Source organism: Sporosarcina soli, from assembly GCF_042655805.1.
Taxonomy (GTDB): Bacteria; Bacillota; Bacilli; order Bacillales_A; family Planococcaceae; genus Sporosarcina; species Sporosarcina soli.
The window spans coordinates 403,637-461,307 of sequence record NZ_JBHSNO010000008.1; the positions used below are offsets into that span (position 1 = coordinate 403,637).

The following is a 57,671-nucleotide window of genomic DNA, read 5'->3' on the forward strand; positions in this document are numbered from 1 at the left end:
AAATTATGTTCCTCTAGTTTTCCGATTCAGCAACTCTTTTTACACGTTGTACAAATTCAACAACAACTTTGTCGCTGGCAAATAATAAAATTAGTTTCAAGAACCATTTTAGAGGGAGATTCGTCGCCGTATATTTAAATGAAGTCTTTTTATCATTTAGCCTGATCAATTCGTAGCGCGCTGTTATATCGAACATATTCGCCAGTGTAAAACCGACTTTCATCTTTTTTTCATCTGCTATATCGACATACTCCAATGTTTCTACTTCGTACTCCATCACCCTCTTTCCTCCTCTATGTTTTTGTACAAATACACTCCCAACCTTATCTTCCGTTATTTTTTTGGATGTATTTGCCACGACTTGAGGCATGATTTTTTGCATATTTTCCAACGACCCATCGAAGTACTTCCATACTTTCTCATTAGGCGCATCAATTTCAACTTCCTTTGTCCATTGTTTCATTTTACGAACCACCTTTCCGAAGTAAACTGACCTAGAAGATGCAGTTCATGCATTGGTCTTGTCATCGCTACGTATAACAGCTTCCGATCGATCGGATGATCCCGGAATGGCTCATCGAAAGCCGCAATTAGAACTGCATCAAATTCCAGTCCTTTTGCTAAGTGACTAGGAACGATCAGTAGACAATCTGCACTTATGTCGGACTGTTCCTCCAACAATTGAATAGACATTCCCATGTCTTGGAGCCTCATGTAATTCCGTTCTGCCTCAGCCCTTGTTTTACAGATCAAGGCGACTGAGCGATGACCGCGATTGATAATGTCACGATAAAGCTGGCTAATTGAGTCAGCTTCAAAAGACATCATCGCATGGAATTCCGGCTCCCTTCCATGACGAACAACCGGTTCAACCAGTGGAAGATCCTCATCCATCTCTAACAACACTTGATTCGCCAAATCCATAATTTCAATCGTTGTACGATAACTTTTTTGCAACGTCGTATACGTAGCCCTCGGGAAAATTGCTTTGACAGGATCCCAAGACGTTAACGCCCGATAACTATGGATCCCTTGTGCCAAATCGCCCACAAGGGTGAACATATCGGTTTCCAGCCCATCCCGTAATGCGGCGAGTTGAAATTCACTATAATCCTGTACTTCATCGATGAACACCACCCGCATTTTCCACTGATCACCGATCCCTTTCAACTTTGCATGTAAATAATAAAGGGAAGCCAAGTCTTCGATTTCCCATCTTTCCTTTTTATGTTCAGCAAAAAAAATAGCCCTTTCCTCTTCAGACCACTGGAAAGCGAGCTCCGTTTGTAATTGTTTATTCGTAAGCCAATTTCTATATAATTTCTTAATGTTGAACTTTTTAAATCTACGCATATAAACGGATGCCGTCGTTCTGCCTTCCTTTTCAATAGAAGGAAGTCTTTCATCACGTTCTTCCAATATTTTTGTCAGCTTCACTTTTCGTTTCTCTGCGTCCCGGGTCCCATAGAGCACTTTATCAAGCGCTTCCTCATATTTAGTGGTGAGTTTATCCAGTAGTTGTTTCCGCTTCCGTTTAACATCATTTTGTACAATGATTTTGATTCGCTCAAGCCTCTTCTCAACGGGCATATACGCAAACTCGTCCAAAAATAGTTTTTTCAAACGGGAAGCTTTCATAACCCGGTACTTCTCAATATAAATATCTTCGAAAAGTTCAGCCATTTCATGCTCCAACCGCTCCACATAGCGTTGCATGCTATCTCTATAAGCAAGCGTCCCTTTTACACGTGTACTAAATAAATGACGATTCTCAAGTATATCCGTCTCCGTCAGCCATTCTAACTTGCTGTTCGGATCTGTCAGCTTCAAGTTCAAACCGGTTGCTTGCAAAATATACTCCGCATAGGTCATCTGACAAATCCGCCCGACTCCAAGCTCAGGCAAGACATCTGCAATATAGTCCATAAACAGTTTCGACGGTGCTAAAATCATCAATTTATCAGAGGGAAAATGTTCTCCCATCGTATAGAGGAAATAAGAAATACGGTGTAGAGCGATCGTTGTCTTTCCACTTCCAGCAGCCCCTTGCACGATGATCGGCTGTTTTAAATTTGCACGTATGATCGCATTTTGTTCCGCTTGAATGGTTGTAACAATTTCTGTCAGTCGGGTATCTGCCTTGCCGGCAAGTGCCTCTTGAAGCAATTCGTCATTTGTTGTCAGATCAATATCACGAATCGCAAGCAGTTCGCCGTCTTCAATCTTGTATTGCCGCTTGGAGAACAGATGCCCCTTATGGGTTTCATCATGTACTTGGTAGGTGAGGTCACCGAGCCTACCATCATAATAGACATTCGCAACAGGCGATCGCCAGTCGACAATAATCGGTTCTTGCGTTTCTCTGTGAAATAAAGACGTTTTTCCAATATAAAGGAACTCGTCCATATCCCCTTCTTTTTGGAAATGAATCCTTGCAAAATAAGGCTTCTGCTGAATCGCTTCCAAGCCTTCCTTCTGAGAACGGGCCATTTCAAAAAAACGGGCGTTCGTCAAAATATTGATGTAACTTAAACTGGAGTCCAAATAATCCAAATCGGCCATCGATTGGCGAATTTCTTCTTGAGAGGATTTTACATCGCGTCTCGATTCTTCCAGTAACTGTTGCATGTACTGTTTTGTATAATCAAGACGCTGGTACTCAAATTCAAAATCAGGATGTTGCTCTGTCATACAAGTCCTCCATTTTGCGTATTTGCGTCCTGTCGATTTAGAAGGTGAGACGTTGAGGGATCATAGCGGTAGAATAGAACTGCATTCTACCATTCTCACCAGCAAGGAGCAAGTATTATTCGCAAAATAATAGAATAATTCATTCGGCAAACAAATAATTACTCCCAATCATTTGTTTACATCGCTTCTTCACTTCACTAACAATTCTCGCTAAATCATATGTCGTATGGAAATGATGATTCATAATACCCGCGATTGAAATCGTCAACAATGGGAACAACTCGTCCTTCCCATGTCTATTTTTGGAAGTGATCCATCCATTCGCGACATCTTTTGGTGTGTAGAATTGCTCGATGGACGCATCGAATTGCTGAATAATTTGTTCACAATACATCATACTTTGTTCCGTTGACGCCACGACAATAAAGTCATCCCCGCCAATATGGCCTATAAAATCAGACGGCAACACAATTTCCTTCAACAGTTTCGCCACATGCATTAAAATTTGATCGCCTTTTTCAAAACCGTATACATCATTGTATGGCTTGAAATTATCCAAATCCAAATAGAGTACAACATACCCTTCCTGTACTTCCACACATTGCTGTAATTGCTGCTCAATCAAAAGATTCCCTGGTAATTCCGTTAAAGGGTTCAAGTGTTTAGCAACATTCACTTCGATTTCTATTGTCTTCTCCAATAATTCTTTGACCGTGACAATGCCATAATAATCTCCATTTTGCGTCACCGTAATAAAATCATACAAGTGCTTCGCATCTCTTCTCATCGCAAGTTTTGCGACGGTATGGATCGGTGTCTCTACATCCACTTGTAAAAAATCCGTATCCATGATTTCAATAATCGGTTTATTACTAAACAGACTGTATCCAAAAGGTCCGCTAATTTTTACATGCAACTCATTTCGGGTGATCACACCGATGACCCGATTACCTTCAACGATACAAAATCCCGGTACCGATTGATCTTGATGCATCAATGTTTTCACTTCGTCAATTAAAACATGAGCTTCCAATGTTTGTAAAGGAGTGGACATTTCCTTCACAAATGGGCCTCCCAACCTCTTTAACGACCGGTTTTGTTTACGCTTGTTTTCATCTATGATCAACGCAATGACCTCTTCCCTTATTGGTAATAGATCTGGAGCTGGCTTCTGAATATAATAGCCTTGTCCAAAATGGACGCCTAATTCAATAAGCTTGACCAACTCCTTTTTCGTTTCAATCCCTTCAGCAATAATATAGATTTGAGAATGTGCTGCAAATTCACATAAACTTTTCACAAGTGACTGCTTCGTTTGATCACTATCAATATTCCGGATCAATTGCATATCCAACTTCATAAAATGCGGATGGATATCCGTTAAAATATTCAAGCCGGAATAGCCCGATCCTACATCATCGATCGCAATGTGATACGTTTGTTCTTTATAATGACGAACAGTTTGTTTAAAATGATTTAAATTGCTTATGGCTTCTTTTTCAGTAATTTCAAAAACAATGGTTTCCGCATCCATCTGAAATCGCCTTAAATAATCTTTTGTAAAGCCTTGCCTGAACTTGCGATCACTCATAATATTGGGATTGACATTTAAAAACAGTTTACCTGTTGTCTGTAATGCATGGGCAGTCTCCAAGGCTTTTGTTCGACAAAGTAATTCCAACTCCCATAACTGTCCATTTTCCATCGCATATGTAAATAATTTCGCAGGATTTTGCAAAGGGGTACGGACCGGCCCACGACTTAATGCTTCATATCCGAGAATCGTTCCGTCCTCCAATGAAATAATTGGCTGAAAAACCGTTTGTATATCCTGATTGTGAAGAATCCGATAAAATAATTGCTGTAAATAATTTTCCTCTAACTTAATCAAAAAGGCCCTCTCCATTCGATAGGTCATTACATCTATTTTATCGAATAGTTCAGTACCCTCTATCACAAACGAGTAATGATTCTGTTAAGTTATTGTAAATCCTATCTAAACCAATCGAAAACCCCTATTCCAATTCGGAATAGGGGTTTTCATCAAACAACTATTTATCTTTCATAACAAACGAACCACTTATCAACACGCTTCTCCATACCCGTACCTATCCAACCTTCTTGCAGGTACCTTTGCTGTTCTTCTGTTTGTTCCATTCCAATCAATCGCTTTTCCGCAAAATGCTTTTTCTCCGCCTGTGCAATTGATTTCAAAAATACATATCTCAACATGTTTCCATATTTCACTTTCAACGCAACGATTTCCATTCCGAGTCCAAACTTATCTTTGAGGCTGGCAATATTGAACGGTGCAACTGTAGCACAAATATAATGGAAGCGCCCTGTATCGACTTCTTGGAAAATCCGCTCGCCCAAAAGGGATTGCAGCCCGTTCCCCCGGAAATCAGGATCAACATTCGAGATTTCCGAATAGATGACCTTTGGAAGCTCGTTTTCTCGTAAACCTGCATCAATCCCTAGATGCTCAGCATCAATTTCCGGCTCAAGCATCGCCCGAAAGGCAATAAGTCGTTCTTTATAATAAGCTCCGATCATAATACCTTTCCCTTGAAGAATAGAGAGAAATTCTTCTTCTATCAGCGGCTGTAAAAAAGCACCGGTTGTCAAAGCGCCAAGCACTCTTTCCTGCAGCGCGAGAATTTCGGGAAGTTGTTCAGTAGTTAATTGGACAATAGACAGGTTACGGCCATCTTTCAATGTAAGTTGCTTGTTCATCCGGTTACCTTCTCTGAAAACACCGTCAGTTCTTGGAGTGTTGCTTCATCGATGTCGATTCCAAGTCCCGGTCTATCATTTAAACAGATAAACGGTACGTCATACTGTAAATTCCCAACATCTTTGCTGAATTTCAAAGGCCCCGTCAACTCGACACTCGTAATAACTTTCTTGGAAAATGACACATGGAAACCTGCGGCGGATCCGATTGACGATTCAACCATCGAACCGACTTGACACTCGATGCCCGCCATTTCCGCCATATGTGCCAGTTTCATCGCGGGATAAATACCGCCACATTTCATCAGCTTAATATTGACCTTATCTGCAGCGCGCTTTGCAATGATTTCCCTCATTTCACGAAATCCGCGCAAGCCTTCGTCAATCATCAGTGGAACGGACGACTTCGATTTCACTTCGACCATGCCATCGATATCATCCGCCTTCACCGGTTGTTCCAGCCAGTCAAGCGTAATATGTTCCAACTTCTTCAAGCCTTGCAACGTATTGGCGCTATTTTTCCAGCCTTGGTTAACATCTACCCGGATGGCAATATCCTCACCAACGCGAGCACGCACCGCTTCAATGCGTTTGACATCCTCAGCCACTTGCGTTCCGACTTTCATTTTCATAGAACGATAACCTGCCGCCACACGCTCTTCCGCTTCGTCCGCCATCGCTTCTGGAGACCCGATACTCAGTACATGCGTTATCGGAAACGCCTCATGGTATCTTCCGCCAAGCAAATCATAGACGGGGACTCCGAGCGCTTTACCGGCCGCGTCATAGCAAGCGATATCGAGCGCCGCCTTAGCCGTCGGTGCAGCATAAATTTCAGCGTCCATCAATGCATGGATCCGTTCCATATGCAATGGATTTTCTCCAATCAATTTCGGTGCAAGGGTATTCTTCAAAATGGCAAATGTGCCTTCCCAGCTCTCACCAGTAACATGTTCATCTGCAACACCTTCTCCGTACCCTACAACACCTGTATCCGTAGTGATTTTTACAATAATCGATGGCATGTAATCATAGGAGGCATAACTAATAACAAATGGTTCATAAAGCGGTAAATGAATAGCATAAATATCGATTTCTGAAATTTTCATCATCTAAAAGTCCTTTCCGTTGGCAAATTATTTATTTCATTGTATCATTGTCGTTAAATAGTCGCTAATAAAAAGGTGGTCATCTATATTGAAAATAAAAATTGCTGTCATAGGGTCTGCAGATTTTTGCGAACGCACGAGACAACTTACCTCAGCTCGAACGGATATCGAGCTGAATTCATATGTATATGAAGAACCGCAGCAGGCGCCCGATTTGATCCGTTCGCTTACACCTTGTGACGTCCTCTTTTTCTCAGGCTCGCTTCCCTACTTGTATGCAAAGGAAGCCTTGGAAAACGTCCCGATCCCTTCCGTTCATTTGAAGCAGGACGAAACAGAGTTTGCCGTTACCCTTCTCCATCTTGCTTTGCAGAGGTCGCTGGATTTAAAACGGATTTCCATTGATGTACGCAGCAAACAAAATATCGAATCTGTATTATCAGATTTAAACTGTACAACAGAAAGACCCTTCGTTCACATCCTGCAAGACAATGAGCCGATACAAGCCATTATTGCGTTTCATAAACAATTGGCGTTACAACAGAAAACGGATATGGCCATTACGAGTGTACACGCGGTACACGAACAACTGCAACAGCAAAATATCCCGGCCATGAAAATGATTGACCCTGAAAGCTCCATTTTGCGTACGATTGAACTCGCTAAACAACAAGCCATTTTACATAAGAGTAACTCTGCTCAAATCGCAGTTGGCATCGTTAAAAATAACGACTGTACCTTAGACACAGCCCCCATCACCGAAATGATAGCGTCTATCTTACAAGCCCATTGGGAAAAACAAAATCGAACATTTACGTTGTTTACGACGATGGGGAATATTGAACAAGCATTGAAAAGGAACGATTTTCTGTCTGCTTACCAACAGTTGTTTGGAAAAGCTAAACTGGCTTTTGGCTGCGGGGAGACGATTATCGAAGCGACTGAAAACGCGCAGTTCGCACTGGATTTCATACACCAAAACGATGATCATTCTTTTTATGTGCTGGATAGCGATAAAAAAATGCACGGTCCTTTTCCTGAAACTGGCGTTGCCATTGAAATGAAGGTAAACGATCCCGCCTTAGTGGCAATGGCTGAGAAAACAAAACTGAGTCCGGCAAATGTTTCAAAACTGCTGTCTTTTAGCCATTCCCGTCAAACGAAACAGTTTACCGCACATGATTTAGCCCTCTATCTGAATGTTTCCCGAAGAACCGCAGAACGGACACTAAAAAAGCTTGTCGACTTCAACTATGCCAAAATCATTGGGGAAGAGATGGCCTACAAACAAGGCAGACCTCGTTCCCTTTACGAACTTAACCTACCTACATACTTGTGAGAAAAAAGGAAAGTCATCAAATTGCTGATAGACTTTCCTTTTTGAATACGTTCATAAGGACATACAAGTTCGAGACGAATCAGCCTAAACTAACTTCTTGATCTTTCAGCTGTTCTTTTTCTAACTCTTTCTGGGCAATTTCTATTTTTTCCTGTTCTGTCAATTTAACAATCGTGAACCCGGTAAACGCATACAAGATGGAAATGATCGGAACGATGAAGTTCAGAACAGCGTACGGACCAAACTCGAAAACGCTAACACCTAGCGTTCCTAAAATGAAGACTCCACAAGTATTCCAAGGGATGAACACGGAAGTGAGGGTTCCGCCGTCCTCAAGGGAACGGGATAAGTTTTTCGAGTGCAAGCCTTTATCGCGGTATGCATTACTGAACATCCGTGCCGGAACGACAATGGAAATATACTGTTCAGAACAAGAAGCATTCGTCAAAAAGCAAGCCCCGATCGTTGATGCAATCAACGAAGCGGAAGACTTCACTACTTTCAGCAATTGGTTCATCAACGCTTTCAGCATACCTGAAAATTCCAAGATTCCACCGAAAGTCATGGCAACAATCGTCATGGAAACCGTGTACATCATGGAATCCAAACCGCCTCCATTGAAAAGCCCATCGACCATTTCATTGCCCGTTTCAATCTTAAATCCACTCTGCAATGCTTCAATCCCTCCGACAAGCGAACCGCCTTGTACAAAAGTTTGAGACAGGAAACCAAGTGTAATTCCTACAAGCAAAGCCGGAATCGCAGGCACTTTTAAAGCGACCATAACGATGACCGCAAGTGGCACGAGTAACAGCCATGGCGTAATCAAGAAACTTTCTTGTAACACTTGTGATGTTTGCGCAATTTCGACCGCTTCAATTTGACTCGTTGTAAACTTCTTCCCTAAAAAAGTATAGACGCCAAGGGCAATGAGTAACCCTGGAATAGTCGTAAACAACATATGTTTAATATGGTCAAACAAATCCGTACCAGTCAAACCGGCCGCTAAGTTCGTCGTATCGGATAATGGGGACATCTTATCTCCAAAATAAGCGCCAGAAATAATGGCACCAGCAATCATCCCCGCCGGAATTCCCATGCTCAATCCAATCCCCATTCCCGCAACGCCTATCGTTCCCATCGTCGACCATGAACTCCCAATCGCTATGGAAACAATACAACAAATGAGACAAATCGCAACGAGGAACCAAGATGGTGTAATAATTTTCAACCCATAGAAAATCATCGTCGCAACAATTCCGCCCCCCATCCAGGCTCCGATCGTCAATCCGACCAACATGATAATTACAACTGCCGGTAACGCCAAACGAATCCCCTTATAGATCATTTCTTCAATGTCTTTCCACGTATACCCCATTTTCCAAGCGACCAACGCAGCCGTCGTCGTCCCAATGATCAACGGAATATGCGGGCCTTGCTCTAATTTAACGACGGTGAAAATCATGACAATGATCATGACTGTTAGAGGTAACATCGCCAGCCAAAAACTAACTTCTCTCCCATTCCTTTGCTCCATCTAAATCCCCCCAATAATTTATTTTCACAAAATTAATAACTGTCGCTTAATAGTCGTTATTAGCATCTTAATGGTTTCATAATGGAAAGTCAATATGATTCAGCTTTATTTTGTAAGCGATTTCACTTTTTATATAAAAAAGTAAATTTGCCTCATATATTATTCAAATCTATATCCTCTCCAGAGGTTTTAGGCAAATTAGATAGTCGCATTGATATGCACTTTACAGCTTAGAAATAAAAGTTTCCCGGGAAATAATCCATTTAATTCTTTACAATAGGATTAAGGGCACAATCAATCACGCCTCGATGTGATTGCGTCCGGATTTTGAATTGCGAATCGAACAACGAAGGGATCGATTTGCCGTATTTCTGCGTTTTTTTAAGGTGGGAGTCTTCTGTAGCTGACGCTTCGCTTTCAGTAAAAAAATTTTGCTGAATGAAGATAAAAAAGTTGTATAAAAAATCACCTTTTCGGCATTTTTTTATACAAACTTTTTTCTCCTCTATACTGTCTAAAGTATTAAATAGGCAATCGGCGTTACAATTATTATTGTTAGAATGACCCGTACCACCCAAAGCAGAACGAGTTGAGGAATAGAAATCGGAATTTCCGTCGACACAACACAAGGGATGAATGCCGAGAAAAAGATGATGCCTGAGATGGATACGACCGCAACGACAAACTTCACGATCAGCACAGACTCTGTCACTAATAGTGCCGGCAAGAACATTTCTGCGATACCGAGTGCACTCGCCTTCGCAACAAGCATCGGTTCTGGAAGTTGCATGGCTAACGTGAACGGATAAAAGATATACCCGATCCAGTCAAAAACCGGTGTGAATTCCGCCAATACCAATCCCAATAAGCCAACCGATAAAATAGATGGTAGGATAGCCATCGCCATAACGAGACCGTCCTTTACATTTAAACGGATATTATCAAATAAGCGAGGCGAATTGGCTACGGTCGCTTTCGCTTCTTTCCACGCCGCCGCGAAACGACTTCCGCTAATTTCTGCTTCCGGCTGGGGAGTTGATCCCTCATAATACTCATCTTTGATCTTGGATAATGGCGGAATCCTTACGGTGATCGCAGTGACAGCGAATGTCACAACTAGTGTAATCCAAAAGTATGTATTCCACATGTCCATCAATCCAAGTGTTTTAGCGACAATAACCATAAACGTAGCTGAAACAGTTGAAAATCCAGTAGCTATGATGGCTGCTTCCCGTGCGGAATATTTTCCTTCTTTATAGATACGATTCGTGATGAGAAGTCCTAAGGAATAACTGCCCACAAAGGAAGCCACTGCATCAATCGACGAACGACCTGGCGACTTCCAAATGGGACGCATAATCGGTTTTGCCAATACACCGACAAACTCAAGGAATCCGTACCCTACTAATAGAGCGAGGAAAGCCGCTCCAATAGGAACGAGTAGACCAACAGGAATGACGAGTTTATCGAACAGAAAAGGACCCATATTCGGCTCAAATAACCACGCTGGACCAAACTGGAAGACAAGCATGATTCCAACGAGCAACCCTATAATATTGAACATCGAAAAAACGATGTCAACATTCGACTTCTTCCATTTCCCTGTTAAAAATGGATAAATTGTCCCCGCCGCAATGACAAGTAATGCATAATAAGGCAAAGCCGGTGTAGCAAACGATTGAATAAACGAAACGATATGATCAAGCATAATGGAGTTTTTCCCTGCAATTGTCACAGGAATGAAAAACATGAATGCACCAATAATACTGTATACAAAGAATTTCCACATTTGCGGAGATTTTTGCGTAGCGACTTCTACTTGTCTATTCACCTCTTGATTTGTCGTCATACTGAATCCCCTTCCCTTTCCCCTTTTGCTAGTAAGAACTACAGACACGCCCCGTGATAAATTGCAGCCATGCATAGACTCCGATTTTGACTGTTTCGAATACTGCTGAATCTTTGCTTGGATCCAGACAGACAAAATCGATATGCTGAACGGAATGATGCTTGCCGATTTCCAAAAGTGCATCAAACAGTTCAACCGCTGTCATTCCTCCAGGTGTAGATGCAGGAACACCCGGTGCAACGGATATATCGAGTACATCCATATCAACAGTGACATAGATCCGATCTACTTTCGTAGACAGTTGGTGAAGTGCCGCTTTAATCGTTTCGACCATGCCTTGTTTGCGCGCTTGTTTTAATGTCACCATTTGAATCTGATGCTGTTTAGCGTAGTCGATCAGCGGTTTTGCATTATAATAGCCGTGCAATCCAATATTGATGACATGTTCCCCTTTGATAACGCTTCCATCAATGAGTTGCCGAATTGGTGTTCCATTGGCCGGACCTAATTCGGCTGGATCTCGCACATCAAGATGCGTGTCAAGCTGCAAGATTCCGATTTTTTCTCCTGGATAAACATCCTTGATCCCTCGTACTGCACATGCCGTTGTCGAATGATCCCCACCAATCATGCAGGTCAATGTCTGTGGATAGCTAGCCACAAGAGAAGCCGTCGCTTCTTGAATCCGTTGATGTGATGCCAGGATGTCAGTCGTATGCAACGTGACATCTCCGGTATCCACAACGGTAAATGGGCTCAAGTCGACATCTTCATCTAAATTATAGGTCGCAAAGCTTTTCCACATTTTCCGGAATTCATTTGGATATAACGAGGCGCCGGATACACTGATGGATGACCGTGATAAGGGCGCTCCATAGAGGATGAGATCGGGGTTATCCGATCCTTCCCCGAGGGGAGCAACCCATTGATGAACATGAGTTGCCTCCCCTTCGGTTATATTCCAGGACCATTCGGGCGGTTGAAGCCAATGTTGTTTCATTTGCCCACCACCTGTACACCTTTTTTCCATACGGCTTTCACATGATTGACACCAAAGAAGTATTGGATTTCTTGATAGTTTTTCGCATCCCATAGGACGATATCCGCCTGTTTCCCCACTTCGAGAGAACCGGCTTTGTCTTCGCACTTAATTGCACAAGCAGCATTGTACGTTGCCGCTGTCAATGCTTCAGCCGGCGTCAAGCGCATGGAAATACAGGCCAAGTTCATGACAAGCGGCATAGACGTTGTCGGAGATGAACCTGGGTTGCAATCCGTAGAGATTGCAACGGCTACACCTTCATCAATCATTTTCCGTCCAGCTGCCGCTTGCTCTCGCAAATAGAGGGCGGTAGCAGGAAGTAAACAAGCAATCGTGCCAGCTTCTGCCATCGCTTTGATGCCTTCATCGGAAGCTTTCAGTAAATGTTCCGCCGAAATAGCACCGACCTTTGCGGCTAGCTCCGCACCACCATATGACTCGATTTCATCAGCATGGATTTTCGGAATTAGCCCCAAACGCTTTCCTGCTTCCAATACACGCTCCGATTGTTCAGGTGTATAGACGTCTTTTTCACAAAACACATCATTAAAGACCGCAAGTTTTTCTTCGGCAATCACAGGCAGCATTTCATCGATCAATAAGTCGACAAATTCGTCTTCCCGTCCTTTGTATTCAACCGGTACGGCATGTGCACCCATGAATGTCGGTACGATGTCAATGGGATGCGTTTCCTGCAACGTCTTCATGACCCGAAGTTGCTTTAACTCCGTTTCCAAATCCATGCCGTAACCGCTTTTCCCTTCAATTGTCGTAACACCATGTTCTAAAAATAAATCAAGACGTTTGGTCGTCTGTTCGATCAATTCCTCTTCCGATGCTTCGCGTGTCATTCTCGTCGTCGCATGGATACCGCCGCCGGCATTCATAATTTCCATATATGTGGCACCTTCGAGCCGCATCTCAAATTCACGCTCACGGCTGCCTCCGTATGCGACATGCGTATGAGGGTCTACTAACCCAGGTGTAACTAGATGTCCTGTTGCATCCACGACTTCCGCCTCATGCTCGCGTCCCGCGTATTGTTTCTCAAGATCTGCTGTGATCCCAACTGCTTGAATCAAGCCATTTTCAATCCATAGACTGCCGTCTTCAATTAATCCAAGATCGGACATCGCTTTTTTAGAGCGAGGTCCTTTCTCAGAAGAAGCTAGTGTTGCCAGCTGTGATGCATGTTTAATCCAAATTGGTTTTGTCATTATTGATCATTTCCTTTATCAAGCATTGGTATATTAACGCCTTTTTCACGTGCTGTCCGTTGAGCAATTTCATAGCCCGCATCCGCATGACGCGCAATTCCCATTCCCGGGTCAGTCGTCAATACACGCTCCAGTCTAATTTCCGCTTCTTTCGTTCCATCTGCCACAATGACTACTCCAGAATGGATCGAATAACCCATGCCGACGCCACCGCCATGGTGCAATGAAACCCAAGTCGCGCCGCCGACAGCATTGATCATCGCATTCAGAATCGGCCAATCCGCAACTACATCCGATCCGTCTTTCATCGCTTCCGTTTCACGGTTCGGCGAAGCAACAGAACCTGAATCGAGATGATCACGACCAATGACAATCGGTGCACTCAATTCACCACTTGCCACCATATCATTAATAATTTTTCCGAAGCGTGCACGCTCACCGTAGCCAAACCAGCAAATACGAGATGGAAGACCTTGGAACTCAATTTTATCCTGCGCCATGCGAATCCAGTTGCACAAATGTTCGTTATAGCTGAACTCCCGTAAAATCGCTTCATCCAATTTGTAGATATCTTCCGGATCGCCCGATAGCGCTACCCAACGGAAAGGTCCCTTCCCTTCGCAAAATTGTGGACGGATATAAGCCGGAACAAATCCCGGGAAATCGAATGCATTTTCAACACCTTCATCTTTTGCCACTTGGCGGATGTTATTCCCATAGTCAAATGTAATTGCACCCTTTTCCATCATTTCCAACATCGCCCGAACATGTTGAGCCATCGATGCTTTGGATAATTTCACATAGCCATCCGGATCATTAGTGCGAAGCTTCTCCGCCTCTTCCAATGACATTTTTGAAGGAATATAGCCATTTAACGGGTCATGTGCGGACGTTTGGTCAGTCAAGACTTCTGGAATGAAGTTGCGCGCAATCATTTCTGGCAAAATATCAGCGGCATTTCCTAATAATCCGATAGACAATGCTTTACCTGTTGCTTTCGCTTCTTCTGCCAAACGGATCGCCTCTTCCAATGAATCCGTTTTCACATCTGTGTATCGTGTTTCAATTCGGCGGTCAATTCTCGTCTCATCCACTTCGATACCGATACAAACTCCACCAGCCATCGTCACAGCTAACGGTTGTGCGCCACCCATGCCGCCCAGTCCAGCCGTCACCGTGATTGTTCCTTGCAAACTACCATTGAAATGCTTTTTCGCCAGTTCTACAAATGTCTCGTACGTCCCTTGCACAATCCCTTGTGAACCGATATAGATCCAGCTACCCGCTGTCATTTGTCCATACATCATCAACCCTTTTTTATCAAGCTCGTGGAATGTATCCCAATTGGCATATGCCGGGACGATATTGGAATTGGCGATCAGAACACGCGGTGCATCCGTATGTGATTTGAAGATTGCCACCGGTTTACCCGATTGAACAAGTAATGTTTCATCATTTTCCAATTCTTTTAGCGATCTTACAATTGCATCGAAGCTTTCCCAATTTCTTGCAGCTTTCCCGATTCCGCCGTAGACGACTAGTTTTTCAGGGTGCTCTGCCACTTCAGGATCCAAATTATTCATCAACATACGTAGTGCCGCTTCTTGTTGCCAGCCTTTTGTATTTAATTCTGTTCCTCTATAGCGAATTACCTTTTGTTCTGCAACCGTTTTCATACTAACGCCTCCTATTTGTCTATGATTTCATTATAGGGTGTTAATTCTTATTTTATTTTATAATTTAGTGCTATTTTTACGATTAGTTTATTAATTATTATTTAAATTAGCTCTTTTTATAATTTATCTCAATTGTAATAGTAGATTATTATTTTTGACTTGAATTAGAAATAAGGTATGGTTTGGGTTTTGAGCGTGGGGACATGGTTTTGAGCGCCTAGAGAAATCTTTGAGCGCGGGAACACGTTTATGAGCTCCCAGAGCAATCTTTGAGCGCGGGAACACGTTTATGAGCTCCCAGAGCAATCTTTGAGCGCGGGAACACGTTTATGAGCTCCCAGAGCAATCTTTGAGCGCACGATTCACTTCCTTATAACAAAACACCATCTTTCATTGAAAGATGGTGTTTGACATCTCAGCGCATTCGGTAGGCGAACGGCGTACAATTTTCAATTTGCTTGAACTTAGCGGAGAAATAACTTTGATGGACATATCCGACTAAACGGGAAATCTCCTCGAGGGACAGGTCCGTTTCCTGAAGCAATCTTTTCGCTTCTTCAATTCGTACACGGTGCAACACGACACGGAAAGGTTGATCAGATTCCGCCGCAAATCTACGACTTAATGTACTTTTGTTAATGCGCAACGCCTCGGCGCAGTTGGCCAATCCCCACCCGGCATCCCAATAATTCGCTTCAATTAAAGCCCTCGTTTTTTCAACAAGCGATTGTTCGCCATTCCTTAAATGTACATTTGCCGTTTCATCCGAAAATAGCCGAATTGTAAACGCAAGCAAGTCTTGCACCATTTCATAAATGATCGGACTTTGAACAATTTGTTGAAACACCGCATAATAAGCGGATTCCCATTCATCTGTTTGCAATTGATACGATTTCATATAGCGACGAATTTGCGCGAGGACACTCGTCATGCGGATGCGGACCATTTCGGGATCGGGATACGGTCTTTGATACGTCAAAAACTCTTTTTCCACCCAATGACGGATTCTTTTCACATCTCGCGTCTCCAACATTTCAATCCATTCCCGCTGTTCAAGCGGTGTAAGAAAGGGATCCATTGGCAGCCAATATACTTGTTGGTTATTCGATAGAATAATATCATAGCCTTCAAAAAAGATTTCTTCCGTCCTCTGTTTCGTCTGTTCAAACGTTTCTTTGATCGATTGAACTGCTGCGCTTTCATGATAAACAATTGCTAGCGGCTCCCCGACACGCTCTTTCCATTGACCGAGGAATGTCCGATATTCCTCTTGAAAAAAAACTTTGTCCTGCGTTTCATGAACGCAAAGAATAAAATCCGTCAGTGCGAAAAACTGATGCTGCTTCGTAAATGGAAATCGTTGGAGTTCATCATAAATTAAAGGCAGCATCGATGAGTGTTTCGGTAAAAAGGCAGCCATCGTCATTGACTCTGCTCGTTCACGTTCCAAAAAGAACAAATCGGCATAGTCGATAGAATCACCCGTCAATTCGCTACTCACCTTCATCGCGTGCTGTCGCTGTGCATTCCGCAGCTGATAACGGACCTGTTGAATTTGCTTAATTAAATCCGTTGGAGAAAACGGGCGAAACAACACATCTTCCGCATGAAATCGCAATCCACGGTAGGCCGTTTGAAAGATCCGTTCAGAGGAAATCCCGATCCAACGAAAATTGGCTTGTTGCAATTGCTCCTCAAGCCTATTATTTTCAGAAGTCCACCCATCCATATCCAACAACAATAAGTCCGGACTATTTTTATCCACTTGTTGAATGTATTCTTCCAATGAAGCAAACGTCGTCATCACCGAACCAGACAAATGGCTCTCGACAATCCATCGAATGCCTTCCGCTTCTAATCTGTCCTTTGCGACTAAATGGATTTGCATGTCAATCACATCACTTTTATGAATAGTTCACTTATAGTGGAAAGAAAATCGGTATCGCAATCATCATAACGACGAACATCACCAGCTGCAAAGGTACCCCGATCTTCACAAAGTCAAAGAAGCGATAACCTCCCGCTGTCATGACAAGTGCATTGGTCGGGGAAGCAACAGGTGTAGCAAAAGCCATCCCTGAAGCGACCGCTACAGCGATTAAAAACGTATACGGGCTGGCATCTAAACTGATGGCGGCATTCATCGCGATCGGGGCAAACAAAACGGCCGTTGCCGTATTGCTAATAAACTGACCAAATACCATTGTAATAAAGTAAATGCCTGCAAGAACCCCTATGGCTCCCAATCCACCAAGCATTTGAATAATCCCTTCCGAAAGCATGACCATGCCACCCGTTTTTTCAAGAGCCGTCGCCATCGGTAACATGGCTGCGATGAGCACAATGCTCTCCCAATTGATTTTGCTATAAGCATCGTCCATATTCCGCACGCATCCCGTTACAATCATCAGTACCGCACCGATGGAAACAGAGATGACAGCCGGAAATACTTCCAAAATCATCAGGGCGACCATCAGCAACATGATACCACCAGCGATAGGGGCTTTGCCATTCGCAGCAGCCATACTCGCATGCTCTTTCGGCTGTCCAACAACGACCACGTCACTCGTTTCCCGAGCAAGCAATTCAATTTCATCCCAAGAGCCTTGCACTAATAGCGCATCGCCAAAACGAAGTCGCTCTTTGGACATTTCTTTTACGACATATTCCCCGCGACGATTGATCCCAAGAATATTTAAATTGTATTTTTCCCTAAAACTGACGCTTCTTACGGTCTCATTGATCAGGCTGGAATGTGGTGTCAATAATACTTCCGCCATGCCCAGTTGCTTCGACACAAGTTCGTCCGCTTCTGCATCCCCTTCTATCAGCACGAGCGCAAAATCTATAACCAACTTTTCCATATTGTCCAGTGAACCTTGTATATGTAAAATATCTTTCGCCTGCACAATGCTATTCGGTCCAGCCATTTCCTGATAGGTCATCGGCAATAACTTCATACCTTCTGAAGATTTACGTTCCACTTTCAAAATATAGACTTGATACTTTCCCGGCAGCTTAAGTTGGGCGAGCCTTTTCCCAATCATCGGGGATTCTTCCGGTACAGTGACCCGAAACAATTGACCGCCTAATTGGTAATCGGCAACAAGCTGTTTCGGCGATAGCCGATGCTCGTCTTTCGAACTGTTTTTCCTTTCTCCATGCGGAAGCAATATATTTCGCACGGCATACAAATAAATGATGCCAACAATGACACCGATCACCCCGATTGGCGTAATTTCAAAAAAACCAAGCTTTTCAAAACCATGATCTACCAAATTCTGACTGACAATCAAGTTCGGTGGTGAAGCAATCAACGTCAATAAGCCAGAAAAACTGGCCATATAAGATAAAGGTATTAAAAACTTTGCCGGACTGCTTTTCATGCTAATGGCTACACTAACGACAATCGGTAGCATCAAAGCGACAGTCCCAGTATTACTCATAAATGCTCCGACAAAAGCGACGATCACTAGCAATAAAATAAATAATTTTTTCTCACTATCCCCAGACGAACGAAGGAGCACATTGCCTGCCATTTGAGCAAGCCCTGTCCGCAAAATTCCCGCCCCGACAATAAATAAGCCGGCAATCATAATAACGACGGAGTTCGAAAAGCCGACAAGCGCTTCCGATGCATCCAACACTCCCGTCAACACTAACATCAATAATGCGAGCACAGCGACAAGATCCGCACGGACCCGATTGCTCATAAATAAAATGATGCTAAATGCCAAAATGATAAATGTAATAATCAGTTGCACATTCATCCGTATCCTTTCAATCTATTTACTATCTAGATTGTATACCAACATGCAAAAAAGCGCTCTTTTGGGGAGAGCGCTTTTTAGGTTTATTCATTTTTTCAATACATTTTAAAAGATCTTTTTACGATCCCGCTCTTCTTTTAAGATTTCAACCGATTCCCTGAAGCGTAACGAGTGAACATTTTCACGTTCACGTAAAAACTTGAGGGAATCATTGATCAATGGGTCATCTGAGACATCTATCAGCCATTGGTACGTTGCACGCGCCTTTTCTTCCGCTGCAATATCTTCATACAGGTCCGCAATTGGATCTCCTTTTGCTTGGATATACGTAGCCGTGAATGGTACACCGCTCGCATTTTCATAAAAGAGGTCATGACCATGATTCACAAAGTGCGCACCCAGTCCTGCTTCAACTAATTGTTCAGGAGTAGCGTCTTTCGTCAATTTATAAATCATCGTTGCAAGCATTTCAAGATGTGAAAACTCTTCTGTCGCAATATCATTCAGGACTCCAATCACTTTATCAGGAACGGTATAACGTTGGTTCATATAACGGAGTGCAGCTGCAAGTTCTCCATCTGCACCTCCATATTGCTCCATTAGGAATTTGGCAAGTTTCGGATTACATGTACTCACTTCAACAGGATATAAAAGCTTTTTTTCGTAGACCCACATGCTAATTTACCCTCCTTATCGTTGCCATGGCCATGGGGTTTGATTCCAGCGCCAACCGATTTCAAGTGCTTTTTCGGTTGGAACGGATGCGAGCGATAAGGGGCCATATCGATTTTCGTATTGACGGCGTACTTGAGCGGCTTTTTTAATCGCTTCACGCCATTGCTGCAAAGCCTCTTCATCATTCGGATGCGTGTTCGTATAGAGTGTGAGCTCAACCACAACGAAATCCGCTTGTTGTACAAGTTCCATCATGCGGCGCTCTTCTTCAAACGCAGCCATTTGTTGCCCTTCTTCAAACGACTTCACGATATCCCCTCCTCACGGGAAAATCCATCCACTAGTGCAGGCCAAAGCGAACCTTGCCGAAGTGCCTCTGCAGGAGTATTTTGCGGAAGACCCGGTGGTTGAAAATTCATAAAAATTTGAGGTGGCAATACAAACGTCTTCACCAAGATGGGCGGACATGGATCAAGTGGGGAAACATACGGTCTGTAACTTCCCCTAAATTGCGGACGCTCCAATTTTTCATCACTCCTTGAAATAGCTTATGTGGAGATTCTGTCTTTGATACCAATTGGGTAATTTTATGCATTCTATTAGGCTTCATAAACAGGCAGATACCCTCATATGCTGATTGTTAGAAAAGGAGGTCATTTATTGGTTAAATCATTCCAAGAGGTAGCGCTGTATGAACTTCATTTTTGGCTTCAAATACTAGAAAATCATAGTCAGTTTATCCACGACTCATTAGCCCCGAATGAACGAGAAAACATCCAAACAGCAAATTCCTTCAAGAAATGGTTTGAAGAAGCATTTGCAATTTCAAAAGAGCCGCTCAACGAACAGCAACTTCTTTCACTTCTACAACAAGCAAAAAAGACTAGTGAAGAAATACGGAATTTCAAATTGCATTTGATCAAAGAACAATTAGTCGGTACCATTCACATTTCCCTTACTCCTACATTCATTAACCATATGGTCAATGAAGTCGAAGAGGCCATCCGCCTGTTTTCCTATTTGGAAAATGGACAAAAACCTCCGTCTGTTCACCCGCTCCATCATGATTTGCTATGGTTATTGGACGCGGCAGGTCATGCGGGAGCCATAGACGCAAATCTCGATCGAGTGGAAAAACAGTTAAAAGGAGAAAGTCGGGGTTTCACAAAGGAATGGGAAGACTTTTATTTAAAGGCAGTGGAGCTTGCAGGGTTCCTACGGACAAATGTCATGAAGTTTCCTGCATTAAACAAGTTTCATGACGATATTCAATTGGAAATGGCATTATTTAAAACCTTTTTGCGTGAATTGGAGGAAATGGGACTGAAAAAAGAATCGCTTGGCACATTGACCCCATTAATGGCCGACCATATGGCGCGCGAGGAAAGTTATTATTTGTTGAAGCTGGCTGAATCAACACAGTAAAGCAATTAGATATTTCAAACAAAAAGTATCGGATTTTCCGACAGCGCTAAATTGTCGGTAAGTCTGGTCTTTTTAATTTTACGTCTTTTATATAGTAAGAACATTATTCAAGAAAGTATCCCCTGTATAAATCGATGTATTTGTCAAACACTAAATTAATGATCGTTAGACACGGAAAGCAAGGAGGATATCGTCGTGAAATTTCCGGGATTAAAAACAAGTCTGGTCATTATCCTGTTTTTTTCCTTTGCTCTCGCTTCTTTTGCAACGGAAAAAGGAAGACCTTATTACGAAAAAAAGGGTTTTGTTCTTTGGGAAATCAAGACAGAAGATAAAGTCATTGCGCTTACCTTTGATGATGGTCCTCATTCCACTTATACACCTCAAATTTTAGATTTGCTTTCGTTATACGATGCAAAAGCGACATTTTTTGTCGTCGGCGAACGGGCTGAAAAGCATCCAGAGATTATTCTCCGGGAAATCGAAGACGGTCATGAAATCGCCAATCATACGTATACGCATCCTTTTTCAAGCTCAATCGACCAACTGAAGATGGAATTGGAAAAGACTAACAAACTAATCCACAGCATTACAGGCATTTATCCGGCGTTATATCGTCCTGTGGGTGGGAATTATAATGAACATACTATTAATACGGCTGTTGAAAGCGGCTATAAGGTGGTCATGTGGTCATGGCATCAAGATACAGAAGATTGGAAAAGGCCAGGAACCAAAAAAATCATCAATAAAGTTTTATCAGGTACTACTCCTGGTAACATCATCCTCTTCCATGATGCAGGTGGCGACCGTTCCCAAACGGTGGAAGCACTCAAAGAAATAATACCGGAACTTAAAAAACAGGGGTATGAATTTGTGACGGTATCTGAGCTTCTGAATCGCAGTGAAGCGCAAGTGAATAAATAAATTTTGTACGAACCGAACAAAAAGATGCAAGAACCCGCCACTTGGCTCTTGCATCTCCACTTTTTTATCCTTTTTCCAGGTTTTTATTGCATTCACATGATATTTCCTTGCGCTCAAGTAAGATTTGGTTGCACTTAACTATGATTTGATTGCAACTAAGGCCTTTCAACCTATTCCTTCAACTGAAAAACGGCAATATCTCCAACACGCTCATGGTTATCCTTCGAAGTGGTTATATAAGCCGTTTTGGAATCCTCGCTCCAATGTCCTGATAATGAAATGACCGCATATAGATCATCGGTATTCTCCATGATTCTTACGCTATTGGTTAGTTGACCATCTGCTATTTCTGCCATATAGACATTTGTTTTGAAATCACCTTCAATTTGCACAGGCATATCGAACATGATTTTACTTTCGTCAGGAGATAGGTTATAAAATGGTACCCATATGCCTTCGCTGTCCTTGCCTCCCGACACAAGTTGTTGGACTCCATTTGTTGTTTTGTCCCAATAATAGATCCCCGTTTTCCCATCATATGTTCCGTTAAAAAGCAGAGACCCATCTTGTAAAAGATCGAAATCATTAAACTGGGTATCTTCGCCTCCGAAATTTGCAACCGTATTTATTTGCCCTTGATCCGTTAGTTGATAGACACCGTATCCGTTCTCTTCACTACGAGCAGCGATATAGACGTCATCTCCCGTTTTTTTAATAGAGGATATCGTAGCATCTTCATACTTGCTCAAGTCCCATATAGCCGTTTCATTTTTTTCAATACTGATAAGGCTCAATGTATGTGTATTGTAATCGAAATAAGCAACTTCGTCTCCAACAAAACGCGAATCCTCCGGTGATCCATTTTCAAGTAATTGCACCTTGCCGTTTTTTAAATTATGAATGAAAATTTTCCCTTCTTCATAAGCTAACGCCCAATTTCCGTTACCTGAAATCTCCCTAACTTCTTGATCCGCAAGTTTCTTTTCTTCCCCAGTCTTGAAATCCAAAGAGTAAAACTTTCCCTCTTCATTAAAATAAATTTTCTCCCCATAAATCACTTTATGGAATTTTTGGTTCGTAATATTTCGCCCGATCTCAATATCTTGTTGCCGTGACACCTCCAAATTACTATCCGCCAACGAACTTTCAAGCTGAACGTCTTCATTCACAATGACCGTTTCTTGGATTTGCGCGTTCCCATGTGTTGAACAACCTGCTGCCAATATGCTGACTGCAACAAGGAAAGCAAGTCCTTTCCGTTTTCCCTTCATCATCAATTCCTCCTTTTTGCGTACAATCCAAGCATACACATCACCTATTGCCAACCTTTCAGCAATTATTGCCATCTTGTTGCCGACGAACAAAAGCGAAGGGCGCCTGCTTAGATGTGACAGGTATAAGACAGGTTGGCGAAGAGGCGGTTTTTGCCTCATAGCCAACATGGCTTATGACCCGAGCATCTGGCGCCCGGAGCCTAGACGAGGAAGAAAGATGGAAAGCGTCACTTGTCCATTTTCGTCTTCAAAAGCAATTGTCCCGTTATGTTGCTCGATAATTTGTTTACAAATATACAAACCGAGACCGCTATTCCCCTCTCCTTTTGTATGAATAAACGGCTCAAATGCATGCAAAGCGATCTGACGAGGTACGGGATCACAGACATTCGTCACTGTTACCATTCCAGCCATGATGCTTACCGCTATCCGCGTTCCTGTCACTCCATATTTCATCGCATTATCAAGCACATTGAGAAAGACTCGTCTGAGCTCGTCCCGATTTCCACAGACAATAAAGTCTTCTCCTTGCACATCAATTGTCATCTGCCGTTTGTGCGCTTTCAACGTCATATCTTCAGAAATCGATTCGATAAATGGAAGCATATGAACCGTTTCTTGCTTCTTTAAAAAAGGTACTGCATCCCTCTTCGATAGCTCAATCAATTCAATGACCATCCGATTGAGACGGTCGCTTTCCAAACGGATTTTTTCGGTTGCTTTCCGTAGAAATACGGGATCATCAAAGTCTTCCTCCCCGATAATTTGGGCATAGCCTGAAATCGTGGCAAGGGGCGTTTTTAACTCATGCGTCACATTATTAAAAAAGGATGTTCTGCTCTTCTCCGCCTGAACAACTTTTTCTTTTTCCTGTTCAATCGTCTCGATTTGTCGTTTGATATGCTGTTGCATTTCATTGAAGCTTGTCGCTAATTCTTCCAGCTCATCCCTTGTTTCCACCTGCACCTCAACGCTATAATCTCCTGCCGCCACTTTTTTCGTCGCAGCCGTCAATCGTCGTAATGGCTTGATCATCCGGCTCGTCAATAAAGAAGACAGTAAAAATACCCCTACAAATAAGCAAATAATGAGCACGCGAAAACTATGTAAAATCGTCTTATTCGCCGCAAATAAATTTGTATAATCCCCTGTGAAGCGGAAAACGCCATATAATTGGTCATGCAAATAGACTGGATACGCAAAATAAACCAAATTGCCGCCCGGCACATCAACACGTGTAAATGCCGCTTTATTGCTGAAAGCTGCTTTCAGCTCCTCATTTGAGTTGGCATTCAAATTGTTTTGGAACGTTTGATTTTCGACTAGTATCCGTTCATCAATCGCAATCGCTTCATACAAAAAAAGACCATCCCGATCATACAAAGCCACGTTTTGTCCATGGAGCTTGCTTAATTCTTGCGCAATCACGCCGCCATACTCTTTGAACAGATCCTGCTCTGGAGGATGGATCAATGCAAATTGTTTAATATGCTCTCTTGTCGTATGCTGAAGTTTCGTCACTTCATTTGTAATCATGACCGTACTATTTGCTTCCAACGAGTCCTTCATCACCCGATCGACAATGAATGCAGCCAATGTGAATAAAATGAAATAGCCGACAATGAATTTCCGTTGGATCGTCCATCTCATCCGCTCAATTCCCCCTCATCTTATAACCGACACCAAATACCGTTTCAATAATCGAAGGAAGCATAGCATCATCCAGCTTTTTTCTGACCCGCTGCACGTGGACATCGACTGTCCGTAAATCACCAACATAATCAAAATCCCAAACGCTATCGAGAATCTCTTCACGGGAGAATACTTGATTTTTATGTTGTACAAAAAACAGCAACAAGTCATATTCCTTCGGTTTAAATACGACGATTTCATTATCTTTTAATACCGTGTGAGAACGGGGTTCAATCCGTATCCGGTCGTTGATGGCCAATGACGTTGAAGCCACCGTGCGACCTTGACGACGAAGAAGTACTTTAATACGAGCAATGATTTCCCGTACATCGAACGGTTTCGTCATATAATCATCCGCGCCCAGTTCAAGTCCGAGCACTTTATCCACAATATCATCCCGTGCAGTAAGCATCAGAACTGGGACATTGCTCATGGCCGTCAACTTCTTACAAATATCAAATCCATCCATATCTGGCAACATAACATCCAAAATGACCAGATCCGGACCAATCCCTTCGAATAATCGCACCCCCTCTTGCCCAGTAGCCGCACCGTTTACACGATAGCCCTCTTTTCGCAAAGCATAAGCCAATATATCCATAATCGATTCCTCATCTTCTATTATTAAAATCGTTTCATCCTTCGCCATAAATTCCACTCCTTACTTCCTTTTATTCTACTAAAAACTTATTGCCAAGTTGTTGCGAATCGAACAGCGAAGGGTTCGATTTGCCGTATTTCTTCGGTCTTTGCAGAAATTAAGGAACCTTCATGACTTAGCCGCGGTTTGAGTTCCCAGCCAAAAGCATTTCCTTATGCCACCGGGGCCCCTTTTGATATACTTGCTCTAGTAAATGTGTAAGAAAAAGGAGACATTACATGCAAAATTTAACTGGTAAAAACGCATTGATTACAGGAGCGGGCAAAGGAATCGGCCGCGCAACTGCCATCGCATTCGCCAAAGAAGGCATCAATATCGGACTTCTTGGAAGAACGGCTGCTAACCTTGAAGCGGTAGCAAAAGAACTGGAAGAATACGGCGTGAATGTAACGATGGCGACTGCTGATGTAGCGGATAATGAATCCGTCATCGCGGCGGTCGAACATATCAAATCCGAACTCGGACCGATCGATATCCTCATCAACAACGCAGGCGTCGGCAAGTTCGGGAAGTTTCTTGAACTTTCTCCGGAAGAATTCAAAAACATTATCGATATTAACTTGATGGGTGTCTATTATGTAACAAGAGCGGTATTGCCGGAAATGATCGAACGGGAAACCGGCGATATCATAAACATTTCCTCCACAGCAGGACAAAAAGGCGCACCTGTCACAAGCGCTTACAGTGCATCAAAATTCGGTCTGCTCGGTCTAACAGAGTCTCTCATGTTGGAAGTGAGAAAGCACAATATCCGTGTCAGCGCCTTGACGCCAAGTACGGTTGCTACGGATTTGGCTTTCGCTGAAAATCTGACAGACGGCAACCCGGACAAAGTGATGCAACCGGAAGACCTCGCAGAAGTGATGGTCTCACAATTGAAACTACACCCACGCATCCTCGTAAAATCAGCAGGACTGTGGTCAACAAATCCTTAACTGAAAAAGGTGTCCAACTCGTCTTCTTTCCGACAAGTTGGGCACCTTTTGTAATCCCTACGCCTTCGCTCAATAATAAGGCGATATTAAAATATAGACCAACACACCTGTAAAGCTGACATACAGCCAAATCGGCATCGTCCAGCGGGCAATTTTCTTATGACGCTCATTTTCCATATTCCAAGCGCGGGCCACAGTCGTCAATGCAAGCGGAACAATTGCCGCCGCCAGAAGGATATGGGTAATTAACACAAAATAATAGAATCCCGCCATAAAACCTTCTCCACCATAAGGCGTTGACGGCGATAGATAATGGAACGCCACATATGTAACAAGAAAAAGGGACGTTGTCGTAAACGCCGCGTAAATGAAACGGCGATGGACTGTAACGTTGCGTTTCACAATCGCGATAAGTGCAGCCAGTAAAAACACAAACGTAAAGCTATTCAAAATGGCATTGATCAACGGTAAAATCGTCACATCAAATAAATCGAAATCCTCAACGCCCGGCAAACCGGACAACACACCTATCGCCCCAATCAAGATGACAGATAATGCAATAATCATCGGTCTATAATTCCGTTTTTGAAACGGCTTTGCCGTACCTCCAATATTCTTCAAAACATTCACTTCACTTTCAAATCAATTATGCCTCCTTTAATTGTATAGCAATATACAAAAAAGTGCCCCAAAATTGAGCACTTTTTTGTGAACATCTTATCGGATTGTCGTTTCTTCCTTAACTGCAAGCCATGGACGATTCTGTTCCCAACGCACCGTAACGGGAACCTTATATGTTTCGGACAACAATTCCGGCTTCAATACGTCTTCTTTCGGACCTTTGGCAACAATTTCCCCATCTTTTAGAAGCAACACATGAGTAATCTCTTTTACCAGTTCTTCAATATGATGGGTAACGTAAATAATATGACATTTACTTCCAACTACTTCTTCCAACACACCGAGAAATTGTTCGCGTGATAAAATATCCAGACCGGAACAAGGCTCATCCAAAATGAGCATCTTCGGATCACTCATTAATGCACGAGCAATCAATACACGCCGCTTTTCCCCTTCCGACAATAGGTGGTAGGGCTTCCCTTTTAAATAAGACAATCGCAAGCTCTCCAGTAAATGATCCGCCTTCTCCCAATCCTCGGGTGCCACTTGCTCATAAATACCAAAACTCGCAAATTTCCCACTCACGATCACCCGCTCCACTTTTTCCTTGTTAAAGAAATCCGCAAAACGATCTAAGGAACTGCTGACAAACCCGATTTTTTTCCGCAACTCCGGTAAATTGGTTTTGCCGAACAGATTACCGAGCACCTCCACTTCACCACTTGACGGAAAATGATATCCCGATACAATATTGAGCAACGATGTCTTTCCCGAACCGTTCAAACCGAGGATTCCCCAATGCTCATCAGGCTGTATACGCCAATCAATGCCCTGTAAAATTTCATTCTCCCCTCTTCGGAATGCAACATTCTTTAATGAAACAATATCATTCATGATAAATCCCCCTCATATGTAGATTTGCAAGATTCACACTATAATTCCTTTAAATAACTGTAAGTGAATTACGCAATTTTTTCAATTCGAAACCCGAAATTCTTTTCCTGAATTCAGTAAATTTCTGCTATACTTATATCAATTACGCCTCGGCGTAATTGCGTCCGGCTTTTGAATTGCGAATTGAACAGCGAAGGGTTCGATTTGCCTTAATTTCTGCGTTTTTTGCAGAAATTAAGGCACTTAGATAAGCGCAATTAACTCCTTTCAAAATCCGTGACATCCGCCGGAGGCATTAACTTGATTCAGCATAGTTTAAACCTCACTGAATTGAGTGCATGTCTAGCATAAACACCGCCACTAGTAAAAGTGCAAGAGCTTCTGCTGAAGCAAGTTAAAAGTCTTGTGAATAGGGATGAATACCAATGGATTTAATTATGATTCTATTACCCGTCTTTATCATTTTCTTCATCGGGTATATGGGACAAAAACTGATCGGATTCGATATTAAGTCGATTTCGACAGCTGCTCTTTATTTAATGTCACCTTTTTTGGCATTCCGCACATTTTATTCGAATGAATTAACGATGGACTATTTTTATATCGTTCTCTTCAGTTTAATTTTGACAATTGTTCTGCTCCTCATCGTTTGGCTCACTTCACTTGCCATGAAGGCAACACGCCCTGAACGTTCTGCAATGATTCTTGGCGGCGTGTTCATGAATAGTGGAAATTACGGGGCACCCGTCGTCCTTTTCGCTTTCGGGGCCGTCGGATTTGACTACGCAGTCATTATGATGGTGCTCCAATCATTGCTAATGAACACCGTTGGCATCTTTTTTGCATCATTAGGAGGAGAAGAAAAAGCGACATGGCGTGAATCATTTCAACGCGTGATCCGTATGCCGCTCATCTATGCGGCTTTTTTAGGCCTTGCCCTTCAATTGCTGCACGTGCACGTTCCAAATACTTTAATGGAAGGGATCAGTCTTGTTGCAGATGCATCAATTCCGACCGTCATGCTTGTCCTCGGGATGCAACTTGCTGTCATTGCCAAAAAAAGAGTGGCTTACCGCTACGTGACTGCCGTCTCGGTCATTCGAATGGCACTATCGCCGTTACTCGCCGTCGCAATTGTCTATTTCATGCCGATCAATGATCTATTAAAAGCGGTGATCATTCTTCAATCCTCGATGCCTGCAGCTGCTAATACGACAATGTTCGCACTGCAATTCGGAACAGAGCCTGATCTTGTATCGTTCACCACTTTTGTCACGACGCTTATCAGTATCCTCACAATACCTGTCGTGCTACTGTTTCTTGGTGTATAACAATTTCATAAACGGGCCGTCATCGCAACATTTCCTTTCTCCGTATAACTCCGCTCCTCTTCGGTTAAATTGAAGATAGCGGACTTGTGGAAAGGACGATCGCCTTGAAAAGTATACGAACCATACATATCTTTACATTGTTTACAGCTATGCTTGTCATAAGCGCTTGCACCAACCAAAATCTTGTGACCAACCCGCCTTCCGAAACGTCTGAAGAATCCCTTGGCGAAACATATGGCTTCACTCAATTCAATGTAGCCATTGATACGAAAGAAATGAAACAAGCACTGACAGCCAATTACGATGAAAAACGTGACAAAACAGAGGCCGAATACGAAAACAAAATCGAAGACCTATACTTACACGGTAACGCAGCAATGGAAAAACTCGATAAAATTTTCAATGACCTATCCATCGAACCCGATATGGACGCCGAAGACATGGTAAAAAAAGCTTCCGAAGCATTCGAAGTCATCGATTACACCACGCTAAAATTAACAATTAAATTCAAAGGTTACGATACAAAGGAAATGATGATGACAAAGTAAAATCAGAATGAAGTTTCTGATATAATTTCTCCATTTTGGGCAATATTATGATAGCATGCATATTTCTCAATGAGTGGAGGGAATTTACTGTGGCAAAAATTGCAGTGGAACAACCATTTGAAGACGTTAAGGCGGCTTTGGAACAAAAAGGACATGAAGTGCAGATGTTCAACACAGATGAAAATGTTTCAGGCTTTGATATCGGCGTCGTCAGAGCCATCAACGAAGGAAATAATGACGAATTCGATTTTCCCGTCGTCAGCATGAAAGGCATGTCTATCGGAGATGTGGTCGATGCCGTTGAAACACGCGTCAATCAAATGTAAACAAAATGATAAGCACACAACGGAAGCAGCATCGAAATGATCTGACCCAAGAAAGTTAGACATATGTATTTAGGCTGCTTCAAGGACCTGAGTTCGGTATTCCACCGGGCTTAGGTCTTTTAATTTTGCCTTCATACGTCTGTTATTATAATAGTAAATATACTCTGCCAGTTCCTTCTCAAAATGCTCCATACTATCAAATTCTTGTAGATAAAGTAGCTCAGATTTTAATAAGCCAAAGAAATTTTCTATGACTGCATTATCCAAACAATTGCCCTCACGGGACATACTCTGTTTAATCTTATGTTGTTTTAATGTTCGTTGATATTGTTTCATTTGATAGTGCCAACCTTGGTCAGAATGAAGAATGACTTGATCACCTGGTTGAAGACGTGTCAATGCTTGTTTTAACATATCATCAACTAATTTATACTCCGGACGACTCATTACCGTGTAGGCGATTATTTCACCGTTACACAAATCTAGTACTGGCGATAAATAATGTTTCTCACCAAATAAATGAAATTCTGTCACATCTGTTACCCATTTCTCAATCATGTTTTCCGCTGTAAAATCACGTTGTAAAATGTTCGGCACTATTTTCCCGACATTACCTTTATACGAACGGTATTTTTTCATTCTTACTTCGCATTTAATGCCCATGGCATTTATCAATTTATTAATTGTTTTCAGATCATGATAGAAGCCATATTTCTTTAATTCTTTAGCAACCCGGCGATACCCACAACGTCCTTTATGTTCATGATAAATGGACTGAATAGCAGCCTTCACATTGGAGTATTTATCAGCACGGCTTAAACGCTTTTCCCAGTAATAATATGTACTACGTGGAATATCAGCGACTTTGATTAATTCCACCACTTCATAGATTTCCTTTAGTTCATAAATCACTTGCACTTTGATTTGGTTGGTAATTTTTCTTTCATTTGAACTAAAGTATTTAACTTTTTTAAATATGCATTCTCCATTTCCAGGTGCTTAATACGTGCTTCAAGTTCTTCTACAGACCCTTCAGCAGGTGCAGGTTTCGTTGTTTTTTTGTGTCTTTTTTCATGGATGGTCGCCCCTTTTTCTTAGAAACAAGGGCATCATAACCACCAATTTCAAACTTCTTCTTCCAATTTCGAATCATGCCTGAAGATGAAATGTTAAAAATAGCAGCTGTGTCGATTGAAGATGTACCTGTTTCGTTCATATAATTTAGTACACTCATTTTTTACTCAGCAGAATAGTTTGTATAGGATTTTGAGAATGCCTCTATACCATTTTCTTGATAAAGGCGAACCCAGGCACTGATAACCTGCAGGGTAATGCCAATGTCTTTCGCAATTTCATTCATGGATTCATGTCCATTTACATATCGTTTAACCGCTTGGATTCTTTGTTCAACTGTTAATTTTGCCATAAAAAAAAACCCATAAAAATTAGATTAGTGTCTAACTTTTACGGGGCAGTTCAGAAAAGATGCTGCTTTTTCTTTAGCGGATTTAATCTTTCACTTTAATGGACGTGAATCGAACAGCAAAGGGTTCGATTTGCCTTAATTTCTGCATTTTTGCAGAAATTAAGGCACTTAGATAAGTGCAATTGACTCCTTTCAAAATCTGTGACATCCGCCGGAGGCTTTAACTTGATTCAGCCGGGGTATGAACCCCTACTGAATTGAATGCATGTCTAGCATTCATCCCACCACTCATGAAAGTGGGGGACTTCTGCTGAAACAAGTTAAAACAATCGAATTTAATCATTTTATTACTCATTTTTCACAGTCTAATATCTCCCCCAATCCCTTGGTGTAACTAGTCGTTTTTAGTTTTAGAAATAGGATTTGCAGTCAATAAAACAGTAAATTGCGAGTGCTTAGGTATATGCAGAATTTCATTGTCGATCGGGAGAATGAATTGGCGAGGATTGCTGAAAGAAATCAGGCACATCAAAACGAGCAAACTAGACCATATTAAGAACACAATTGCAAAATAATATGGGAGGTTTTCTTAGTGTAACAAGGTACGCACAGCAATCTATATTCCAATCCGAAAACGCCGGGAAATCGACAAGAAGTAAAGGATGAGATTTCGATGGAGTTGGCCGAGCTGGGTAATCTTCAACCGAAGCATGAGCCGATGACGCCGAACCATCGGGAAACGGCCGAGAGGGATAAATACAAAGGCTGAGTATAGAAAGCCATGTCTGTGTGTGAATTCAGACATGGCTTTTGTTTTTTATTGGGTATTCCCCTCCACTAAAGACTATATACCTATGTTTGCGCTGGTTTATCGTCTTTTTTCTTTTTATATTTATTCCTCATGAGGGCAATGACCAAAAGGAACAGCGGAAGTGATAGTTGAATGAAGAACGAATAAAGCGGGAAATCGGTAGCGTCAAAGCGGCCAACTGCCATCTCACTCGGCAAACCCCAAAAAGTAAATTGAACCAGCAATATCCCAATCGGCCAAACGACAGGTCGGTAATCAGAGAGGTTCAACCATTGGGCTGTTCCCAAAGCGAGCACGTAATATAAAACGGATATTTTGACAAAGGCACCGACAATCCAAACCGCCATGATGACTGCCTCTATGTTTTCGAAAAAGGAACCGAGATTGGCATAACGGATCGCATTCATGAGCGGATAGGTTTTGTTGGATGTTGCCATGCCTAACACAAAAAGGGCAGCTAGATTAACGATCACGAACGTCAACATTGTGCCTAAGACGGAATACATCCCAAATTTCATGCCTTTCTTCTCATCTGCCAAGTAAGGCAGTAAAAATGCAATTACAAAAATCTCCCCGAACCATCCCGAAGGTGGGATTGCCCCTTTAAAGGTAGGCATGATGCCGTTTTCCAGTATGGGAAGTATGTTGCCGAAGTGGAAGTCCTTCGCTAGGAAAAGGATAGAAAAGAACAAAGGTAGTATAAATATTGGAAAAAGAAATTGAGCGCATCTTGCCAGCACTTCCAGACGCCCGTATATACAGAATGCACAAAGAAATAGCATGGAGACAACGACGAAAATAAGCGGCGTACGGAATAAAAAGGATGTAAGAATGAAATCACTATAATTCCTTATTACGCTTCCTGTAACCTCCATATAGAAAATAAGGACAAAAAAGCCGCTCACTTTTCCCGGTATCCGGCCCATGATGTCTTCACTATATTGCATGACCGTTTTCCCGGGGTAAAGCTTGTGAAGCGTAATGGCAATGAATACAATCAAAAAACCGGCTAAAGAGGCAATGATAGGTGATATCCAAAGATCATTTCCCGCATATTTAGCTGTAATGGCAGGCAACCCAATGATTCCGGTGGCAACAATGGTAAGATACAGTAGCATCGCCATTTGCAAAGCTGAAATTTTTCCCTTCTCCATTATTACCACTTCCTTTCGCTAGTTTACAAAAGTTAATTCTGCATATACTCAATGAATGGTTTAAATAAAAACTGTCTTACTGCAGAAGGTCCTTTTATATACTGAAGGTCAAACATGGATAAGAGAAGGCCAATGGCAAGGAGTACTATAAAAGCTGTTTTATCTTTTTTAGGATTTGTTTTCATTTTCGGCCACTGTAAAAAAACAATAATCATCACAATGATCATGGTCGCAAAGAATGCACCCCACTTCAATTTCCACTCCCCCTTTCCTTAATTGACTCATCGACGAATCCCCGACTACGAATATGGGCATCAATGACAAATTCTATTTTCACTTCCGGGAAAACCTCTTCCCATCGACCCTTGACTGTCTTCCATTGCTTTGGATATTTCCGATGAAACTCTTTCCCAAAGTGGGCGGCATCTACTCTCATGTCCTGTGATTCTTCAATTGCTTTTCTCATACGATCCTCGATTTGTTTCCCAAAGGCTTTTTCGATTTTCTTTACCTGTTTGGGATCATCCAAATTTAAAACCGTGCTATTTTGCACAACAACTCCTTCTGTTTTCACCTTAATTATCATAGTCCATTCTCCACCGGAAATCTTCGGCGTCAAATTCACTTTAGATTTTATCTGGGTCATAGATAAGTCACCTTCTACATTTTCGGGGGTCATATTTATCGAAGCTTCCTTAATCCTATCTTTTAACCAAAGCAATCCCCTTGTTGTCGATTCGGTCAAAACGCCAACCATTTTATCTTTTCTGAACATCGCGGTTCCATTAATTTTTGGCAGTTCAGATAGCGTACCATCACTTGTCTCTTCCTCTTTTATCGTTAGGTATGGAAGACTGGCACTGTGGTCTTCATTTAACATCATTTCATCCAGCTCCAACAAGGTGACGCCATTAACTGAACCCCTGGCAGTCATTTCACGAATCATTTCCGCCGGATTTCGTTCTAGGGGAACCTTATGTCCTATGAACGGTTTTGCCTCGCCTTCACTTACGAAGACAAAGGCACGTTCTCTAGGCAGCGGGTCGCGGACAAGAAAATCCAAAGAATCTTGAATCCCATCCTTTGCAATCCCCTCACCGAATATAAACACTTTGCAAGATCCCCAGAAGACCTTTCTAGACAAGTCGGCTTGTAGCATGGATAGGGCATCGGGTAAATTATCGCCTTTTTGGGACCTGACCAAGGTCGCTTGTCCCCCACCACCACCCCCTTCTCCCTGATTACTGCCCATCGATTTTGGAACGACTATTTCAATGGCCAATTCCACTTGGCCTTTATCACTTTTATCAATTGTGGCTGCCACGACAATGGCTAAATCATTTATTTCTGTTCTGTCTCCGCAACCGCCCACAAAAAAGACTGGTACAACAAGAGTCGAAAATAAGAGCATTTTTTTTAACAGCGTGTGTTTTGTTCTATAAATGACTTTACTCATCACCCTTCAGTCCCTTCCCCTCTTTCCGGACCTGGCTTCTGATGTGGGGCTTGTCGATTTATATTTATTTCTTTGTCAAAACGGGGACGCGTATCCATCTTCCACATAGGCGCTCTCCATAGGACATCCTTCAAGTCGCTCTTTTTTAATGGCGCGAGCGGCCCTAAATATGGTGCTCCAAATGATCTTAATCCACATAGATGAATCACAATAGCTAAAATACCAAGCATAATACCTAGCAATCCAGACACACTTGCCAGTATGATCAATGGAAAACGAAGCATTCGGATTGAATAACCAAACATATAGCGCGGAATCATGAAAGACGCAATTCCCGTTGTCGCCACCACAATTACCATTGGGGCTGAAACCAATCCCGCCTGAACTGATGCTTGGCCAATGACTAGGGCACCGACAATACTAACTGCGGATCCCACTTGATTCGGTAGCCTTACACCTGCTTCGCGCAGCGCCTCCAACATCAATTCCATAAGTAACACTTCTACGAAAGCGGGAAAAGGAACGTTTTCCCTTGCGGCTGCAATGCTAATCAGCAAGGCGTCCGGTATCATCTCTTGATGGAAAGTCGTTATGGCTACGTAAAGTGCCGGAAACACAAGAGCGGCGAAAAGGAAAACAAATCGCAACCAACGGATCAATGTGCGAATAATATAGCGGTCATAATAATCATCAGGTGCTTGAAGCATAGTAAAAAAAGTAACAGGGGCAATCAAGGCAAAGGGTGTCCCATCTGTCAAAATAGCTGCCCGGCCTTCCAGTAAACTAGCACTAACGACATCCGGCCGCTCCGTTGACAAGATTTGAGGGAAAGGTGAATACGGATTATCCTCGATCATTTCCTCAATGTATTCACTTTCTAACACACCATCAATTTTTATACGTTTCAAACGACTTTCCATTTCCTCTATAAGTGGTGGAGAAACAATTCCTTCGATATAGATCAGGGATACACTCGTCTTTGAATATTCACCAATCGTCATCGTTTTGATTTTCATGGCAGGACTTTTAATAATGCGTCGCAACAACGACGTATTCACCTGAAGGGATTCAATAAATCCCCCGCGCGGCCCCCTGATCACCTTTTCAGCTTCAGGCTCATCTATGCTACGTTTTTCAAACTTCGTTAAACCGAAAGAAACGGCATAGAGTTCCCCTTCCAACAACAAAATTGGACGGCCCGTTGAGATGGATTCAATGCAATCCGCCACTAGATTCACTTTCTTTGTATCGGATATGGTTAACTGGTTTTTGATCCAATCAATCCCCGGCGGCTCATTCTCATTTACCTCCATTTTCATCAAAGGTGATAAGACATTCCCGTCAAGCAGATCCGTATCGGTAAGTCCCTCAATGTATATAATCATTGCGTCCATCTGTCCAAAAATGCGGAATGGCCAAAAAATAACATCTGAACAATCAAGATAAATCGAGCGAAACGCATAGACATTTTGCTGAAAATCTTTTTGTAGGGTTTCCTGCGACTTGGCATTTTGGGCTGTAACTGCCTGCTGTTTTTGACTTGATTTATTCAAAAACCTGCGTGAATTCCGGATCATGCCAGCGTCCCCCCTTTTTATGGTACTGTTACTACTTTTCACTTACTTACGAGTTTCTATACTTTGGATTGCAAAAGATACCAGGCACTTACACAATTCGGAATTGAACGGGGGGATTTACCACCGATGCGCGAGAGTTTACCACCGACTCGGCATATAATCATCAAAAAAAGCGCACAGTTCATGTGCGCTTTTTGCATTCAGTATGGATGAGACGGGCGGTATACACCTTCTGCAATCCAGCTTCCCTTTGCATTCATTTCATGAATGATTTGTACTTGCTCTTCAGGCATCCGTTTGATCCGCCCGCCATCCACGTTATGGTAAACAACCGCATCCAATTCGACAAAAGGGGAACCCATTTGCTTCGATAATTCCTTCGCATATGTCGTTTTCCCGCTTGCAACGATACCCATGATGAAGATTTTCATTTTCCACATTCCCGTTCATAAATGTTCGCGGCTTTTGATCTCTACCGTTTTTGGCTTCACCGGAAAGCGGCGATAACAAATGATGGTAATAGGCAGTAAAATGAGCAGGCCGACAATTCCCGTTCCGCCATCAATGACATATCTATGTTCTTCCGTTACTGAAAAGAAGAAGATAAATGTCCCTGAAATGTTTAACATTCCGTGCATCAAGGCAACCGAGTAGATCGATTTACTTTTTTCAAAAATATATTGAAGAATAATACCAGCTAAAATGCAAAAAGTTATCATGAAGATCAAACCTAAATGATGACTTTGCCCGAAATTCAAATCATAAAAGTAAATCATTGGCGCATGCCAAACTCCCCAAACTATGCCATCATAAATGAGTCACTTTTTGCCGTATAGTGTTACTAAATTCGGGTACAGGAATCCGCGCCAGCCCACTTCTTCCCCTATGAAAATTAGAATATTCAACAGCGGCGCTAACAGTAATTGTAAAAGTACAGCTATAAGGATATTCATCAATAACGAAGAGTCCTCATTATATGTAACTCAACTTTCACACACAATAAAACAGGGTAATCAGTTGCCGGGCCTAACTTTGTAGCCGACCTAATAGATCCATTGACATTTTAAAAAGCCAAAAAAACACCTCATTCTTTTGGTATAGTGAGATTAACGAGAAATCACTACCACATAGAAGAGGTGCCTCCTACATAATGCAGGTATTAAAAAATCAGTTGGCTTCAGCTGTTCGTACTTATTTCAACTTGTCTTTTTCCTGATTTTTCAACATAGAAACTGGTTCTCTCTATTAGATTCAAAAAAGGCCGAGCGTTATCCAGCCAAGTATGCCGTGTATCGGTTCTTAAATCAGTCCACGTTCAATTGGCGCCGGTTTTTATTATCTTTTAGTGCCTCTACGATTCAAAAAGTGAACCACCTCACGGATCAAACACGGCCAAAGGTGTTTATAATTGATGACTCTTCTTTTGATCGAAATCGTAGTAAAAAGGTGGAACTTCTCGCGCGCTGTTTCGATCATGCTTCACAGAAAATGCAGTTTTACAAAGGTTTTCGGATTCTTACGTTGGGCTCGTCAGATGGCTGCACATTTATGCCGATTGATTTTTCCTTACTTAGTTCGAAAAAAGCCCAAATCAATGTCCTATCAACAGCTATCGATAAACGCGCCTCTGGCTATAAACGTCGAGTAAATGCGTTACAATCGGTTCCCGAACAGATTCCAGCGATGATTCAGCGTGCACTTGCGAGTGGAATTGACGCGAGTTATGTCTTGATAGATTCTTGGTTTACGATGCCATCCCTTATTAAGGACATTGTTGACCAAGGGATTGATGTGATTGAGTGGCGGCTTAGGTGTCCCGCTGCTTGGCGTATACTCCGGTATGGACTCTGATATCTTAGTCATATTGCGTGCTGCCATCATCAAGTTTTCTCGAATTGTGAGGGAGGGGAAGTGAATCAAGATGATCATTTGGAATGATGAAATCGCTAACAAAACATCTGTGGGATATTCTTCCACGGATGTTCGGCTTATCTATTTGATAAATCAGACACTACATTCCTCGGTTCTTGAAATGGGCCACAGTGATTTATAGTTTAGTAGATATCAGAAAAATGACTGATTTAATTTCCAAAGCGAGTATTCCCACCTCAAGTTCTCCCTTATCGCACATACTCTTTTTCCACGGGAGACTCCAATCCAGATACTGCTTGCTGCCCAAAGGTAATCAAGGCATTCCAACTTCCGGAAGATTGGCCCTCTGCCAAATAAGCAGGCTCCATTTCATCATCGAGCATACTGAGCAACATTGCCAAATGTCGGCCGCCGGATTCGACCCTTGCAAACCGGGCATATTCAGGGAGCATGTCATAGGCAGCTTGATAGTCTTTTTTCATGATGAATTCCACGAATTGTTTATCGAGTGCATGCTCGGTAACGGTTGGCTTATTATGCCGTCCCCTGACTAGGTTATGAGACAACGCACCACTCGAGAGGAATACAAATTTCTTATCGCTTTCACGTAAAACCTTGGCGATGATGTTTCCCCAGTCGTAAGTCTCTTCAAGGGATGCCGCAAGCGTGACAGATAAATTGATGACCGGAATATCCTCATTTGGAACGAGATAGCGCAAAGGGACAACACTTCCATAATCCCAAAGGAAATAAGGATCATTGACACCTTGCACTTGGAGTCCCGCATCCTCGCCGGCTTTCACCAGCTGCTGGGCCAACTGTTCATCACCTGGATAATGGTATGGTACATCCTTTATGAGGTCGGGTGCTTCGAATGCAGTCAACATCCCTTTATGGACGGGTGTACAGTCTACATAGTGAAAAAATGTACTTGGCCAATGACAAGAAACGAGGACAATGGCATCCGGTCTGATCTGTTCAATCTGTTTGGCAACTTGTTTCATCTCCGTCACTAAATCCTGTTGAAAATCTGGCACTTGGTCTTCGTGGCAAATACTCGGAACATGAGGAACTAACATACTCAATTCAATCGTCATAGCTACCTCCTAGAGTAATTGATTGTCGTCGATCAGTTGTGATCGGACACCGGCTTTCCAGCTTTCCCCCAATGCGTTTTTGGAATCTCCGTGACGAGTACCCTGATCGACTCCACAGGCGCATCCAATGTTTCGGCAACTGTCGTTGTAATGTTTTCAATGACTTCAGCGACCTTCTCTTTTGGTCTGCCTTCCATCAGATTGACATGGATAATCGGCATTTTTTTCTTCCTCTCTTCTAGTTAGTTCGTGACGGTGAATGACACTTCACCAAGCCCATCGAATTTGCCGCTTACGACATCCCCTTCTTGCAGTAATACAGCGCCCGTAATAGCACCTGATAAAATCACATTGCCTTTTCGGATTTTGTCGCCTTTTCTAGCCAGCATATTCGCTAACATCGCGATCGCATTGGCCGGATGGCCGAGAACAGCGGCACCTGCTCCCAATTCTCTGATCTCTCCATTGATGGATAAAGTTGCTCCAACTAAATCGAGTTCAAATTGGTCCGGCGTTTTCACCGTCGTGCCAAAAACGACCCGTGATGTCGATGCATTATCCGCAACGACATCCGGCAGTGTGAAATTGAAATTCTCATAACGGCTATCAATAATTTCTAAAGCTGGAAGAACCGATTGTGTTTTCGCCAACACTTGAGCACCCGTTACGCCCGGACCAACAATATCCTCGCCGATGATAAAAGCGATTTCCGCCTCCACTTTCGGATGGATCAAATCACTCAGGGAAACTTCCCCGCCATTTTCAATCAGCATATAATCAAACACATAGCCGTAAATCGGATCATTGACATTCATTTGCTGCATTTTCGCCTTGCTTGTCAAGCCCATCTTCGGACCGACGATTTTATGCCCTTCCGCCAGTTTCATCGCAACGAGTTCCTGTTGAACGAGATAACCTTCTTCCACCGTTAAATCCGGTTTTAATTGAGCCGTCACTTTTTTGATCTCTCTTTTTTCCACTTCACCCGCTACTACATAATTAGCAATTTCTTTTATTGTTGTTGCATTCATCAGAATTTCCCCCTTTGTAAGCCGTATTAAAAATGAACCGTCACTTCTCCCAAATGAGCGAATCTTGCCGTGAAGGAATCTCCTTCTGTTGCTTCCACTGCTGCAGATAAGGCTCCGGATAAGATCACTTCTCCTGCCCGAAGCGTAATATCAAAATCGGCCAATCGATTGGCCAACCATGCGACACAATGGGCCGGATGTCCGAGAGCAGCCGCACCGACGCCTGTATTGACGACTTCCCCATTTTTCTTCAATACCATTCCGAGTAATTCAAGGTCGACCTCTTCAATTTTCTTTGGCTTTCCGCCTAATACATAGAAAGCGGAGGACGCATTATCGGCAATCGTATCCGGAAGTTGAATCTTCCAATCTTGGATTCTGCTATCGACAATTTCAATGGCTGGAACGACGTAGTCTGTCGCTTGCAATACATCGAGCGTTGTGACATTCGGTCCCTTTAAATCTTCTTTCAGAATAAAAGCGATTTCCGCTTCCACTTTTGGTTGAAGCAACTTCTGTTTCGGAACAGCGCTTCCATTTTCAACGACCATACTATCCAACAAATGACCGTAATCGGGTTCATTGACCCCAAGCAAGGTTTGCATCGCTTTTGATGTCAATCCGATTTTCTTACCGACAATAGTCTGACCTTGTACTACCTTCCTTTCAATATTTTCAAGCTGAATGAAATAAGCTTCGTCGATCGTAAGCTCCGGCTCTACCGAAGTGAGGGGTGAGATGCCCTCTAAGCTTTCTTCAGCCACACGTAATTGGTCTGCAAATTGTTGACGTTTATTCGCCACTTCAGTTGTCATTTGGTTTCCCCCTTATAACTTAATCGTGATATTGGATAACTCCGTGAAGAAATCAAGGCTGTGCATGCCGCCTGTTCTTCCAATCCCACTCTGCTTCATACCGCCAAATGGTGTTCTCAAGTCACGTAGGAACCAAGTATTCACCCAGATAATTCCTGCCTCGACTTGATGGGCTACTCGATGACCGCGTTTAATATCACTTGTCCATATTGTTGCACTTAATCCGTAATGAGTATCATTAGCTTGCATGATGACTTCCTCTTCCGTATCAAAAGGGATGACCGTTACGACAGGTCCGAAAATCTCTTCACGGACACAACGGGAATTCCGATCCAATCCGGTGATGATAGTCGGTTCCAAATAATAGCCTTTCTCAATTCCCGCTGGTCGCTTGCCCCCCGTTAAAATCACTCCGCCGTCTTCACGGGCAATATCAATATAGCTGTTGACACGATCATAATGTTCTTTACTGATCAAAGCTCCTACATTCGTATCTGCTTCAAATGGCTGTCCGACTTTTAATTCTTTTACTCTTGCCGTAAACCTTTCTAAAAATTGATCGTATGCAGGTCTTTCCACGTAAATCCGGGAACCGCATAAGCAAACTTCCCCTTGATTGATAAAACTCGATTTGATGGTCGTTTCAATTACTTCATCCATGTCCGCGTCCGCAAAAATGATATTGGGATTTTTCCCACCCAATTCATACGATAGTTTTTTTAAAGTATCTGCCGCAGACTTCATAATGGCAGAACCTGTCCCCGGTTCTCCAATGAAAGTGATTGCGTCAATGTCGGGATGTTCGGAAATCGCGCCTCCTGCTGAATTCGGTCCGAATCCGTGAACAAGATTCACAACCCCATCTGGAACTCCTGCTTCTTTCAGTATTTCCATTAGCACAGTTGCCGTCATCGGTGTCCATTCTGCCGGTTTGATAACAGCGGTATTTCCCATTCCTAGGCATGGTGCCAACTTCCACGTCAATAGTAATAGCGGGAGATTCCACGGCTTAATAATTCCTACGACGCCTACTGGTCTCCGAATCGAATAGTGAAGCGCAGCTTGGTTCTGTTGATAGGCATCCGTACCGACAGAAATAATATAGTCAGCAAAGAAATGGAAGTTATAAGCCGCTCTTGGGACGTCGACCGAATTCGCCAGTGAAAAAGGTTTCCCGGTATCCAGCGATTCTAACTGGGCAAGCTCTTCCTGCCTTTCAAGGATCAAATCCCCAATCTTGCGAAGTATTTTGGACCGCTCCTCCAAAGTCATCGTTTTCCAAGGGCCATCCAAAGCTCTCCTAGCTGCAGCGACTGCATAGTCAACTTCTTGCTTGCCACCTTCTGCCACCGTACCAAGCACTTCTTCTGTGGCCGGATTAATATTTTCGAAGCTCTTTTTATTTTGCGAGTCTACGAACTGTCCATTTATAAAATGTTGACAATCGATGGCCTGGATTTTTGTTTTTGTTAGCATTTGTTTTCCTCCCCCGGAATTTGAATTTTACGACTTTCCGAATATTATGGTATCAGCGAGTGATTGCGTATACAACCCCCTAGTTCCGCTAGACGCAACAAAACAAAATAAATTTCATTTTTATTAGTTTGTTGACAATTATCCAAATTTTTGTTTAACATAAAGCAACTATGATTTTATTTATGAAACATTTATCTTAAATCAGCGCATGTCCAAACGCCCGCTAAATTAAGATAAAGCCTCCGGCGGGTGTCACAGATTTTGAAGGGAGTTAAGGAAGGCAGTCTAAGTTCGCGACGTCCAGTAAGGAAAGTACCTTAATTTCTGCACAGTTCGCAAAAATACGGCAAATCGAACCCTTTGCTGTTCGATTCGCAACGACTGCATGACCTACAACCTGTAGGCCTCAAGCTCGATTCAAAATCTGGACGCAATTATACCGAGGCATAATTGATCTAAGGAGGTGTTTGTCAGTGATCAACACAGAACAGCAAGGAAATCAACTCTCATCTGTGAAAAATGCGCTGCGGATTTTACAAAGTTTTTCTATGGATGAACCGGAAAAAAGAATTAGCGACATTGCAAAATCATTGCAACTGAACAAAAGTACAGTCAGTCGAACAATGTCCACTATGGCGAGTGAAGGCTTTGTGATAAAGGATCCCGAGACGCAAAAGTACCGATTGGGTTTGGCCATTCTTTCACTGAGCGGCATTATCAATACGAACATGGACATCTATCAAGAATCCATGCCGGTATTGAATAAGTTAGTAGAAACATGCGGAGAAACGGCCCACATTTCTGTATTGGAAAACCATGAAGTAATCTACTTACAAAAAGTAGAGTGCAATCATCCCGTTCGCTTTTTAACGCATGTCGGAAAGCGCAATCCAGCCTACTGTACAAGTTCAGGAAAAGTGCTATTGGCATTTTCGGATGAAGGAATTACCGAGGCGATCATAGCCAATGGCCTACAGCCTTACACAGAGGAAACAATCACGGATCCCGATGAATTGCGGACACATTTAAAACAAGTAAGGGAAATGGGGCATTCTTACAGCTTTGAAGAACTTTCAGAGGGTGTCATCTCAATCGGTACGCCAATATTCGATTACACAGGTAAGATTGTTGCGGCATTGTCCGTCGTCGGACCAAAACAGCGCATCCATTCGGGGAAAATTCAAAGCATTTTACACCATACACTGCGTGCGAGTTCTGAAGTGTCAAGTCGCCTAGGTTATAGAAAATAGAAAGCTAGGAGGAACATATAAATGCATGATTTTCATACGCATTTCATTCCGTCTGATGTATCCACATGGCTGAAAGATCATCGGGATGTTGTAAAGGCAAAATGGCGCCAAAAAGAAGAATCGAAAAACGAATTTTTAGTCGTGAATGGTAAATGGGGATTTGAACTTAAACCAACCTTTATCGATCTTGCACAATATCAAGAAGCACAAGAGCAAGTTGGTGTTACACACTCCATGCTCTCCCCTATTCCCCAGCTTTTCATGTACGACACAGACGCAGAACTGACAGCCGATATTTCTAAAGTTTATAACGACTCTTTAGTTCAACTGTCCAAAGCTTTTCCCGATGCAATCAGCGCACTTGGAACAGTCCCTTTGCAAACGCCTGAACAGGCAGCCCGAATTTTGCAAGATGCGATGCATAACGGCTTAAAAGGCGTCATTATCGGCCCCGGTTTACCTGGTCATATGTTGTCGGATGATTTTTTCATCCCTTTTTTCGAAGAAGCAAACCGATTGAACGCCATCGTCTTCATCCATCCACTCTTAGCTGAAGATCCTCGGTTAAAAAGAAGGATGATGCCGAATCTGATCGGTGTCCCTTGGGAAACGACCGTATGTGCAACGGATTTATTGCTAAGCGGATTTATTGATCGCTATCCGAATATAAAAGTCTTACTCGCACATGGTGGCGGTTTTCTCCCATACCAATTAGGGAGATTGGACAAAGGATTTGAACAATGGGAGGCGGTATCTGCCCAGTTGCAGGCCCCTCCGTCTGAATATGCCAAGCGATTTTGGTATGACACCGTTTTATGGAGTGAGGACAGTATTGAATTTTTAACGAAAACCGTCGGTGAAGATCGAGTCGTCCCAGGCTCTGATTTCCCTTTCGACTTATGTGCCTGGCCGCCTAAAATTGGTAATGACAAAGGCATTCATTCTTTATTGGCATCAGCCGATTCCATCAACCTGAAATAAGACTGTTTAGCCGAACGACAAGTGAAAATAAATTTGCTGAAGCAAATTAAAGGTATTCAAAAAAATCCATTAAAGGAATAGTTGTTGTTCCTTTAATGGATTTTAGATAATTCTTTGTAATTGTATAACTCATCGTAAAATTGACTGCTAAAGGCAGAAATCAAATCCACTCATCACAACACCATTAACCTTTATATTCTACTCGTGTAATTTGCATCTGCCTCGGCGATTTTTGGGATCGCTTCTGAACGTTCCTTTTCATGCTTTTCGTCCACTTTCTTTTCCTCACGGTAAATAGCATGCTTTTCCTGTACAAACAGCAAGGCTACCCCACCGATCAACGAAGCAATCCCAATCACGCCAAAATTATATTGCGGTTGCAGATTCATCGATAAGAGTAAACCTACAATAAGGGGAGCTAGAATGCCACCAATCCGGCCAAATGCCATTGTGCTACCGATTGCTGTTGCACGCATATGAGTAGGATAATACTGTGAAACAAATGTATTGGACAAATTTTGAACACCGATTGTTGCGGCGCCTATTATAGTAATCAACCCCAACACAATCGCGGTATTCTTTGAATATCCAATGAGAGCAAGAGCAATAGCACCGGAAAAGAAAAGTGGAACAAGCACTTTTTTAAATCCAATTCTATCCATCACTGGTCCTAAAACGACTGTCCCAAGAATGGCACCTAGTTGCATCACTGCCGTGAAGAGTAAGCTGGAACTCAAATCGAAACCTGCTGCCATTAGGAGGCGCGGTAACCAGGTATTCATTGCAAATACGAGAAGTAATGAGCAGAAAAAGGCAATCCAGAACATCATCGTACTAAATGTCCGTTTTTCTTGGAATAACTGGCTAAATGTTGACCCAACTACGCTTTGTGTACGTTTCGGCATTTCGATCCGATCTGCCGGACTAATGGTTGGATCCACCTTTGTCAAAATCCCTTTCACCTTGTCCATCTTCCCCTTTTCAATGAGGTAGACGACGGATTCCGGTACACTTTTCATGATCAATGGCAACAAGATGATTGGAATAATCGCAATCCAAAAAGTAGGTTTCCATCCTACTGTCGGCAGTAATGCACGACTTGTTAACGCGGCAACAACCGCTCCCGTTGAATAGCCCGCAAAGACAAATGCGACAAGCGCTGTCCGCCTTTTTTGGGGTGCAAACTCTGTCACAAGTGCGATGATATTCGGCATGACACCACCAAGACCGAGACCCGCTATAATTCGACAGACAGTGAATATCCCTGCACTCGTTGCAAAGCCTGCAAGAAAAGTAAACAGGCTAAATAACGCCGTACATATGATAATGACTCTTTTTCGTCCTACTTTATCCGCCATCAATCCGAAGATGACTGCCCCAACTGCAGTACCTGCAACCGTATAACTTCCGATTGCACCGCCCATCACATCGGACATCCCCCATTCTTCCATTAGCGTAGACACAACCGCACCGTAAATCACAACATCGTAACCGTCAAACATCAAAACGAAAAAGAGCCAAGCCACTAACAGAATATGAAACGAATGAACGCGACTCTTATTAATCACATCTATAGGATTAACTGTTTTCATATGTATTTCCCCCAGTCTCGTTGATAGCGCTTTCAGATAACTTTTAAAAATGAAGGATATATATCGCCAGTCAAAAAATGAAAACACCAAAGAAAGAGATTTCCATGGCGTCTTCATTTTCTCAATTGGCTGCTACTTCTTATAACGTTTATGAATATTATTCTTTTTATACGTCCCTGCTTCACTAAATTCAATCAGTTCCATCGAGAGCGCTAAGTAACGTTTATCAAATAGCTCCGCGAAGTGATCCGTTATTTCTTGAAAAAGCGCATCACATGCTTCCTTTTTATCTTCTGGAGATCTACCCGCGCCAATTTTTAAAGTGACATGGATAAAAGCATCATCTTCACTTCCATCGGCAACGCAGTAATGTTGTAATTCGATTGCTCTTGAACGGATTCCTCCAATCGGAAAGATATGACTACGTTCGATCAGGACCTTGTTGACATTCTTCAGCAACACAGGAATATTCCCTTCATCCCTCAAATTATCCGTGTACTCTACAATAATATGTGGCATGTTGCAACTCCCTTCACCTTTTGACCGTCAACTCTTTCGGCTGCTCGATGGAAAAAACTTCATCAGAGACAATCGTATTGACAAGTTTGCCAATCGATTCGATTTCTGTAACAACCTCATCCCCAATAGCTGTGTCAACCGTTCCGTGAGGCGTACCAGTCAAAATGATGTCATTTTCATTCAACGTCATAAAACTGCTCAAATACTCGATCAAAGCCGGGATATCAAATATCATATCCTTTGTCGAACCTTCTTGCGTCAATTTCCCGTTCACATACGTGCGCATCGCTAAATTCATCGGGTCCTTCACATCTGTAGCATCCACGAGCCAAGGGCCGATCACCGTACATGTATCCCGGTTTTTCACCCGTAAATTCGGACGATAATAGTTTTCCAAGTAATCTCTCAAGGCATAATCATTCGCAACCGTATACCCTTTGACATAATCATACGCATCTTCTTTTTTCACATTGCGTGCCGGGCGACCGATGACAACTGCCAATTCACATTCATAGTGCATAAACGTGACATCACTTGGACGTCGTGTCTCTGCGTTATGGCCGATAAATGTATTAGGTCCTTTTAAAAAGACGAGTGGCTCTTCGGGTGCTTTAAAAGCGAGTTCAGCTGCATGGTCCGCAAAGTTCAACCCGAGGGCAAAAACTGTACGTGGTTCAACTGGCGGCAACCACACGACTTCCTGTTCTTCCACAACCCGACCATCTTGTAAACGGATTCCCTCATCCTTGATGACTGCTTGATGAATCGCACCGCCATAGGCTACTCTTGCTGTTTTCATCGCGAAGCACCTCCATCTATATCACTTTCATTAACGAGTGTATTTTCCAAATAGCCGATGCCGTCGATTTCAATACGGACAAGGTCGCCAACTTTTGCTAAAGGCGGATTTTCTGGAACACCGACGAGTAAAATATCTCCAGGATGCAATGTCATAAAATCTGTAACATCCTCTAGCAGACGTGCAACGGAACGAACCAGATTCGCCGTTGTATTTTCTTGGCGGACTTCGCCGTTTACCAACACTTTGACTGTCAGTGTATCTGCATTGTCAATCGCTTCTCTCTCCACAATATAAGGTCCGATTGGGCAAAACCCATCACGTGATTTTTGGCTGATCGCCGGGCGATAAAAACTCGTATGCGGAATGCTGACATCATTGACAATGGTAAAGCCTGTAACATAATCCAAAGCGTCCTTTTCCTTTACTCTTGTTGCAACTTTACCGATGACAAGGCCAAGCGCCGCGCCCACTTCCAATTGGTCCGTTCCATCCGGCACAGGAATAGGCGAATGATGCCCGCTCACTGTATTAACCGGTTTAATATAGAGCACTGGCGCTTTTGGCGGTGCTTTATAGGGAGCCTCGTTTACTGCATTCCCAAGTGCCTCAAATGTCCCATGATAGTTTAATAACGTCCCGTACACAGTTCCAATTTCAATTGAATCTCGCGAAACGGAAGCGGGCTCTCCCGCTTTCCCTCTAATGTCGCGCCGAAGATCCACATTACGAATTTGTACTTCTGTCATGTTCTTCCACGTCCTTATCTTAAGAAGTTATCATTTCCCCAGGATTACATCCTACTATCCATTACTCAATTTCGATTAAACACAACAAGTTTCAATTCCATCATATCTTCCATTGCATACTTGATCCCTTCCCTGCCTGTACCACTTTCTTTTACACCACCATAAGGCATATGGTCCACACGGAAAGTAGGAATATCGTTAATCATCACGCCTCCGACATGGAGCTTTTCAGCAGCATCCAACGCTGTATGCACATTATTTGTATAAACGCCCGCTTGAAGGCCAAACTTCGAATCATTCACTTGTTCGATCGCTTCTTCAACCGATTGACATTTGTTCAAAATGACGATCGGAGCAAATACTTCCTGACATGATACTTTCATCGACGAATTGGCACTCAAAATGACTGTAGGGTGTAAAATATTCCCTGTAGATGTGCCTCCAACTACTACTTCAGCTCCACTCTGTTTCGCTTCCTCAATCCAGTTCAATGAACGTTCAACATCCCCTTTGGAAATAAGTGCGGACACGACAGTTTGAGGATCTAATGGGTCGCCCATTTGAACTTTGCGCGTAGCTTCCACAAATTTCTCAACAAATGCATCATAGACACGCTCATGAATATAGACTCGTTGCAATGAAATACAAACTTGTCCCTGATTGGAATAAGCGCCTGTTACACAGCGAGCAACGACTTTATCAAGATCAACGTCTTCGTCAATAATTACGGCCGCATTCGATCCAAGCTCTAAAGTGACACGTTTCAAACCGGCTTTGTTGCGGATGCCAATCCCAACAGCAGGACTTCCTGTAAATGTAATCGCAGCGATTCGATCATCCGTTACAAGTTTGTCACCGATTAGCTGGCCACTTCCCGACACTACATTGAGTGCCCCTGCAGGCAATCCGGCTTCTTTTAATAACTCTGCTAAGAAATAGGAGGATAACGGTGTTTGACTTGCGGGTTTTAACACAACTGTGTTTCCAGTAGCGATTGCCGGTCCCACTTTATGTGCCACCAAATTCATTGGAAAGTTAAAAGGCGTAATCGCACCTATTACGCCAATCGGTTCATGTACAGTATAGGCAATCCGATTTTCTCCGCTTGGCGCAGCATCAAGAGGCAATGTTTCTCCGTAAATACGTTTTGCTTCTTCCGCTGCAAATTTGTATGTTTGGATCGTGCGTTTCACTTCATCTCTTGCAGTTGTAATAGGCTTGGCAGCTTCCTTAGCAATAATTTCTGCCGCCTCTTCTGAACGTTCTTCCAGCAGAGCGACCAATCGTTCAAGAATGGAAGCGCGCTCGTGAGCTGGCATGGAAGCCATTATCTTAGTAGCACGATAAGCAGCTTCGATCGCTTCATCCACTTCAGCTTCATTGGCAACCGGAACATGGGCAATTGTTTCGTTTGAATAAGGGGAAGTTAAAGCTTTGTAACCTACAGCTTCCTTCCATTCATTATTAATAAATAAATGTTTTTTCACTTCAGTTTGTGTAGTCATTTGTCCATCCCTTTCCATTCCCCAAATTTGGACGCTGCATCAAGTTAAATCATAGGGCATACTAGCATTCATCCCGCCACTCATAAAAGTGGCGGGAATTTTGCAGCCGAATCATGTTGAAGTTTATATGGCTCTTTCTTCTGGATAGGCATATTCATAGAGTCCATATGCTTCGTTTTGCTTACCGTACAAAAAGTCAATCCAATGGATTTCTATACTTTTTTGTAAAGTGTTCGGTGAGCAATGATGTATCCTAATTAACAAGGTTGAACCTTGATCACTCCATGTCATTTGGTGACATGTTCCAGCATATACTTGACCGTCAATTTCCACTTCTACCCGGTATGTGCCTAACTTAGGCAATCGATATAATGGATCAACATTTACTTTTACAAATTGATCGTTGTTATAGAAAAAGGCGTTTTGCTTTACTTCGCCCTTCACTTTATAAAAATCGCCAAGATAGGCAGGCACTTCATCTACACTACCTTCTGCAAGTAACTGTCGAATGGCGGTTGAACTGATTTTTTCACATTCAAAATCTATTTTTTGTACTTTTGTGACTGCGAATCTCCCACCACCGTGCTCGTACAACGTCTCCATAGACCCTGCTCCTTTAGAGCCGTAATGGTAGTCAAATCCAGCTACAACATGAACACATTTAAGTTTACTTATGTAGCTTTCAACAAAATTTTCTGGCGAGAGGCGAGCAAAATCTTGGGTGAATTCGACAATAAACAGTTTCTCAACACCTAGGCTTTCAAATCGTTCCGCCTTTAATGGTAGCGGCGTCAAGTACGTCATCGGTCCTTGATCAGGAAACAAAATGTCTTTCGGATGAGGATAAAATGTCATCACTCCGAATGTACATTGCTCTTTTTCAGCTATCTCTTTTGCTTGTTGTAAAATTCCTTGGTGTCCAAGATGTACGCCATCAAAGAATCCCAATGCAAGTACACATGATTTCATTTCGGCTACCACTTCTGACGAAACTCCCTGTTTAATGTGAATGATTTCCATTTACTGCACCTCTCTTCCCGAGATTAGATCAATTGCGTTTCGGCAAGCTTCCCATATTTTCCTTCATAGAATGTAAGGGGCTTTCCATCGCGTAGAACGATGTCTTCTACTTCCCCGATAAACAATGTGTGATCCCCTACAATTTGCGTGCCATACACTTTGCAAACAACATTTGCAAGTGCGTCTTTTACGACAGGAACACCTTGAACCGTGTCTAAATCCGCTTCCCGCTTTTCTTTCAGCTGGCCTGCAAAGAGCATGGATACTTCTTGTTGTTGTTCTGACAAGATGTTGACGGCAAACTTTCCAGATTCCCGGATTTTTTCGAGCATACGTGCCTTCTCGCCAATCGAGACAACGACCAATCTCGGATTTAACGATACCGACATAAAAGCATTAGCTGTCATGCCATGCGACTCGCCGCCGTGATCCGTCGTAATGACGGTCACGCCTGTCGCGAATTTCCCCATGGCATTGCGAAATGTGCGATCATCCATGTGAAGCTCCTCCATTCATCTAATACTTAAAGAACAAATTCTGGCTTTCGTTGCTCAAGATTTGGCTCGATGCGCGCAACGGGTTCACCTGTTTCAATATCCAAGAATGTCGATGTTTCATTGAACCAGCTATCCGGTGCTTTCGCTCCCCATAGCGTCTGACGTTGCGGATTATTCAAGTCCCATTTGATTGGCTTAGCATCCCGATCAGCTGTTAAGTAATCACCGCTGTAAAGTTCAATACGGTACCCATCCGGATCTCTCAAGTAAAGGAAGAATGCATTCGATAAGCCATGTCGTCCCGGTCCACGCTCAATATTAGTTGAGTAACCAAGAGAAGCCATCACATCACAGCAGTGGATTAACGCCAATGGATCCGGCAATGAAAAAGCAACATGGTGAAGACTTGGTCCATTACCGTTCATAAATGCCTGATCATGGACCGTCTGTTTGCGGTGAAGCCATGCAGCCCAAACGCGCTCATCTTCTGTCGTCGTGTATTCTGAACAAGCAAATCCAAGTTCTTCTGTAAAGAAGTCATAAGCTTTTTGAACATCTGGAACAGCACAGTTCACATGGTCAATGCGCAATACTTTGGCACCTTTATATAAGTCGTATCGTTGAAGCATGCGCTCAGCATCATCCATTTCCGCATAAAATTCAAGTGGCAAGTTGGAAATATCATGTACATGTAGCGCACGTCCAAGCGCGTGTTGTGTTCCTTTCTCAAGCCATTTTGTCTTCAAACCTTTTGACTTGAATAGTTTTTCCAACTCATCCAAATCAGCATCTTTTTCCACTTTATAACCAAGAGCATGAACGCCTGGCTTATCTGATTTTTTAAGTACAAGGCTATGGTGCTTATGCTCCTCAAGCCCTCTTAAATAGACATACTTATCATTGCTTTCTGTTTCGATGAAGCCAAGAGCATCTAGGTAAAATGCCTTTGATACTTCTAAATCTTTTACATTAAGAATTGTTCTGCCGATACGGGTAATATTGAAGTTCATAATTGCTTCCCCCTTGTGAGTTGTTTTTTAGTTTTTCGCTAGTTCATCTGAACGCTCAAGGAACTCTTTTACGCGATCAACGTATTCTTGTTTGTCGTAGCCATTATAAAGCGCGCTCGCCATTCTAATCGGATCACCGAAGAAGAAACGCTCGTAAAGTGTTTGACGGGAACCGAATGTGCTGATACAAACATCCCATGCCAAACGGTACAATTTTACACGGTCATATGCATTACCTGTAGCGGACTGCAAGTATTTATCAAGATCTGGTCTGATTTCAGAGTTAAAGTCGGTTTCAGATGGAATCGCCATCAAACCGCTTGCGCCCATAAGTTGCATGATTTCTGTGAAACGTGGGTAGATTTTCGGGAAGTAATGACGTGCAACGTTTAACGGCCCGAAGTCCGGAGTCATCGTGCCCCATTTATCCAATTTTGCGTTCGCTTCGGATGCAACGACATACGCTTTCATCGTTTCCAGTGCGATGATCACTTCAGAAATTTTCTCTTGGATATGCTGATACTGACCGATATTGATCGTCTCAGCCATCAACTGAAGAATCCCTAGAATAAATTCCGTTTTCTTGATGTTTTTGGATACAACTTGGTGCGTCATATGCACAACCGCATTACTTTCGTTATACGCTTGGTTACAAACATTTACATCACCTAGGTTGAACACACGATCCCAAGGAACAACGACATCATCGAACACAACGATCGTATCCATTTCTTCAAAACGTGATCCGAGTGGATGATCAAAATTCGATTTGCCATAGTCAAATGATTCACGGCAGATGAATTTCAAGCCCGGTGTATTATTTGGAATGGAAAACGCATATGCATACGGATTTTCTTCTTCCGACTGTTTCAATAACGTAGATGGGAAAACCATAATTTCATCAGTAATTCCACCTTGCGTTGCTAGTAGCCGTGCGCCTTTGATGACGACACCTTCAGACGTTTTTTCTTTAATTCGTGCTGCGATATAAGGATCTGGCAGTTTGTCGAGCGTGACACTTCGATTGACTTGTGGTTGGATTAACGTATGTGTCAGCGATAAGTCGTTTTCACGGCAGTACTCTAAGTAATCCGCCATGTTTCTTTCATAGATGGAATCCTGCGTGCCGAACATTTCCGCGGCCGCCCCATAAGCCATCATGCCGACGTTAATGTAGTCTGGTGAACGACCCATCATCCCGTTGTTATGTTTCGCCCATTCCTGCATCATTTTGCGGCGCATTACCAAATCTTCTTTTGTTTTAGGCTGGATGAAAGATGTGCCTACCCGATTTCCTGTCGTCGGTGAAACGTATGTCATATAATCAATTTTGTCTGGATCATGCTGCAAATCATACAGCTCTGCCTGCGTTTTCATAACGCCTTTAAATGCCGGGTGTTCAGAGACTTTTCCCTTCACCTGCTCCCCATTGATCCATACATTTGCTTGTGCTGCATCTACTCGTTCAATATACTGCTTACCTGTTTTTGCTCCCACTTCACTCGCTCCTTTCAAATTTTTCTTTCATTACTTCTTTTTTCCAAATTGAGGAATGTGATGATCCCCTAAAGCCACATGAATGACTTTCGGTTCTGTATAAAATTCAAAGATTGCGTAGTGACCGCCTTCTCTTCCAATTCCACTGTCTTTCGTTCCGCCAAATGGAATACGAAGATCACGAACGTTTTGTGAGTTAATCCAGAGCATTCCGGCTTCTACCGCATGTGCTACACGATGCCCTTTTTTCATGTCATTTGTCCATACATAACCAGCAAGCCCATAACGGACATTATTTGCCGCTTGAATCGCTTCTTCTTCCGTTTCAAACTCAATGACTGCCATGACAGGTCCAAAAATTTCTTCCTGACACACTCGCATATCATTCGTAGCGTTCAACAATAGCGTAGGTGGTACATAGTTACCCGCTTTCAATTCTTCAGGTACAACCGCTTGGAAGACTTCGCATCCTTCTTGTTTAGCCACTTCAATGTAGTGTTTCACTTTATTGAAATGCTCTGTTTCGATTAATGGACCAAGCTCTGTAGATGGATCCAACGGGTCGCCGATTTTAATATTCAGTACACGTTCTTTTAGCTTTTCAACAAATTTATCTTTAATATTCTTGTGTACGAAAACGCGTGAGTTGGCTGTGCAACGTTCACCATTAAAGGAGAAAATTCCCCAAACCGCCGCATCAAGCGCACGATCGAAATCAGCATCGTCGAAAATAATAAGGGGTGATTTCCCGCCAAGTTCCATAGATGTCTTTTTCAACGTATCCGCTGAGTTTTTAATAATCGTTGAACCCGTCGTCGTTTCGCCTGTAAACGAAATCGCTTTCACGTCGGGATGCTTAACGAGTGCATCTCCCGCCGTTTCGCCAAATCCATGAACGACATTGAAGACACCTGCTGGAAGGTCGGCTTTATGAATGATTTCTGCCAGCTTGTTGGCTGTTAGAGGAGATAGCTCCGCCGGTTTTAAGACAACGGTATTTCCTGTTGCAAGTGCTGGAGCCACTTTCCAAGTTTCAAGCATAAACGGTGCGTTCCAAGGTGTGATTAAACCAACTACGCCAAGCGGTTTATACACTGTGTAGTTAATAAAATCTTCATCAACCGGATAAGATTCACCGTGTAGTTTTGTTTCCACCATACGTGCGTAAAAACGGAAGTTTTCAGCCGCACGCGCTGCCTGATTTTTAGTTTGACTGATTGGAAGTCCTGTATCAATCGATTCCAGCAAAGCAATCTCCTCAGCTTCTTCGTCAATCAGATCAGCAATCCGATTGATATAAACGAGGCGCTCTTTCACTTTCATACTGCCCCACGGCCCCTGCTCAAAAGCATCTTTGGCAGCCTTTACCGCTTCTTCAATATCTTCTTTTCGACCTTCAGCGATGTTATTGATGGTTTCATTGGTAAAAGGGCTGCGGTTGGAATACGTTGTTTTCCCTTGCCCACCTGTAAATTTCCCATTTATGTAAAGCTTGATATCGTCTACTTTCAATTGCTTCGTTTCATGTGTAATTGTCGTTTGCATGGCTATCACGCTCCTTTTTTGATTTGCTAGTTCCCTTTTAATATAAAAGGGAACTAGTAATATACATGAACTTATTTCCTACAATTACTTAGCCGCGACACCTTCTGGTAGAATATTGTACTGTTTTAACACTTCGCAAATTTCATCTTGTAAAGCTTGGGATGGTAGATCCATAGGCTTACGCAATACCGGAGCAATTTTGCCCATCATGCCAAGTGCCGCCTTAGCCGGAGCTGGGTTCGTATCCTTAAAGAGAATGTCATTCAAATTCATCAATTTATAATGAAGGTCAAGTGCTCTTTCCGTATCGCCTTCCATCCATGCAGTGTGCATTTCAGCCACTTCTGCTGGTGCTACGTTGGACGTTGCACTGATGGAACCTGCGCCGCCGATTGTCAGCATCGGGTAGCAAAGAAGCTCGATTCCTGAGTATAGTTGGAAGTCTCTTCCACATTCCAACATCACACGATTCACATGTTCAAAATCTTTGTTCGCTTCTTTCACCCCAATAATATTCGAGCAATCTTCCACAAGTCGTTTCATTGTACCGACTTCCATATTGACACCTGTTCGCCCTGGAATGTTGTAAATGATAATTGGAATGTCTACGGAATCTGCAACAGTTTTAAAATGCTTGTAAAGACCACTTTGGTTCGGTCTGTTATAATACGGAACGATGACCATCGCTGCATCTGCGCCCATCTCTTGTGCCGCTTTTGTGAGACGAAGTGTTTCTGCATGATTTACGGAACCTGTACCTGGTGCAAATGGCACGCGGCCATCGATCGCTTTGATCGCCGTTTCCATGACCGTCTCACGCTCATCCACAGTTAACGAACTTGGCTCTCCGGAAGTACCTGTTACCGAAATTCCGTGGCTACCACTTTCGATTTGCCAATTTATTAAACTTTTGAATGTCTCTAAGTCAAGACTTTCATCTTCTTTAAAAGGTGTAATGACAGGGGCAATGGACCCTCTCAGTTTTTCTCTTGCTTCTTGTATTTTTGCTAGTTTAGACATATTTAACAATCATCCCTTCCGAAGAGTTAGTTTATTCTGAATTGGTATCGCTTACAGTTTTATAGTATCATTGGGGTTGTAATATTAAAAATACTTAAAAAGTTCGTTTCCCATATGAAAATCATATGCATCATTCTAGGAGGGATTGGCTTGAATTTAAGACAACTAAGTTATTTCATCGCAATCGCTGAAGAAGGGCAAATTACAAGAGCAGCAAAAAAGCTGCATATGGCTCAACCTCCACTCAGCCAGCAACTGAAATTACTAGAAGAATCACTCGGAACAGTCCTTTTTGAACGTACAGGCCGAAACATTGAATTGACAGAAGCTGGGAAAGTACTCTATCAACGCGCTCAAAAGCTCTTGCAAGATGTCGATGATACGAGCAAGGAGATTCAGGAGATCGGCATGGGCTTGAGCGGAACCTTGTCCATCGGGTCTGTCGAAACGAATTTTTTCCATTTGTCCAGACGGCTCCGCCCTTTTCATGAGCAATACCCCAATGTCCAGTTTCGGCTTTTTTCAGGGGATTCCTATCGTTTAGCAAACAGGCTGAGGGAACGGGAAATCGAGCTTGCTATCATCCAGCTTCCTTTGAACCTCGATGATTTCTACTCGATTCCTCTACCGGCTGATCAATTTGTCTTTGTCACACAAGAGGACGGAATAGAGCGTAAGTCCATTTCACTTGAAGAGATTT

The 57,671-nt window shown here is 42.7% G+C and carries 51 protein-coding genes and 3 pseudogenes (1 of these 54 cut by a window edge); 11 read left to right on the plus strand and 43 right to left on the minus strand.

What is annotated here, in order from left to right:
• Positions 1 to 13: 13 nt before the first annotated feature.
• From ACFPRA_RS17250 to ACFPRA_RS17270, 5 genes are all read right to left on the minus strand, one after another.
• Positions 14 to 463, minus strand: coding sequence for an SRPBCC family protein (locus ACFPRA_RS17250; RefSeq protein ID WP_381437428.1), 450 nt, complete (start codon positions 461 to 463; stop codon positions 14 to 16).
• Entirely contained in the window at positions 460 to 2,691 is a 2,232-nt protein-coding gene (helD, locus tag ACFPRA_RS17255; protein ID WP_381437430.1) for an RNA polymerase recycling motor HelD, read from the minus strand. The genes ACFPRA_RS17250 and helD overlap by 4 nt, the downstream gene beginning before the upstream one ends.
• A 139-nt stretch (positions 2,692 to 2,830) precedes the next feature.
• Positions 2,831 to 4,582, minus strand: a complete 1,752-nt coding sequence (locus ACFPRA_RS17260; RefSeq protein WP_381437433.1) for a GGDEF domain-containing protein — start codon at positions 4,580 to 4,582, stop codon at positions 2,831 to 2,833.
• A 164-nt stretch (positions 4,583 to 4,746) separates the two neighbouring features.
• Complete coding sequence (locus ACFPRA_RS17265; protein ID WP_381437435.1) at positions 4,747 to 5,427, minus strand: GNAT family N-acetyltransferase; 681 nt, start codon at positions 5,425 to 5,427, stop codon at positions 4,747 to 4,749.
• Positions 5,424 to 6,536, minus strand: coding sequence for a mandelate racemase/muconate lactonizing enzyme family protein (locus ACFPRA_RS17270; protein ID WP_381437601.1), 1,113 nt, complete (start codon positions 6,534 to 6,536; stop codon positions 5,424 to 5,426). The genes ACFPRA_RS17265 and ACFPRA_RS17270 overlap by 4 nt, the downstream gene beginning before the upstream one ends.
• An 88-nt stretch (positions 6,537 to 6,624) precedes the next feature.
• Between ACFPRA_RS17270 and ACFPRA_RS17275 the strand changes: the two genes are divergently transcribed.
• A complete protein-coding gene (locus ACFPRA_RS17275) occupies positions 6,625 to 7,875 on the plus strand; it encodes a transcriptional regulator (RefSeq protein ID WP_381437437.1) in 1,251 nt (416 codons plus the stop codon).
• 79 nt (positions 7,876 to 7,954) lie between these two features.
• Here the strand turns inward: ACFPRA_RS17275 and nhaC are convergent, their stop codons facing one another.
• From nhaC to ACFPRA_RS17325, 10 genes are all read right to left on the minus strand, one after another.
• Positions 7,955 to 9,412: a Na+/H+ antiporter NhaC gene (gene nhaC / locus ACFPRA_RS17280; RefSeq protein WP_381437439.1), complete on the minus strand. Its 1,458-nt coding sequence runs from the start codon at positions 9,410 to 9,412 to the stop codon at positions 7,955 to 7,957.
• A gap of 514 nt (positions 9,413 to 9,926) precedes the next feature.
• The gene (locus tag ACFPRA_RS17285) at positions 9,927 to 11,261 is read right to left on the minus strand and encodes a YjiH family protein (protein ID WP_381437442.1); all 1,335 of its coding nucleotides are present in this window, start codon (positions 11,259 to 11,261) and stop codon (positions 9,927 to 9,929) included.
• Between the two features lie 28 nt (positions 11,262 to 11,289).
• Positions 11,290 to 12,261: an agmatinase family protein gene (locus ACFPRA_RS17290; protein WP_381437444.1), complete on the minus strand. Its 972-nt coding sequence runs from the start codon at positions 12,259 to 12,261 to the stop codon at positions 11,290 to 11,292.
• Positions 12,258 to 13,520 (minus strand): imidazolonepropionase, encoded by a 1,263-nt coding sequence (gene hutI, locus ACFPRA_RS17295; RefSeq protein WP_381437446.1) that lies wholly within the window; start codon positions 13,518 to 13,520, stop codon positions 12,258 to 12,260. The genes ACFPRA_RS17290 and hutI overlap by 4 nt, the downstream gene beginning before the upstream one ends.
• Complete coding sequence (gene hutU, locus ACFPRA_RS17300; protein ID WP_381437448.1) at positions 13,520 to 15,196, minus strand: urocanate hydratase; 1,677 nt, start codon at positions 15,194 to 15,196, stop codon at positions 13,520 to 13,522. Before hutU ends, hutI begins: the two co-directional genes overlap by 1 nt.
• A gap of 415 nt (positions 15,197 to 15,611) precedes the next feature.
• Entirely contained in the window at positions 15,612 to 17,084 is a 1,473-nt protein-coding gene (locus tag ACFPRA_RS17305; RefSeq protein ID WP_381437451.1) for a helix-turn-helix domain-containing protein, read from the minus strand.
• 31 nt (positions 17,085 to 17,115) lie between these two features.
• Positions 17,116 to 18,966, minus strand: coding sequence for an SLC13 family permease (locus tag ACFPRA_RS17310; RefSeq protein ID WP_381437454.1), 1,851 nt, complete (start codon positions 18,964 to 18,966; stop codon positions 17,116 to 17,118).
• Positions 18,967 to 19,071: 105 nt separating this feature from the next.
• Positions 19,072 to 19,641 carry a manganese catalase family protein gene (locus tag ACFPRA_RS17315; RefSeq protein WP_381437456.1) on the minus strand — a complete coding sequence of 190 codons (570 nt, stop codon included), beginning with the start codon at positions 19,639 to 19,641 and terminating at the stop codon, positions 19,072 to 19,074.
• 15 nt (positions 19,642 to 19,656) lie between these two features.
• Positions 19,657 to 19,950: a spore coat protein CotJB gene (locus ACFPRA_RS17320; RefSeq protein ID WP_381437458.1), complete on the minus strand. Its 294-nt coding sequence runs from the start codon at positions 19,948 to 19,950 to the stop codon at positions 19,657 to 19,659.
• Positions 19,947 to 20,165, minus strand: coding sequence for a spore coat associated protein CotJA (locus ACFPRA_RS17325; RefSeq protein WP_381437460.1), 219 nt, complete (start codon positions 20,163 to 20,165; stop codon positions 19,947 to 19,949). The genes ACFPRA_RS17320 and ACFPRA_RS17325 overlap by 4 nt, the downstream gene beginning before the upstream one ends.
• Positions 20,166 to 20,301: 136 nt before the next feature.
• On the opposite strand from ACFPRA_RS17325, the gene ACFPRA_RS17330 reads away from it, so the two are divergent.
• Positions 20,302 to 21,066, plus strand: coding sequence for a DUF2935 domain-containing protein (locus ACFPRA_RS17330; RefSeq protein WP_381437463.1), 765 nt, complete (start codon positions 20,302 to 20,304; stop codon positions 21,064 to 21,066).
• Between the two features lie 195 nt (positions 21,067 to 21,261).
• The gene (locus ACFPRA_RS17335; RefSeq protein WP_381437465.1) at positions 21,262 to 21,990 is read left to right on the plus strand and encodes a polysaccharide deacetylase family protein; all 729 of its coding nucleotides are present in this window, start codon (positions 21,262 to 21,264) and stop codon (positions 21,988 to 21,990) included.
• Positions 21,991 to 22,160: 170 nt separating this feature from the next.
• Here ACFPRA_RS17335 and ACFPRA_RS17340 read toward each other — a convergent pair whose 3' ends face one another.
• The 3 genes from ACFPRA_RS17340 to ACFPRA_RS17350 all read right to left on the minus strand — a co-directional run bounded on the left by ACFPRA_RS17340 (position 22,161) and on the right by ACFPRA_RS17350 (position 25,605).
• Positions 22,161 to 23,261, minus strand: a complete 1,101-nt coding sequence (locus tag ACFPRA_RS17340; protein WP_381437467.1) for a TolB-like translocation protein — start codon at positions 23,259 to 23,261, stop codon at positions 22,161 to 22,163.
• A 174-nt stretch (positions 23,262 to 23,435) separates the two neighbouring features.
• Positions 23,436 to 24,914: a sensor histidine kinase gene (locus ACFPRA_RS17345; RefSeq protein WP_381437469.1), complete on the minus strand. Its 1,479-nt coding sequence runs from the start codon at positions 24,912 to 24,914 to the stop codon at positions 23,436 to 23,438.
• 4 nt (positions 24,915 to 24,918) lie between these two features.
• A complete protein-coding gene (locus ACFPRA_RS17350; protein WP_381437471.1) occupies positions 24,919 to 25,605 on the minus strand; it encodes a response regulator transcription factor in 687 nt (228 codons plus the stop codon).
• A 230-nt stretch (positions 25,606 to 25,835) separates the two neighbouring features.
• Between ACFPRA_RS17350 and ACFPRA_RS17355 the strand changes: the two genes are divergently transcribed.
• Entirely contained in the window at positions 25,836 to 26,552 is a 717-nt protein-coding gene (locus tag ACFPRA_RS17355) for a 3-ketoacyl-ACP reductase (protein WP_381437473.1), read from the plus strand.
• Between the two features lie 69 nt (positions 26,553 to 26,621).
• On the opposite strand, the gene ACFPRA_RS17360 is transcribed toward ACFPRA_RS17355, so the two are convergent.
• Entirely contained in the window at positions 26,622 to 27,119 is a 498-nt protein-coding gene (locus tag ACFPRA_RS17360) for a DUF420 domain-containing protein (protein WP_381437603.1), read from the minus strand.
• Between the two features lie 150 nt (positions 27,120 to 27,269).
• Entirely contained in the window at positions 27,270 to 28,067 is a 798-nt protein-coding gene (locus ACFPRA_RS17365) for an ABC transporter ATP-binding protein (RefSeq protein WP_381437476.1), read from the minus strand.
• A gap of 425 nt (positions 28,068 to 28,492) precedes the next feature.
• Here ACFPRA_RS17365 and ACFPRA_RS17370 point away from each other — a divergent pair, with 425 nt between their 5' ends.
• The 3 genes from ACFPRA_RS17370 to ACFPRA_RS17380 all read left to right on the plus strand — a co-directional run bounded on the left by ACFPRA_RS17370 (position 28,493) and on the right by ACFPRA_RS17380 (position 30,272).
• Complete coding sequence (locus ACFPRA_RS17370; RefSeq protein WP_381437478.1) at positions 28,493 to 29,398, plus strand: AEC family transporter; 906 nt, start codon at positions 28,493 to 28,495, stop codon at positions 29,396 to 29,398.
• Positions 29,399 to 29,502: 104 nt separating this feature from the next.
• A complete protein-coding gene (locus tag ACFPRA_RS17375; RefSeq protein WP_381437480.1) occupies positions 29,503 to 29,946 on the plus strand; it encodes a YusW family protein in 444 nt (147 codons plus the stop codon).
• Positions 29,947 to 30,035: 89 nt separating this feature from the next.
• The gene (locus ACFPRA_RS17380; RefSeq protein WP_381437482.1) at positions 30,036 to 30,272 is read left to right on the plus strand and encodes a YkuS family protein; all 237 of its coding nucleotides are present in this window, start codon (positions 30,036 to 30,038) and stop codon (positions 30,270 to 30,272) included.
• A gap of 69 nt (positions 30,273 to 30,341) precedes the next feature.
• Here ACFPRA_RS17380 and ACFPRA_RS17385 read toward each other — a convergent pair.
• The 7 genes and pseudogenes from ACFPRA_RS17385 to ACFPRA_RS17415 form a co-directional block, all read right to left on the minus strand.
• Positions 30,342 to 31,698, minus strand: a pseudogene (locus tag ACFPRA_RS17385) (IS3 family transposase).
• 852 nt (positions 31,699 to 32,550) lie between these two features.
• Positions 32,551 to 33,663 carry a GerAB/ArcD/ProY family transporter gene (locus ACFPRA_RS17390; RefSeq protein ID WP_381437485.1) on the minus strand — a complete coding sequence of 371 codons (1,113 nt, stop codon included), beginning with the start codon at positions 33,661 to 33,663 and terminating at the stop codon, positions 32,551 to 32,553.
• Positions 33,664 to 33,695: 32 nt separating this feature from the next.
• Positions 33,696 to 33,917: a hypothetical protein gene (locus ACFPRA_RS17395; RefSeq protein ID WP_381437487.1), complete on the minus strand. Its 222-nt coding sequence runs from the start codon at positions 33,915 to 33,917 to the stop codon at positions 33,696 to 33,698.
• Entirely contained in the window at positions 33,914 to 35,119 is a 1,206-nt protein-coding gene (locus tag ACFPRA_RS17400) for a Ger(x)C family spore germination protein (protein WP_381437489.1), read from the minus strand. The genes ACFPRA_RS17395 and ACFPRA_RS17400 overlap by 4 nt, the downstream gene beginning before the upstream one ends.
• Positions 35,119 to 36,696: a spore germination protein gene (locus ACFPRA_RS17405; protein ID WP_381437491.1), complete on the minus strand. Its 1,578-nt coding sequence runs from the start codon at positions 36,694 to 36,696 to the stop codon at positions 35,119 to 35,121. The genes ACFPRA_RS17400 and ACFPRA_RS17405 overlap by 1 nt, the downstream gene beginning before the upstream one ends.
• Positions 36,697 to 36,896: 200 nt before the next feature.
• Complete coding sequence (locus ACFPRA_RS17410) at positions 36,897 to 37,127, minus strand: hypothetical protein (RefSeq protein ID WP_381437493.1); 231 nt, start codon at positions 37,125 to 37,127, stop codon at positions 36,897 to 36,899.
• Positions 37,128 to 37,142: 15 nt separating this feature from the next.
• Positions 37,143 to 37,511 (minus strand): CPBP family intramembrane glutamic endopeptidase, encoded by a 369-nt coding sequence (locus ACFPRA_RS17415; protein ID WP_381437606.1) that lies wholly within the window; start codon positions 37,509 to 37,511, stop codon positions 37,143 to 37,145.
• A gap of 328 nt (positions 37,512 to 37,839) precedes the next feature.
• On the opposite strand from ACFPRA_RS17415, the pseudogene ACFPRA_RS17420 reads away from it, so the two are divergent.
• Positions 37,840 to 38,493: pseudogene (locus ACFPRA_RS17420) on the plus strand (IS4 family transposase); the annotation flags it as partial.
• A gap of 323 nt (positions 38,494 to 38,816) precedes the next feature.
• Here the strand turns inward: ACFPRA_RS17420 and ACFPRA_RS17425 are convergent.
• The 5 genes and pseudogenes from ACFPRA_RS17425 to ACFPRA_RS17445 all read right to left on the minus strand — a co-directional run bounded on the left by ACFPRA_RS17425 (position 38,817) and on the right by ACFPRA_RS17445 (position 42,987).
• On the minus strand, positions 38,817 to 39,665 hold the full coding sequence (locus ACFPRA_RS17425; RefSeq protein ID WP_381437495.1) for a DODA-type extradiol aromatic ring-opening family dioxygenase: 849 nt from the start codon (positions 39,663 to 39,665) through the stop codon (positions 38,817 to 38,819).
• 32 nt (positions 39,666 to 39,697) lie between these two features.
• A pseudogene (locus tag ACFPRA_RS17430) lies at positions 39,698 to 39,889 on the minus strand (4-oxalocrotonate tautomerase); the annotation flags it as partial.
• An 18-nt stretch (positions 39,890 to 39,907) separates the two neighbouring features.
• Complete coding sequence (locus tag ACFPRA_RS17435) at positions 39,908 to 40,696, minus strand: 2-keto-4-pentenoate hydratase (RefSeq protein ID WP_381437498.1); 789 nt, start codon at positions 40,694 to 40,696, stop codon at positions 39,908 to 39,910.
• A gap of 26 nt (positions 40,697 to 40,722) precedes the next feature.
• Positions 40,723 to 41,511 carry a 2-keto-4-pentenoate hydratase gene (locus ACFPRA_RS17440; RefSeq protein WP_381437500.1) on the minus strand — a complete coding sequence of 263 codons (789 nt, stop codon included), beginning with the start codon at positions 41,509 to 41,511 and terminating at the stop codon, positions 40,723 to 40,725.
• 12 nt (positions 41,512 to 41,523) lie between these two features.
• On the minus strand, positions 41,524 to 42,987 hold the full coding sequence (locus ACFPRA_RS17445) for an aldehyde dehydrogenase (RefSeq protein WP_381437502.1): 1,464 nt from the start codon (positions 42,985 to 42,987) through the stop codon (positions 41,524 to 41,526).
• Between the two features lie 476 nt (positions 42,988 to 43,463).
• Here ACFPRA_RS17445 and ACFPRA_RS17450 point away from each other — a divergent pair, with 476 nt between their 5' ends.
• Both ACFPRA_RS17450 and ACFPRA_RS17455 read left to right on the plus strand, forming a co-directional pair.
• The gene (locus ACFPRA_RS17450; protein WP_381437609.1) at positions 43,464 to 44,237 is read left to right on the plus strand and encodes an IclR family transcriptional regulator; all 774 of its coding nucleotides are present in this window, start codon (positions 43,464 to 43,466) and stop codon (positions 44,235 to 44,237) included.
• Between the two features lie 21 nt (positions 44,238 to 44,258).
• Positions 44,259 to 45,218 (plus strand): amidohydrolase family protein, encoded by a 960-nt coding sequence (locus tag ACFPRA_RS17455; protein ID WP_381437504.1) that lies wholly within the window; start codon positions 44,259 to 44,261, stop codon positions 45,216 to 45,218.
• Positions 45,219 to 45,409: 191 nt separating this feature from the next.
• On the opposite strand, the gene ACFPRA_RS17460 is transcribed toward ACFPRA_RS17455, so the two are convergent.
• From ACFPRA_RS17460 to hpaI, 11 genes are all read right to left on the minus strand, one after another.
• Entirely contained in the window at positions 45,410 to 46,810 is a 1,401-nt protein-coding gene (locus tag ACFPRA_RS17460; RefSeq protein WP_381437506.1) for an MFS transporter, read from the minus strand.
• Between the two features lie 132 nt (positions 46,811 to 46,942).
• Entirely contained in the window at positions 46,943 to 47,329 is a 387-nt protein-coding gene (locus ACFPRA_RS17465) for a 5-carboxymethyl-2-hydroxymuconate Delta-isomerase (RefSeq protein ID WP_381437508.1), read from the minus strand.
• A 13-nt stretch (positions 47,330 to 47,342) separates the two neighbouring features.
• Complete coding sequence (locus tag ACFPRA_RS17470) at positions 47,343 to 48,128, minus strand: fumarylacetoacetate hydrolase family protein (protein ID WP_381437510.1); 786 nt, start codon at positions 48,126 to 48,128, stop codon at positions 47,343 to 47,345.
• Positions 48,125 to 48,877 carry a fumarylacetoacetate hydrolase family protein gene (locus ACFPRA_RS17475; protein ID WP_381437512.1) on the minus strand — a complete coding sequence of 251 codons (753 nt, stop codon included), beginning with the start codon at positions 48,875 to 48,877 and terminating at the stop codon, positions 48,125 to 48,127. The genes ACFPRA_RS17470 and ACFPRA_RS17475 overlap by 4 nt, the downstream gene beginning before the upstream one ends.
• A gap of 65 nt (positions 48,878 to 48,942) precedes the next feature.
• Positions 48,943 to 50,382: an aldehyde dehydrogenase family protein gene (locus ACFPRA_RS17480; protein WP_381437515.1), complete on the minus strand. Its 1,440-nt coding sequence runs from the start codon at positions 50,380 to 50,382 to the stop codon at positions 48,943 to 48,945.
• A 123-nt stretch (positions 50,383 to 50,505) separates the two neighbouring features.
• Positions 50,506 to 51,402, minus strand: coding sequence for a cytidyltransferase (locus tag ACFPRA_RS17485; protein ID WP_381437517.1), 897 nt, complete (start codon positions 51,400 to 51,402; stop codon positions 50,506 to 50,508).
• Between the two features lie 23 nt (positions 51,403 to 51,425).
• Positions 51,426 to 51,899, minus strand: coding sequence for a flavin reductase family protein (locus ACFPRA_RS17490; protein ID WP_381437519.1), 474 nt, complete (start codon positions 51,897 to 51,899; stop codon positions 51,426 to 51,428).
• A gap of 26 nt (positions 51,900 to 51,925) precedes the next feature.
• Positions 51,926 to 52,909 (minus strand): 3,4-dihydroxyphenylacetate 2,3-dioxygenase, encoded by a 984-nt coding sequence (gene hpaD, locus ACFPRA_RS17495; RefSeq protein ID WP_381437521.1) that lies wholly within the window; start codon positions 52,907 to 52,909, stop codon positions 51,926 to 51,928.
• Between the two features lie 27 nt (positions 52,910 to 52,936).
• On the minus strand, positions 52,937 to 54,406 hold the full coding sequence (hpaB, locus tag ACFPRA_RS17500) for a 4-hydroxyphenylacetate 3-monooxygenase, oxygenase component (protein ID WP_381437524.1): 1,470 nt from the start codon (positions 54,404 to 54,406) through the stop codon (positions 52,937 to 52,939).
• Positions 54,407 to 54,436: 30 nt separating this feature from the next.
• Positions 54,437 to 55,951: a 5-carboxymethyl-2-hydroxymuconate semialdehyde dehydrogenase gene (gene hpaE, locus ACFPRA_RS17505; protein WP_381437526.1), complete on the minus strand. Its 1,515-nt coding sequence runs from the start codon at positions 55,949 to 55,951 to the stop codon at positions 54,437 to 54,439.
• Between the two features lie 84 nt (positions 55,952 to 56,035).
• Complete coding sequence (hpaI, locus tag ACFPRA_RS17510; RefSeq protein ID WP_381437528.1) at positions 56,036 to 56,971, minus strand: 2,4-dihydroxyhept-2-ene-1,7-dioic acid aldolase; 936 nt, start codon at positions 56,969 to 56,971, stop codon at positions 56,036 to 56,038.
• A gap of 150 nt (positions 56,972 to 57,121) precedes the next feature.
• Between hpaI and ACFPRA_RS17515 the strand changes: the two genes are divergently transcribed.
• Positions 57,122 to 57,671, plus strand: the 5' portion of a protein-coding gene (locus tag ACFPRA_RS17515; RefSeq protein ID WP_381437531.1) for a LysR family transcriptional regulator. The gene runs 371 nt beyond the window's last position; the window shows 550 of its 921 coding nt (coding positions 1-550); its start codon is at positions 57,122 to 57,124; its stop codon lies beyond the right edge, outside the window.

Bases quoted from the DNA above. Each gene is read 5' to 3' on its own strand.
- ACFPRA_RS17400 (WP_381437489.1), bottom strand. From the start codon at position 35,119: ATGAGTAAAGTCATTTATAGAACAAAACACACGCTGTTAAAAAAAATG.
- ACFPRA_RS17265 (WP_381437435.1), bottom strand. From the start codon at position 5,427: ATGAACAAGCAACTTACATTGAAAGATGGCCGTAACCTGTCTATTGTC.
- ACFPRA_RS17470 (WP_381437510.1), bottom strand. From the start codon at position 48,128: ATGAAAACAGCAAGAGTAGCCTATGGCGGTGCGATTCATCAAGCAGTC.
- ACFPRA_RS17360 (WP_381437603.1), bottom strand. From the start codon at position 27,119: ATGATTATTGCATTATCTGTCATCTTGATTGGGGCGATAGGTGTGTTG.
- ACFPRA_RS17250 (WP_381437428.1), bottom strand. From the start codon at position 463: ATGAAACAATGGACAAAGGAAGTTGAAATTGATGCGCCTAATGAGAAA.
- ACFPRA_RS17355 (WP_381437473.1), top strand. From the start codon at position 25,836: ATGCAAAATTTAACTGGTAAAAACGCATTGATTACAGGAGCGGGCAAA.
- ACFPRA_RS17410 (WP_381437493.1), bottom strand. From the start codon at position 37,127: ATGAAAATCTTCATCATGGGTATCGTTGCAAGCGGGAAAACGACATAT.
- ACFPRA_RS17315 (WP_381437456.1), bottom strand. From the start codon at position 19,641: ATGTGGGTCTACGAAAAAAAGCTTTTATATCCTGTTGAAGTGAGTACA.
- ACFPRA_RS17365 (WP_381437476.1), bottom strand. From the start codon at position 28,067: ATGAATGATATTGTTTCATTAAAGAATGTTGCATTCCGAAGAGGGGAG.
- ACFPRA_RS17405 (WP_381437491.1), bottom strand. From the start codon at position 36,696: ATGATCCGGAATTCACGCAGGTTTTTGAATAAATCAAGTCAAAAACAG.
- hutI (WP_381437446.1), bottom strand. From the start codon at position 13,520: ATGACAAAACCAATTTGGATTAAACATGCATCACAGCTGGCAACACTA.
- ACFPRA_RS17370 (WP_381437478.1), top strand. From the start codon at position 28,493: ATGGATTTAATTATGATTCTATTACCCGTCTTTATCATTTTCTTCATC.
- ACFPRA_RS17440 (WP_381437500.1), bottom strand. From the start codon at position 41,511: ATGACAACTGAAGTGGCGAATAAACGTCAACAATTTGCAGACCAATTA.
- ACFPRA_RS17485 (WP_381437517.1), bottom strand. From the start codon at position 51,402: ATGGAAATCATTCACATTAAACAGGGAGTTTCGTCAGAAGTGGTAGCC.
- ACFPRA_RS17490 (WP_381437519.1), bottom strand. From the start codon at position 51,899: ATGGATGATCGCACATTTCGCAATGCCATGGGGAAATTCGCGACAGGC.
- helD (WP_381437430.1), bottom strand. From the start codon at position 2,691: ATGACAGAGCAACATCCTGATTTTGAATTTGAGTACCAGCGTCTTGAT.
- ACFPRA_RS17290 (WP_381437444.1), bottom strand. From the start codon at position 12,261: ATGAAACAACATTGGCTTCAACCGCCCGAATGGTCCTGGAATATAACC.
- ACFPRA_RS17445 (WP_381437502.1), bottom strand. From the start codon at position 42,987: ATGCTAACAAAAACAAAAATCCAGGCCATCGATTGTCAACATTTTATA.
- nhaC (WP_381437439.1), bottom strand. From the start codon at position 9,412: ATGGAGCAAAGGAATGGGAGAGAAGTTAGTTTTTGGCTGGCGATGTTA.
- hpaD (WP_381437521.1), bottom strand. From the start codon at position 52,909: ATGAACTTCAATATTACCCGTATCGGCAGAACAATTCTTAATGTAAAA.
- ACFPRA_RS17465 (WP_381437508.1), bottom strand. From the start codon at position 47,329: ATGCCACATATTATTGTAGAGTACACGGATAATTTGAGGGATGAAGGG.
- ACFPRA_RS17390 (WP_381437485.1), bottom strand. From the start codon at position 33,663: ATGGAGAAGGGAAAAATTTCAGCTTTGCAAATGGCGATGCTACTGTAT.
- ACFPRA_RS17270 (WP_381437601.1), bottom strand. From the start codon at position 6,536: ATGAAAATTTCAGAAATCGATATTTATGCTATTCATTTACCGCTTTAT.
- hutU (WP_381437448.1), bottom strand. From the start codon at position 15,196: ATGAAAACGGTTGCAGAACAAAAGGTAATTCGCTATAGAGGAACAGAA.
- ACFPRA_RS17285 (WP_381437442.1), bottom strand. From the start codon at position 11,261: ATGACGACAAATCAAGAGGTGAATAGACAAGTAGAAGTCGCTACGCAA.
- ACFPRA_RS17310 (WP_381437454.1), bottom strand. From the start codon at position 18,966: ATGAATGTGCAACTGATTATTACATTTATCATTTTGGCATTTAGCATC.
- ACFPRA_RS17345 (WP_381437469.1), bottom strand. From the start codon at position 24,914: ATGAGATGGACGATCCAACGGAAATTCATTGTCGGCTATTTCATTTTA.
- ACFPRA_RS17475 (WP_381437512.1), bottom strand. From the start codon at position 48,877: ATGACAGAAGTACAAATTCGTAATGTGGATCTTCGGCGCGACATTAGA.
- ACFPRA_RS17305 (WP_381437451.1), bottom strand. From the start codon at position 17,084: ATGCAAATCCATTTAGTCGCAAAGGACAGATTAGAAGCGGAAGGCATT.
- ACFPRA_RS17455 (WP_381437504.1), top strand. From the start codon at position 44,259: ATGCATGATTTTCATACGCATTTCATTCCGTCTGATGTATCCACATGG.
- ACFPRA_RS17435 (WP_381437498.1), bottom strand. From the start codon at position 40,696: ATGAATGCAACAACAATAAAAGAAATTGCTAATTATGTAGTAGCGGGT.
- ACFPRA_RS17350 (WP_381437471.1), bottom strand. From the start codon at position 25,605: ATGGCGAAGGATGAAACGATTTTAATAATAGAAGATGAGGAATCGATT.
- ACFPRA_RS17425 (WP_381437495.1), bottom strand. From the start codon at position 39,665: ATGACGATTGAATTGAGTATGTTAGTTCCTCATGTTCCGAGTATTTGC.
- hpaI (WP_381437528.1), bottom strand. From the start codon at position 56,971: ATGTCTAAACTAGCAAAAATACAAGAAGCAAGAGAAAAACTGAGAGGG.
- ACFPRA_RS17480 (WP_381437515.1), bottom strand. From the start codon at position 50,382: ATGACTACACAAACTGAAGTGAAAAAACATTTATTTATTAATAATGAA.
- hpaE (WP_381437526.1), bottom strand. From the start codon at position 55,951: ATGCAAACGACAATTACACATGAAACGAAGCAATTGAAAGTAGACGAT.
- ACFPRA_RS17460 (WP_381437506.1), bottom strand. From the start codon at position 46,810: ATGAAAACAGTTAATCCTATAGATGTGATTAATAAGAGTCGCGTTCAT.
- ACFPRA_RS17340 (WP_381437467.1), bottom strand. From the start codon at position 23,261: ATGAAGGGAAAACGGAAAGGACTTGCTTTCCTTGTTGCAGTCAGCATA.